50 protein-coding genes (1 of these 50 only partly in view) are annotated in these 57,399 nt (G+C 71.2%); 39 read left to right on the forward strand and 11 right to left on the reverse strand.

The genetic code is table 11. The features are described 5' to 3' along the window. Positions 1–117: 117 nt before the first annotated feature. The gene (locus AB0I54_RS40215; RefSeq protein WP_363301285.1) at positions 118–750 is read right to left on the reverse strand and encodes a TetR family transcriptional regulator; all 633 of its coding nucleotides are present in this window, start codon (positions 748–750) and stop codon (positions 118–120) included. Between the two features lie 121 nt (positions 751–871). On the opposite strand from AB0I54_RS40215, the gene AB0I54_RS40220 reads away from it, so the two are divergent. The 3 genes from AB0I54_RS40220 to AB0I54_RS40230 all read left to right on the forward strand — a co-directional run bounded on the left by AB0I54_RS40220 (position 872) and on the right by AB0I54_RS40230 (position 2,633). Further along, positions 872–1,039: a hypothetical protein gene (locus AB0I54_RS40220; RefSeq protein WP_363301286.1), complete on the forward strand. Its 168-nt coding sequence runs from the start codon at positions 872–874 to the stop codon at positions 1,037–1,039. 32 nt (positions 1,040–1,071) lie between these two features. Beyond that, a complete protein-coding gene (locus AB0I54_RS40225; protein ID WP_363301287.1) occupies positions 1,072–1,350 on the forward strand; it encodes a DUF4190 domain-containing protein in 279 nt (92 codons plus the stop codon). A gap of 119 nt (positions 1,351–1,469) precedes the next feature. Next, the gene (locus AB0I54_RS40230; RefSeq protein WP_363301288.1) at positions 1,470–2,633 is read left to right on the forward strand and encodes a cysteine desulfurase family protein; all 1,164 of its coding nucleotides are present in this window, start codon (positions 1,470–1,472) and stop codon (positions 2,631–2,633) included. A 224-nt stretch (positions 2,634–2,857) separates the two neighbouring features. On the opposite strand, the gene AB0I54_RS40235 is transcribed toward AB0I54_RS40230, so the two are convergent. Together AB0I54_RS40235 and AB0I54_RS40240 are read right to left on the reverse strand one after the other, a co-directional pair. Further along, positions 2,858–4,399 carry a multicopper oxidase domain-containing protein gene (locus AB0I54_RS40235; protein WP_363301289.1) on the reverse strand — a complete coding sequence of 514 codons (1,542 nt, stop codon included), beginning with the start codon at positions 4,397–4,399 and terminating at the stop codon, positions 2,858–2,860. Between the two features lie 223 nt (positions 4,400–4,622). Beyond that, on the reverse strand, positions 4,623–5,282 hold the full coding sequence (locus AB0I54_RS40240; protein WP_363301290.1) for an N-acetylmuramoyl-L-alanine amidase: 660 nt from the start codon (positions 5,280–5,282) through the stop codon (positions 4,623–4,625). Between the two features lie 60 nt (positions 5,283–5,342). On the opposite strand from AB0I54_RS40240, the gene mnmA reads away from it, so the two are divergent. Further along, positions 5,343–6,473, forward strand: coding sequence for a tRNA 2-thiouridine(34) synthase MnmA (mnmA, locus tag AB0I54_RS40245; protein ID WP_363301291.1), 1,131 nt, complete (start codon positions 5,343–5,345; stop codon positions 6,471–6,473). Here the strand turns inward: mnmA and AB0I54_RS40250 are convergent. Continuing rightward, positions 6,470–7,252 (reverse strand): alpha/beta fold hydrolase, encoded by a 783-nt coding sequence (locus AB0I54_RS40250; RefSeq protein WP_363301292.1) that lies wholly within the window; start codon positions 7,250–7,252, stop codon positions 6,470–6,472. The two genes, mnmA and AB0I54_RS40250, sit on opposite strands and share 4 nt — an antisense overlap. A 37-nt stretch (positions 7,253–7,289) precedes the next feature. Beyond that, on the reverse strand, positions 7,290–7,637 hold the full coding sequence (locus AB0I54_RS40255) for a DUF427 domain-containing protein (protein WP_363301293.1): 348 nt from the start codon (positions 7,635–7,637) through the stop codon (positions 7,290–7,292). Between the two features lie 50 nt (positions 7,638–7,687). On the opposite strand from AB0I54_RS40255, the gene AB0I54_RS40260 reads away from it, so the two are divergent. From AB0I54_RS40260 to gatB, 11 genes are all read left to right on the forward strand, one after another. Further along, entirely contained in the window at positions 7,688–8,227 is a 540-nt protein-coding gene (locus AB0I54_RS40260) for a TIGR00730 family Rossman fold protein (protein ID WP_363301294.1), read from the forward strand. A 7-nt stretch (positions 8,228–8,234) separates the two neighbouring features. Continuing rightward, positions 8,235–8,933, forward strand: a complete 699-nt coding sequence (locus AB0I54_RS40265; RefSeq protein ID WP_363301296.1) for an SDR family oxidoreductase — start codon at positions 8,235–8,237, stop codon at positions 8,931–8,933. A gap of 25 nt (positions 8,934–8,958) precedes the next feature. Further along, positions 8,959–9,336 carry a hypothetical protein gene (locus AB0I54_RS40270; protein ID WP_363301297.1) on the forward strand — a complete coding sequence of 126 codons (378 nt, stop codon included), beginning with the start codon at positions 8,959–8,961 and terminating at the stop codon, positions 9,334–9,336. A 33-nt stretch (positions 9,337–9,369) separates the two neighbouring features. Further along, on the forward strand, positions 9,370–10,377 hold the full coding sequence (locus AB0I54_RS40275; RefSeq protein WP_363301298.1) for a methionine synthase: 1,008 nt from the start codon (positions 9,370–9,372) through the stop codon (positions 10,375–10,377). 15 nt (positions 10,378–10,392) lie between these two features. Further along, on the forward strand, positions 10,393–12,588 hold the full coding sequence (gene ligA / locus AB0I54_RS40280) for an NAD-dependent DNA ligase LigA (protein WP_363301299.1): 2,196 nt from the start codon (positions 10,393–10,395) through the stop codon (positions 12,586–12,588). Between the two features lie 259 nt (positions 12,589–12,847). Beyond that, positions 12,848–15,124, forward strand: a complete 2,277-nt coding sequence (locus tag AB0I54_RS40285) for a bifunctional diguanylate cyclase/phosphodiesterase (RefSeq protein ID WP_363301300.1) — start codon at positions 12,848–12,850, stop codon at positions 15,122–15,124. A 91-nt stretch (positions 15,125–15,215) separates the two neighbouring features. After that, positions 15,216–15,722, forward strand: a complete 507-nt coding sequence (locus AB0I54_RS40290; protein ID WP_363301348.1) for a cupin domain-containing protein — start codon at positions 15,216–15,218, stop codon at positions 15,720–15,722. An 80-nt stretch (positions 15,723–15,802) separates the two neighbouring features. After that, entirely contained in the window at positions 15,803–16,099 is a 297-nt protein-coding gene (gene gatC / locus AB0I54_RS40295; protein WP_067164579.1) for an Asp-tRNA(Asn)/Glu-tRNA(Gln) amidotransferase subunit GatC, read from the forward strand. A 3-nt stretch (positions 16,100–16,102) separates the two neighbouring features. Further along, a complete protein-coding gene (gene gatA, locus AB0I54_RS40300) occupies positions 16,103–17,596 on the forward strand; it encodes an Asp-tRNA(Asn)/Glu-tRNA(Gln) amidotransferase subunit GatA (protein WP_363301301.1) in 1,494 nt (497 codons plus the stop codon). Further along, a complete protein-coding gene (locus tag AB0I54_RS40305) occupies positions 17,593–17,835 on the forward strand; it encodes a hypothetical protein (protein ID WP_363301302.1) in 243 nt (80 codons plus the stop codon). Before gatA ends, AB0I54_RS40305 begins: the two co-directional genes overlap by 4 nt. Positions 17,836–17,850: 15 nt before the next feature. Continuing rightward, the gene (gatB, locus tag AB0I54_RS40310; protein WP_363301303.1) at positions 17,851–19,365 is read left to right on the forward strand and encodes an Asp-tRNA(Asn)/Glu-tRNA(Gln) amidotransferase subunit GatB; all 1,515 of its coding nucleotides are present in this window, start codon (positions 17,851–17,853) and stop codon (positions 19,363–19,365) included. Positions 19,366–19,414: 49 nt separating this feature from the next. On the opposite strand, the gene AB0I54_RS40315 is transcribed toward gatB, so the two are convergent. Beyond that, positions 19,415–20,236, reverse strand: a complete 822-nt coding sequence (locus AB0I54_RS40315) for a methyltransferase domain-containing protein (RefSeq protein WP_363301349.1) — start codon at positions 20,234–20,236, stop codon at positions 19,415–19,417. A gap of 204 nt (positions 20,237–20,440) precedes the next feature. Here AB0I54_RS40315 and AB0I54_RS40320 point away from each other — a divergent pair, with 204 nt between their 5' ends. The 7 genes from AB0I54_RS40320 to AB0I54_RS40350 all read left to right on the forward strand — a co-directional run bounded on the left by AB0I54_RS40320 (position 20,441) and on the right by AB0I54_RS40350 (position 28,219). Next, entirely contained in the window at positions 20,441–20,794 is a 354-nt protein-coding gene (locus AB0I54_RS40320; RefSeq protein WP_363301304.1) for a hypothetical protein, read from the forward strand. A 203-nt stretch (positions 20,795–20,997) separates the two neighbouring features. Then, positions 20,998–23,226, forward strand: a complete 2,229-nt coding sequence (locus tag AB0I54_RS40325; protein ID WP_363301305.1) for an MMPL family transporter — start codon at positions 20,998–21,000, stop codon at positions 23,224–23,226. Next, positions 23,204–23,779, forward strand: a complete 576-nt coding sequence (locus AB0I54_RS40330) for a GNAT family protein (protein WP_363301306.1) — start codon at positions 23,204–23,206, stop codon at positions 23,777–23,779. Before AB0I54_RS40325 ends, AB0I54_RS40330 begins: the two co-directional genes overlap by 23 nt. Positions 23,780–23,814: 35 nt before the next feature. Next, the gene (locus AB0I54_RS40335) at positions 23,815–24,357 is read left to right on the forward strand and encodes a hypothetical protein (protein WP_363301307.1); all 543 of its coding nucleotides are present in this window, start codon (positions 23,815–23,817) and stop codon (positions 24,355–24,357) included. A gap of 194 nt (positions 24,358–24,551) precedes the next feature. Beyond that, positions 24,552–24,740 carry a hypothetical protein gene (locus tag AB0I54_RS40340; RefSeq protein ID WP_363301308.1) on the forward strand — a complete coding sequence of 63 codons (189 nt, stop codon included), beginning with the start codon at positions 24,552–24,554 and terminating at the stop codon, positions 24,738–24,740. A gap of 161 nt (positions 24,741–24,901) precedes the next feature. Further along, on the forward strand, positions 24,902–27,997 hold the full coding sequence (locus AB0I54_RS40345; protein ID WP_363301350.1) for an AAA family ATPase: 3,096 nt from the start codon (positions 24,902–24,904) through the stop codon (positions 27,995–27,997). A gap of 36 nt (positions 27,998–28,033) precedes the next feature. After that, positions 28,034–28,219 (forward strand): DUF6191 domain-containing protein, encoded by a 186-nt coding sequence (locus AB0I54_RS40350; protein ID WP_363301309.1) that lies wholly within the window; start codon positions 28,034–28,036, stop codon positions 28,217–28,219. A gap of 8 nt (positions 28,220–28,227) precedes the next feature. Here the strand turns inward: AB0I54_RS40350 and AB0I54_RS40355 are convergent, their stop codons facing one another. Beyond that, entirely contained in the window at positions 28,228–29,376 is a 1,149-nt protein-coding gene (locus AB0I54_RS40355; protein WP_363301310.1) for a PQQ-dependent sugar dehydrogenase, read from the reverse strand. A gap of 550 nt (positions 29,377–29,926) precedes the next feature. Next, a complete protein-coding gene (locus tag AB0I54_RS40360; protein WP_363301311.1) occupies positions 29,927–30,925 on the reverse strand; it encodes an aldo/keto reductase in 999 nt (332 codons plus the stop codon). 76 nt (positions 30,926–31,001) lie between these two features. Between AB0I54_RS40360 and AB0I54_RS40365 the strand changes: the two genes are divergently transcribed. The 6 genes from AB0I54_RS40365 to serA all read left to right on the forward strand — a co-directional run bounded on the left by AB0I54_RS40365 (position 31,002) and on the right by serA (position 41,031). Next, the gene (locus tag AB0I54_RS40365; RefSeq protein ID WP_363301312.1) at positions 31,002–31,964 is read left to right on the forward strand and encodes a 2-hydroxyacid dehydrogenase; all 963 of its coding nucleotides are present in this window, start codon (positions 31,002–31,004) and stop codon (positions 31,962–31,964) included. Positions 31,965–32,366: 402 nt separating this feature from the next. Beyond that, positions 32,367–35,462 carry an EAL domain-containing protein gene (locus AB0I54_RS40370; RefSeq protein WP_363301351.1) on the forward strand — a complete coding sequence of 1,032 codons (3,096 nt, stop codon included), beginning with the start codon at positions 32,367–32,369 and terminating at the stop codon, positions 35,460–35,462. Positions 35,463–35,705: 243 nt separating this feature from the next. Beyond that, positions 35,706–37,556, forward strand: a complete 1,851-nt coding sequence (locus AB0I54_RS40375) for an acetolactate synthase large subunit (protein ID WP_363301313.1) — start codon at positions 35,706–35,708, stop codon at positions 37,554–37,556. Positions 37,557–37,576: 20 nt separating this feature from the next. After that, complete coding sequence (gene ilvN, locus AB0I54_RS40380) at positions 37,577–38,101, forward strand: acetolactate synthase small subunit (RefSeq protein WP_363301314.1); 525 nt, start codon at positions 37,577–37,579, stop codon at positions 38,099–38,101. A gap of 111 nt (positions 38,102–38,212) precedes the next feature. Then, a complete protein-coding gene (gene ilvC / locus AB0I54_RS40385; protein ID WP_363301315.1) occupies positions 38,213–39,211 on the forward strand; it encodes a ketol-acid reductoisomerase in 999 nt (332 codons plus the stop codon). Positions 39,212–39,441: 230 nt separating this feature from the next. Then, positions 39,442–41,031 (forward strand): phosphoglycerate dehydrogenase, encoded by a 1,590-nt coding sequence (gene serA, locus AB0I54_RS40390; protein ID WP_363301316.1) that lies wholly within the window; start codon positions 39,442–39,444, stop codon positions 41,029–41,031. Positions 41,032–41,105: 74 nt separating this feature from the next. On the opposite strand, the gene AB0I54_RS40395 is transcribed toward serA, so the two are convergent. Continuing rightward, complete coding sequence (locus AB0I54_RS40395) at positions 41,106–42,650, reverse strand: MFS transporter (RefSeq protein WP_363301317.1); 1,545 nt, start codon at positions 42,648–42,650, stop codon at positions 41,106–41,108. A 97-nt stretch (positions 42,651–42,747) separates the two neighbouring features. Between AB0I54_RS40395 and AB0I54_RS40400 the strand changes: the two genes are divergently transcribed. Next, the gene (locus AB0I54_RS40400; RefSeq protein ID WP_363301318.1) at positions 42,748–43,332 is read left to right on the forward strand and encodes a TetR/AcrR family transcriptional regulator; all 585 of its coding nucleotides are present in this window, start codon (positions 42,748–42,750) and stop codon (positions 43,330–43,332) included. Between the two features lie 10 nt (positions 43,333–43,342). Here AB0I54_RS40400 and AB0I54_RS40405 read toward each other — a convergent pair whose 3' ends face one another. Beyond that, positions 43,343–44,539: a helix-turn-helix domain-containing protein gene (locus AB0I54_RS40405; protein ID WP_363301319.1), complete on the reverse strand. Its 1,197-nt coding sequence runs from the start codon at positions 44,537–44,539 to the stop codon at positions 43,343–43,345. Positions 44,540–44,710: 171 nt separating this feature from the next. Between AB0I54_RS40405 and AB0I54_RS40410 the strand changes: the two genes are divergently transcribed. The 4 genes from AB0I54_RS40410 to AB0I54_RS40425 all read left to right on the forward strand — a co-directional run bounded on the left by AB0I54_RS40410 (position 44,711) and on the right by AB0I54_RS40425 (position 48,357). Further along, entirely contained in the window at positions 44,711–45,637 is a 927-nt protein-coding gene (locus AB0I54_RS40410) for a proline dehydrogenase family protein (protein WP_363301320.1), read from the forward strand. 39 nt (positions 45,638–45,676) lie between these two features. Next, complete coding sequence (pruA, locus tag AB0I54_RS40415; RefSeq protein WP_363301321.1) at positions 45,677–47,308, forward strand: L-glutamate gamma-semialdehyde dehydrogenase; 1,632 nt, start codon at positions 45,677–45,679, stop codon at positions 47,306–47,308. Positions 47,309–47,406: 98 nt separating this feature from the next. Then, complete coding sequence (locus tag AB0I54_RS40420) at positions 47,407–47,946, forward strand: GNAT family N-acetyltransferase (protein WP_363301322.1); 540 nt, start codon at positions 47,407–47,409, stop codon at positions 47,944–47,946. A 279-nt stretch (positions 47,947–48,225) separates the two neighbouring features. Then, on the forward strand, positions 48,226–48,357 hold the full coding sequence (locus AB0I54_RS40425; protein ID WP_153545374.1) for a hypothetical protein: 132 nt from the start codon (positions 48,226–48,228) through the stop codon (positions 48,355–48,357). Between the two features lie 113 nt (positions 48,358–48,470). On the opposite strand, the gene AB0I54_RS40430 is transcribed toward AB0I54_RS40425, so the two are convergent. Next, the gene (locus AB0I54_RS40430; RefSeq protein ID WP_363301323.1) at positions 48,471–50,033 is read right to left on the reverse strand and encodes a metallophosphoesterase family protein; all 1,563 of its coding nucleotides are present in this window, start codon (positions 50,031–50,033) and stop codon (positions 48,471–48,473) included. Between the two features lie 144 nt (positions 50,034–50,177). On the opposite strand from AB0I54_RS40430, the gene AB0I54_RS40435 reads away from it, so the two are divergent. From AB0I54_RS40435 to AB0I54_RS40460, 6 genes are all read left to right on the forward strand, one after another. Continuing rightward, the gene (locus tag AB0I54_RS40435; RefSeq protein WP_363301324.1) at positions 50,178–51,221 is read left to right on the forward strand and encodes a 3-isopropylmalate dehydrogenase; all 1,044 of its coding nucleotides are present in this window, start codon (positions 50,178–50,180) and stop codon (positions 51,219–51,221) included. Positions 51,222–51,470: 249 nt separating this feature from the next. After that, on the forward strand, positions 51,471–52,559 hold the full coding sequence (locus AB0I54_RS40440) for a branched-chain amino acid aminotransferase (protein WP_363301325.1): 1,089 nt from the start codon (positions 51,471–51,473) through the stop codon (positions 52,557–52,559). A gap of 79 nt (positions 52,560–52,638) precedes the next feature. Continuing rightward, positions 52,639–53,709 carry a hypothetical protein gene (locus AB0I54_RS40445; protein ID WP_363301326.1) on the forward strand — a complete coding sequence of 357 codons (1,071 nt, stop codon included), beginning with the start codon at positions 52,639–52,641 and terminating at the stop codon, positions 53,707–53,709. A gap of 16 nt (positions 53,710–53,725) precedes the next feature. After that, on the forward strand, positions 53,726–55,048 hold the full coding sequence (locus AB0I54_RS40450; RefSeq protein WP_363301327.1) for a lysine 2,3-aminomutase: 1,323 nt from the start codon (positions 53,726–53,728) through the stop codon (positions 55,046–55,048). Between the two features lie 138 nt (positions 55,049–55,186). Continuing rightward, positions 55,187–55,867 carry an urease subunit gamma gene (ureA, locus tag AB0I54_RS40455; RefSeq protein WP_363301328.1) on the forward strand — a complete coding sequence of 227 codons (681 nt, stop codon included), beginning with the start codon at positions 55,187–55,189 and terminating at the stop codon, positions 55,865–55,867. Continuing rightward, positions 55,864–57,399 carry the 5' portion of an urease subunit alpha gene (locus tag AB0I54_RS40460; RefSeq protein ID WP_363301329.1) on the forward strand. 147 nt of this gene lie beyond the right edge of the window, so only the first 1,536 of its 1,683 coding nucleotides appear in the window; its start codon is at positions 55,864–55,866; its stop codon lies off the right edge, out of view. Before ureA ends, AB0I54_RS40460 begins: the two co-directional genes overlap by 4 nt.

A 57,399-nucleotide genomic window follows, 5' to 3' on the forward strand; every position in this document is an offset into this window, starting at 1 on the left:
GGGGGGGGGCCCCCGCGGCCTGCGGCCCGGCCCCCCCGGGGGCTGCTCGTGGTGGGTCCCGGGGGGGGGGGCGGCGCGGGCCCCCCCCCCCCCCCGCCCCTGTGTGCCGTGCCGGGGTCAGTCCAGCCAGTGCCGCCGGCCGAGGCTGACCAGCCGCAGCTGACGGGCCGCGACCTGGGCGACGCGCTCCCGCTCCTCCTGTGAGGCCGAGGTCTCCAGGGCCTCCAGGAACAGGGAGGCCGTGATGAGCATCTGGTCGACGTAGAGGTGCGCGAGCATCAGCAGGTCGTCCTCGTTCCAGCCGACCGCCTCCGGGTCCTTGGCCAGCTCGGTCCGCACCTCCTCGGCGAACCTGGTCAGCTGGGCCCGGATGGCCTCCCGCACCGGCTGGACGCCGCCGTGCCGCTCGCGGGCGATGAAGCGGACGTGGGCGGGGTGCGTCTCCACATGGCGGGCGATCAGACGGATGGCCCGGATGATGCGCTCGTCGCTGTCGCCGGCCGTGGACACCGTGGTCCGCACCATCGGATGCAGACTGCCCAGCGCCTCGTCGACGAGGGCCACGCCGAGGTCCGCGGTGGAGCGGAAGTGCCGGTAGAAGGCGGTCGGGGCGACGCCGACGGCCCGGGTGACCTCGCGCAGGCCCAGGCTGCTCAGGCTCTGTTCCTCCAGCAGGCCCAACGCGGCGTCCAGGAGCGCCTGCCGGGTCTTCTGTTTCTGGGCCTGCCGGATGCCGAGGGTGTGACTCATGTCATCCAGTTAACAACTGTTCTCCGGAATTGAAAAGCCGTAGGAGGCGCTAGACTCAAAGTCAGTGAACAACTGTTACTACAACCGTTCACCGAAATTTCATGGAGGGGGATCGAATCCCATGCTGTTCCTTGTCGCCGCGCTCATGCTGCTCGGTGTCGTGCTGGGCACCGTGGCCCACGCGCCGCTGACCGTCAGCCTCGCCGTGGCCGCCGGTATCGCCGTCTGGCTCGGCATCTTCGCGCTCCGCGAGCGCCACGGCCGCCGTCGTCACTCATCGGCCAACTGACCGTCCGCACCGACCCACAGGAGCTGAGCATCATGCAACTCACCGCACCGGCCACGCCTCGCACCGACACCCGTTCGGGCACGCGCGACGCCGACGGCATGGCCGTGGCGTCCTTCATCCTGGGCCTCCTCGGCCTTCTCGTCCTCAACGTCTTCCTCGGCCCGATCGCCCTCGTGCTGGCGGGCGTCGCCCTGTGGCGCGGCACCGCCCGTCGCGGCCGTGCTTATCTCGGCCTCGCGCTGGGCGTCGCCGACCTGGCGGTCCTGGTGTTCGCCATGGAGGTGTCCAACACGGTTTCGTGGAGCCTGTGAGCCCGGAGAACGCGCCTTGACCAACGGCTGACGCCCCGAGGACGACGGGGCAAGGCCGCTGAAAACGTCCGGCCTGGCCGCCGGGCCGCTCCCAAGGGGCCCGTAGAATCGGGCTCACCATGGCTTACCTCGACCACGCCGCGACGACACCGATGCTCCCGGAGGCGGCAGAGGCACTGACCGCCGCGCTGAGCGTCACCGGCAACGCCTCCTCCCTCCACGCGTCCGGCCGCAAGGCCCGCCGTGCGGTCGAGGAGTCCCGCGAGACGCTCGCCGAAGCGCTCGGCGCCCGCCCCAGCGAGGTCGTCTTCACCTCCGGCGGCACCGAGGCCGACAACCTCGCGGTCAAGGGCCTGTACTGGTCCCGCCGTGACGCCGACCCCGTCAGAACCCGTGTCCTCGCCAGCCCCGTCGAACACCACGCGGTCCTCGACGCGGTCCACTGGCTCGGTGAACACGAGGGCGCCACCGTCGAGTACCTCCCCGTCGACACCTACGGCCGGGTGCACCCCGAGGCCCTGCGCGAGGCGATCGCCCGCAACCCCGACGACGTCGCCCTGGCGACGGTGATGTGGGCCAACAACGAGATCGGCACGATCATGCCGGTCCGTGAACTCGCCGACATCACCGCCGAGTTCGGCATCCCGCTGCACGCGGACGCGGTCCAGGCCGTCGGCCAGGTCGCCGTCGACTTCGCCGCCTCCGGCCTCGCCGCGATGACGGTCTCCGGCCACAAGATCGGTGGCCCGTACGGCATCGGCGCGCTCCTCCTCGGCCGTGAGTACACCCCCGTCCCCGTTCTGCACGGCGGCGGCCAGGAGCGCCATGTCCGCTCCGGCACCCTCGACGTCCCGGCGATCGCCGCGTTCGCGGTCGCCGCCCGGCTCGCCGCCGAGCAGCGCGAGTGGTTCGCCCGGGAGATCGGTGCCCTGCGGGACGACCTGATCGAGGCCGTCCGTACGGCGGTTCCGGACGCGATCCTCGGCGGCGACCCGGTGGACCGCCTCCCGGCCAACGCCCACTTCACCTTCCCGGGCTGCGAGGGCGACTCCCTGCTCCTGCTGCTGGACGCCCAGGGCATCGAGTGCTCCACCGGCTCCGCCTGCACCGCCGGCGTCGCCCAGCCCAGCCACGTCCTCCTCGCCACCGGCACCACCCCGGACCTGGCCCGCGGCACCCTCCGCTTCTCCCTCGGCCACACCTCCACGGAGGCGGACGTGGAGGCGGTGGCGAAGGCGATCGGCCCCGCGGTGGACCGGGCGCGCGCGGCCGGCCTGACCTAGCGCCCAGGGGCGCTCACCGTTTCGGTGCGCGCGCTTGCCGGGCCGCGGTCGCGTGCGGTCACTGCGGGCCGCACGCTGATCGTCGACATCGGGGCTTTCCCGGTCGCCTCGGCGATCGTCTTCGCCCGCTCCTTCCCGCGCCTGTGGCGCGATGCCGGTGGCGAAGGCGATCGGCCTCGCGGTCGAGCGTGCCCGGGCCGCGGGGCTCACCCGAAGGGCGGGAGTCAGCTCTCCGTCACCATCAGGGACGCCATCATGCCCTCCTCCTCGTGTTGCAGGAGATGGCAGTGGAGCATGTACATGTACGTGTCGTCGGCGAAGTCGGTGAACTCCATCGCGATCTCGATGGAGCCGCCGCCGACCACCTCGTAGGTGTCGTACCAGCCGAGTTCGACCCCGCTGGGATCCTCGCCGTTGACGGAGATCAGCTGGAACGGCACGTCATGCAGATGGAAGGAGTGCTCCAGCTGCGTGTTGTTCTTGACCGTCCAGATCTCCTTGGACCCGAGCGTCGTACTGATCATGGCCATGGAGGACATGCTGGTGCCCGCCGACCCGTTGATCAGCATGGTCGCGCCGCTCTGGCCGAGCGTGACCGTCCGGGCGGTGAAGTCGCTCGTGTCGTACCGGTCGATCGTCCGGAGCGTGCTCGGCAGGTCGTCCGGGGTGTCCGTGCCGCTCGCCGTGACGGTCAGGAAGTCGTACGTACCGCTGCCGCCGCGCACCCAGCCGGTCGTGATGACCGCCTGCAGGGTCACGTCGTCCGTGAGGTCCATGACCACCTCGGCGCGGGCGCCGGCCACCAGCCGCACGGACGTCACATCGGCGGCCTCGGCCAGACAGCCCTGGTCCGTGGCGATCTGGGTCATCGTGCCGCCGTCGCTGCGCTGGACGGTGATGATGTCCGACGGCGAGGCGTTCAGGATCCGGAAGCGGGTGCGGGTCTTCGTGGCCTCGAAGGTCAGCGTGGTGTCGTCGACGTTCGTGCCGTTGCACAGCACCGGGTAGACCAGACCGCTGCCGAGATAGCCGGTCAAGTCGTACTTGATGTCGCCCGAGGTGTCGGACGCCAGGCACTGGAGGATGATCGGGACGTCGTCCACGCCGTAGTCGCTGGGCAGCGCCGAGGACGTGTCCGTGTCGTCCTCGACGATGATCATCCCGGCCAGCCCGTGCACGGCCTGCTTGGCGGTGGTGCCGAGGGCGTGCGGGTGGTACCAGAGGGTCTTGGCCTCGTCCTTCACCTCGAAGGTGGGCGCCCAGGTCTCGCCGTCGGCGAAGGCGAGCTGCGGGCCGCCGTCCAGCTTGGCCGGGACATGGGCGCCGTGGAAGTGGACGGTGGTGTCCTCGCCGAGGCTGTTGGTGATGTTCAGCAGCACGGTGTCGCCGCTGGTCCACTTCATGGTCGGGCCCAGGAACGACTGGTTGTAGCCCATGGTGGAGCTGGTGACGCCGCTGACGACCTCGCCGGTGCCGGTCTTCGCCTCCAGGGTGAACGTGGTGGTGCCGCCCGAGGTGGTGCCCTCCAGGAGGTCCGGGATCGTGAGCGTGCCGGTCGCCGCGGACGCCTTGTCGCCGCCGTTGCCCAGAAGGCTGAACGTCGTGCCGGCCGCGCCGACCGCGGCCAGGCCCAGCCCGACCGTGCCGCCGAGGAACTTGCGCCGGTGCAGGCCCCTGCCGCGCCGGGGCCTGCTCTCCTTGGAGTGCTCGCGCTTGCCGCTGCTGTCCGTGCCCGTGCCGGTGCCGGGCTCTGTGGTGTCGGTCATGGCCGGGAATGCTCGACCTCGGCGCTGTGTGAAATCTGGGCCGAACCTGGGGGAGAGCCGGGCGGGCTGTGGAACCGCCGTGAGCGGTGATCTTGCTCAACTTCCTTGAAGGAAAGCCAAGTTGGCATGCCGCAGGTTGCGGCCGGGGTGGGGGACGCAACGGACACATGAGCCGAGGATCCCGCTCACAACAATGACCTGATGTGACGTGCGCCACACAGGCTCAGGCCCGCCGCACCAGCCCCAGATACCGGTCCCAGTCCCAGTGCCGCCCCGGATCCGTGTGGTCCGTCCCCGGGACCTCCACATGCCCGATGATGTGCTCCCGGTCCACCGGTATGCCGTACCGACGGCATATCGCGGCCGTCAGCCGCGCCGAGGACGCGTACATCGCGTCCGTGAAGGACGAGGCGTGCTCCACGAACCCCTCGTGCTCGATGCCGACGCTCCGCTCGTTGTACTCCCGGTTCCCCGCGTGGAACGCCACGTCCAGCTCGCGGATCAGCTGGGTGATCCGCCCGTCCGCCCGCACGATGTAGTGCGCCGCCGCCTTGTGCGCCGGGTCCTGGAAGACCTTCACCGCGGTCTTGTAGTCGCCCTGCGTGACATGGATGACCACCCGGTCGATCGGATAGTCGTCCGGCCGGTCCGCCCGCCGGTAGTTCGCCGGGGACGCGGCCACCCACCGCGCGCCCCGGAAGTCCACCGCGCCCTCGACCCGCGACTTCTCCACCCCCGGCAGCCGCCACCACAGATGGGACAGCTCGTCCCGGGCCAGCGCGGCGGTCCCCACGGCCGCCGCGACACCCCCGACGAGCAGGGCCCGCCGCCCCAGCCGCCGATCCGAGTCGCCGCTCGCCGTGTCCGCCCGTTTCTCCCCCACGAGATCGTCAACGGATACTCGCGGGCTCCGGTTCCCGCACCCCCGTACTCTGGAAGGGCTATGACTGACACCCCGCAGCCCACCCGTCCCCTCCGCGTCCTCGCCGCCATGTCGGGCGGCGTGGACTCCGCCGTCGCCGCCGCCCGCGCGGCCGAGGCGGGCCACGACGTGACCGGCGTCCACCTCGCGCTCTCCGCGAACCCGCAGTCGTTCCGCACCGGAGCGCGGGGCTGCTGCACCATCGAGGACTCCCGCGACGCCCGCCGCGCCGCCGACGTCATCGGCATCCCGTTCTACGTCTGGGACCTCGCCGACCGCTTCCGCGAGGACGTCGTCGAGGACTTCATCGCCGAGTACGAGGCCGGCCGCACGCCGAACCCGTGCCTGCGCTGCAACGAGAAGATCAAGTTCGCCGCGCTCCTGGACAAGGCGCTGGCCCTCGGCTTCGACGCCGTCTGCACCGGTCACTACGCCAAGGTGCTCGTGAACGAGGACGGCAGCCGCGAGCTGCACCGCGCCTCCGACATGGCCAAGGACCAGTCGTACGTGCTCGGTGTCCTGGACGAGCAGCAGCTCGCGCACGCGCTGTTCCCGCTGGGCGACACGGTGACGACCAAGGACGAGATCCGCGCCGAGGCCGAGCGCCGCGGCCTCGCGGTCGCCAAGAAGCCCGACTCGCACGACATCTGCTTCATCGCCGACGGCGACACCCAGGGCTTCCTCGCCTCCCGCCTCGGCAAGGCCGAGGGCGACATCGTCGACGAGTCCGGCGCCAAGGTGGGCACGCACGAGGGCGCGTTCGGCTTCACCATCGGCCAGCGCAAGGGCCTGCGGATCGGCACCCCGGCCGCCGACGGCAAGCCCCGCTACGTCCTCGACATCTCCCCGGTGAACAACACGGTGACCGTCGGCCCGGCCGCCGCGCTGGACGTCACCGCCCTGACGGCCATCAAGCCCCGCTGGTGCGGCGCGGCCCCGGCCGGTCCCGGCACCTACACCGCCCAGCTCCGGGCGCACGGCGGCGAGACCGAGGTGACGGCGGAGCCGGTCGACGGCGAGCTGCGGGTCACCTTCACCGAGCCGGTCCGCGGCGTCGCCCCCGGCCAGGCGATCGTGCTCTACGACGGCACGCGCGTGGTGGGCTCCGCGACGATCGCGACGACGGTCAGGGCCGCGGCCGCGTCGGTCTAGTCGGCGGCCAGGAACCCGGCCAGCACCGGCGCCAGGACGTCCGGGTCGACCATGTGGGTCTGGCCCTCCACGGTGCGGTACGTCCCCTCGGGGGCCGCTTGCGCCACCGCCCGCGCCGCCTCGCGCATCCAGGAAGGGCTCGCACCGCCCGCGAGCGCCAGCACGGGGACGCTGATCGCGGCGAGCCGCTCCCGGGGCACCAGACCGTCGCCCATCGCGGCGTCGTCGTACGCCAGCGTCGGGGCGATCGCCTCCATGTCGGCCCACATGGGGGACTGGCGGGCGCCCCGGATCATCTCCTCGGCCAGGCCCGTCAGCCGCAGGAAGTGCTCCACCGCGTCTCCCCTGTGGCCCCGCGCGAGCGCCTCGGTCAGGTTCCGGGTGTACGCCGCCCGCTCCTCGGCGCCGCCCTCGTAGACGGCGAACGGCGGCTCGTACACGGCCACCTGACGGACCGGCAGCCCGCTCGCCGCCGCCTCCAGCGCCAGCGCGCCGCCCGACGACATGCCGTAGAGCGCCGCGTCCCCGCCCACGGCCTCGATCAGCGCCGCCAGGTCCTCCACCTCGCGGGCGACCGCGTACGGCGCCGTGTCCCCGCTTGCGCCGCGCCCCCGCCGGTCGTAAGGGACGACCGTGAAGCGCTCGGCGAGCCGTGCGGCCAGCGGGGCCATCGTGGCGCCCGTGGACATCGCGCCGCTCACAAGGACGACCGCCGGACCCCGCCCGCTGCGCGCGTACGCGATCCGGGTGCCGTCGCGCGAAATGATCTGCTTGTCCATGCCTGAGGAGACTGCCACCGGGCACGCGACTAATCGGTCACGACACCTCCGCGCGTGTCTCCTCCTGGACCTCCACGTCGTAGAAGCACAGGTGGTCCTTGATCTGCGCGACCCCGTCCTTGGGCTCGGGATAGGACCATACGAGGTCGGGGGCGTCCGGCAGCGACCAGTAGGACGCCGTCCCCTTGAAGGGGCAGTGGGTGTGGGTTTCGGAGGGGGTCAGGAGGTCGAGGCGCACGTCCTCGGCCGGGATGTAGTAGCGCACGGGACAGCCGGTCTCGCGCAGCACCAGGGGGCGGCGGGTCTCCGCCAGCACCAGGTCCCCGCGCACCACGCGTACGTGCCGGTCGCCCTGCTCGATCGTGATCGTGTGTCCATCGCTCATACCGGAAAAGCGCTCGCGGGCCCCCGGTTCTTCCCGCCTAGGCTGACCCCATGCGTATCTGTGTCTTCCTCTCCGCCGCCGACCTCGACGACCGCTACACGCGCCCCGCGCGCGAGTTCGCGAAACTGATCGGCAAGGGGGGCCACACGCTGGTGTGGGGCGGCTCCGACGTCGGCCTGATGAAGGTCGTCGCCGACGGCGTCCAGGAGGCGGGCGGCAGGCTGCTCGGCGTCTCCGTCGAGTTCCTCGCGGCCAAGGCCCGGTCCGGCGCCCACGAGATGGTGATCGCCAAGGACCTCGCCGAGCGCAAGCGGCTGCTGCTGGAGCAGGCCGACGCGGTCGTGGTCTTGGTGGGCGGCACCGGGACACTCGACGAGGCCACCGAGATCCTGGAGCTGAAGAAGCACGGGCACACGGACAAGCCCGTCGTCCTGCTCAACACCGAGGGCTTCTACGACGGCCTGAAGGAGCAGTTCCGCAGGATGGAGGCCGAGGGCTTCCTGCCCCGCCCGCTCACCGACCTGGTGTTCTTCGCGGAGGAGCCCGTGGGCGTGCTGGCGTACCTGGAGGAGAGCCTGGGCGTGCGGTGATGCGAACATGGCGGACATGGCTACTCATGTGATCACCGGCGCGGGCTCCGGCATCGGCGCGGCCGTGGCCCGCCGTCTGCACGCGCGCGGGGACGAACTCGTGCTGCACGCGCGCGACGCGGGCCGGGCGAAGGAACTGGCCGCCGAGTACCCGGGGGCGCGCACCCTGGTCGGCGACCTCTCCGACCCCGACAAGCTCTCCTGGGCCTTCTCCCACCAGACGCTCCCCGACCGCGTGGACTCACTGCTGCACATCGCCGGGGTCGTCGACCTGGGCGACGTCGGGGACCTCACCCCCAAGTCCTGGCGCCACCAGCTCAACGTCAACCTGGTCGCCCCCGCCGAGCTGACCCGCCACTTCCTGCCCCAGCTGCGCGCCGCCCGTGGTCACGTGGTCTTCGTGAACTCCGGCGCGGGCCTGAACGCCCACGCAGGCTGGTCCGCGTACGCCGCCTCCAAGCACGGCCTGAAGGCCCTGGCCGACTCGCTGCGCCATGAGGAGCACGGCAACGGCGTCCGCGTCACCTCCGTCTACCCCGGCCGCACCGCCAGCCCCATGCAGGCCAAGGTCCACCAGCAGGAGGGCAAGGACTACGACGCCTCCCGCTGGATCGACCCCGAGTCGGTGGCGACGACGATCCTGCTGGCCATCGACCTCCCCAGGGACGCGGAGATCAACGACCTGACGGTCCGACCGGGTCAGTGACCCGGTGACCTCCGAAGGGGACGGCATGCGAGGAGGGGACGAGATCCGTGCCTGGCTGGAGAACGTCTGGGACCGTGCCGAGGCCGCGGTGCTCCTGCGCGGCGGGGACGACGCCGGGCCGCTCGCCCGGCGCACCGTCCTGGCCGAGATCTACGACGACGACACGCTCGCCGAGCTGCGCGCCCTGACCACGACCGGCGACTTCACGGGCGACATCTGCCGCTGCCACGGCAGCCTGACCGTCGCCCTGCTGGACGCCCACGGCGAGTTCATCGGCAGCGGCAGTCACCACGGTGGGACGGACATCGCCTGGGAGCGCGGGCGCTTCCGCAACAACCTCGCGGTCGCCGATCCGGACCGGTTGCTCGCCTTCCTGGAACGGCACGGGGTGCACCGGCATTGAAGCCACCCCCGGTGGGTTACGTAGGCTGCGTGGGTGAGCGATGACAGCCAGTTCAGGTTCGGTGCGGCCACCGGGGTCGGGTCCATGCCCGGTGATGACGCGCGGGAGGCCGCCAAGACCGTCACCGGGTCCTTCGAGGACTTCCCGTTCCTGCCCGAGCTGCCGGCCCGCGGCCCCGGCGCGGACATGATCGGCCGTACCGCCGGAATGCTCGTCGAGCTGTACGCGCGCGTGGAGCCCAGCGGCTGGCGGATCGGCGACCGGCCCGGCCGGGACACCAAGCGGGCCCGCTCCTGGCTGGGCGAGGACCTCGACGCGCTGGAGGAGTTCACCCAGGGGTACGAGGGCCCGCTGAAGGTGCAGGCCGTCGGCCCGTGGACGCTGGCCACCGCCGTCGAGCTGAAGAACGGCGAGGCCGCCCTCTCCGACCCCGGCGCCTGCCGCGACCTCGCCGCCTCCCTCGCCGAGGGCCTGCGCCTGCACCTCGCCGAGATGCAGCGCCGCGTCCCGGGCGCACAGCTCGTCCTGCAACTGGACGAGCCCTCCCTGACCGCCGTACTGCGCGGCCAGGTCAAGTCCGCCAGCGGCTACCGGACCCACCGGGCCGTGGACCGGCAGCTCGTCGAGGCCACCCTCCGCGACCTCGTCGCGGTGCACCGCACCGGCCCGGTCGTCGTCCACTCCTGCGCCCCGGACGTGCCCATCGCCCTGCTGCGCCGCACGGGCGCCGCCGCGGTCTCCCTCGACTTCTCGCTCCTAACCGAGCGTGACGACGAGGTCATCGGCGAGGCCGTGGAAGGCGGCACGCGACTGTTCGCCGGTGTCGTGCCCGGCACGGACGGCCCGTTGTCAGACCCTGCCGGTAGCGTCATGGGTGTCAGGACGCTGTGGCGCAGGCTGGGGCTGCATCCGGGGCTTCTCGCGGAGGCGGTCACCATCACCCCCTCGTGCGGTCTCGCGGGCGCTTCCCCCGCGTACGCACGCAAGGCTCTCGCCCATTGCGTCCGGGCGGCGAGATCCCTCGCGGACAACCCAGAGTAACGGGAGGACAACACGGTGGCCGGCGACAAGCAGCAAGCGGAGACGGCAGTGCCCGCCGAGGCACGGGAGCGGCACGCGCAGCTCGCCGAGCAGATCGAGGAGCACCGCTTCCGGTACTACGTGAAGGACGCTCCCGTCGTCAGCGACGCGGAGTTCGACCGACTCCTGCGCACCCTGGAGGCGTTGGAGCAGGAGTACCCCGAGCTGCGCACGCCCGACTCGCCGACCCAGAAGGTCGCGGGAGCGTACGAGACGGAGTTCACCTCCGTCGAGCACCGCGAGCGCATGCTCTCCCTGGACAACGCCTTCAACGACGACGAACTGGCCGCCTGGGCCGAGCGCGTAGCCAAGGACGTCGGCACCTCCGACTACCACTTCCTGTGCGAGCTCAAGGTCGACGGCCTCGCCGTCAACCTCACCTACGAGCAGGGCCGCCTCACGCGCGCGGCGACCCGCGGCGACGGCCGCACCGGCGAGGACATCACGCCCAACGTCCGTACGATCGCGGAGATCCCGGACCGGCTGACGGGTGACCGCGTCCCCGAAGTCGTGGAGATCCGCGGCGAGGTCTACTTCCCGATGGAGAAGTTCCTCGAACTCAACGAGCGCCTGGTCGCGGCCGGTGACAAGCCCTTCGCCAACCCGCGCAACGCGGCGGCCGGTTCACTGCGCCAGAAGGACCCGCGGGTCACCGCCTCCCGCCCGCTGCACATGGTCGTCCACGGCATCGGCGCGCTGGCGGGCTACGAGGGCCTCACCCGCCTCTCACAGGCCTACGACCTCCTCAAGACCTGGGGCCTGCCCACCTCCGCGCACAACAAGGTGGTCGACGACCTCGACGGCGTACGGGAGTTCATCGCGTACTACGGCGAGAACCGTCACTCCGTGGAGCACGAGATCGACGGAGTGGTCGTCAAGCTCGACGAGATCCGCCTCCAGGGCCGTCTCGGCTCGACCGCCCGCGCGCCGCGCTGGGCGATCGCGTACAAGTACGCGCCGGAGGAGGTCAACACCAAGCTGATCGACATCAAGGTCGGCGTCGGCCGCACCGGCCGCGTCACGCCGTACGCCCAGGTCGAGCCGGTCACGGTCGCGGGCTCCGAGGTCGAGTTCGCCACCCTGCACAACCAGGAGGTGGTCAAGGCCAAGGGCGTGCTCATCGGCGACACGGTCGTGATCCGCAAGGCCGGTGACGTGATCCCGGAGATCCTCGGCCCGGTCGTCGACCTGCGTGACGGCAGCGAGCGCGAGTTCGTGATGCCCGCCGAGTGCCCCGAGTGCGGTACGGCCCTGCGGCCCATGAAGGAGGGCGACATCGACCTCCGCTGCCCCAACGCCCGTACCTGCCCGGCCCAGTTGCGGGAGCGCGTCTCCTACCTCGCGGGCCGCGAGTGCCTGGACATCGAGCACTTCGGCGAGGTGGCGGCGGCCGCGCTCACCCGGCCGCTGGAGCCGGCCGACCCGCCGCTGGCCGACGAGGGCGACCTGTTCGACCTCACGGTGGACAAGCTGCTGCCCATCAAGGCGTACGTCCTCGACCCGGACAGCGGACTGCCCAAGCGGGACCCCAAGACGGGCGAGGAGAAGGTCGTCACGGTCTTCGCCAACCAGAAGGGCGAGCCGAAGAAGAACACCCTCGCGCTGCTGGCCAACATCGAGGCGGCCAAGGAGCGGCCGCTCGCCCGCTTCCTGAACGGGCTGTCGATCCGGCACGTCGGTCCGGTGGCGGCGCAGGCCCTCGCGCGCGAGTTCCGCTCCATCGACCGCATCGAGCAGGCGAGCGAGGAGGAGCTGGCGCGTATCGAGGGCGTCGGCTCGACCATCGCCGCGGCCCTCAGGGAGTGGTTCGCCGAGGACTGGCACCGCGAGATCGTCAGCAAGTGGAAGGCCGCTGGAGTCCCGCTGGAGGACGAGACGTCCGGCGAGGAGGAGGGCCCGCGTCCGCTGGAAGGGCTTACCGTCGTCGTCACCGGCACCCTGGAGAACCACACGCGCGACGGCGCCAAGGAAGCGCTGCAGAGCCGCGGAGCGAAGGTGACCGGTTCGGTGTCGAAGAAGACGTCTTTCGTCGTCGTGGGGGAGAACCCGGGATCGAAGTACGACAAGGCCATGCAGCTCAAGGTGCCGGTGCTCGACGAGGACGGCTTCGGCGTCCTGTTGGAGCAGGGGCCGCAGGCCGCGGCCGAAGTCGCCCTTCCGACCGGGGAGTAGCGGTTGAAGGCCACCCGATCGGTGCATATCAGATGCATACGGGTGGCCGGGGCGCATTCGGGCAACCGTAGACGACCGCTGCCCGTGGAAGCCTTCCGCGGCCTACTGTTGAGATGTGCGCCTGCCGTGCCCAGCTGCGGTCGGGGCATCCCCGTGCTCCTGATGAGCACGGGGAAGGGTTTTCCAACGCGGAGCCGTTGATGGTCGTCGGGCAGCGGACCGCGTGGCGTGGGCACCGCCGGCTGTGAGAGGGACGGGAATGGAACCGACCGAGAGCGCCGCCCCTGACTCACGGCTGCGCCTGCGCCTGAAGATGGGCGCATGGCGCGGGAGCCGGTGGCCGGGACGGGCCGCCGAGCGGGCGGGCGCGGCGGTCCGCGCCGCAGGACCGCATGTCGCGACGGACCCGCGCAGCCCCGCCCCCCTGGCCGCGCCGCTGGCCATCGAGGCCGCCCCGGCCCTGCCGGGCGCGGACCACGAACGCCGGCCGTCCTGGCCCGCGCTGCCCGCGGCCGTCGTCGCGGCCGCCGGGCTCGCGCTGGGCGTCGGCTTCCTGCGGGCGTTCACCGGCGGCCACGCCCTCTTCCCGTCCGGCACGGTCGGCTGGTCGCTGGCCGTGCTGACCGGCATCATCGTCGGCCATCTGGTCATGCTCGGCCGCTCCCGCTGGTGGGGCGGCACCGGCTCCGGCGCCGCCCTCACCCTCGCCGTACTCCTGCTCTACGGCTGGGTGCCCGCCGGCATGGTCAGCCTGACCGTCGTCGTCCTGGTCGGCATAGCCCGCCGCAACCGCTGGCGACAGGGCGTGCTGCAGGGCGCGGTGGACATCCTCGGCATCGGCGCCGGCGCCCTGGTGCTGGGCGCCTTCGGCCGCGTACCGACCGTCGAGTCGCACTGGAACCCCGACGACTGGACCGTCGCCACCGCCCCCGAGGTCGTCCTCGTCGCGGCCGCCTATCTCGCCGTCACCCGCGGTCTGCTGTGGTATCTGCACGCCCCGCGCGGCGGCGGACTGCCCACCGTCGCCCGGACGGCCCTGGTCAGACAGGGTCTGGTCGCGGTCGCGCTGCTCGGTATCGCCCCCCTGGTCTGTGTGGTCGCCGACGACCAGCCGGTCCTGCTCCCGCTGTTCTCCATCCCCCTCGTCGCCCTCGACTCCACCCTGTGGATAGCCCGGGCCCGGGCGGAGGAGCAGTTGCGCGACCCGCTGACCGGCCTGCCCAACCGGCAGTGGCTCCTGGAGCGGATCTGGACGGCCCTCGACGACGCCGAACGCATAGGCGCCCGGGCCGCCCTGATGCTCATCGACCTCGACCGCTTCCGCTCGGTCAACGACACCCTCGGCCATCTCGCCGGCGACCGGCTGCTGCTGCAGATCGCCGACCGGCTGCGGCTGGCACTGCCCCGCGGCGCGGAGGCCGCCCGGCTCGGCGGTGACGAGTTCGCCGTATTACTGCCCGTCGCCGACTCCACGACGTCGGCGACCCGGGTCGCGCGCGGCCTGGTGGCCGCCCTCAGCTCCCCGCTCGACCTCGACGGACTCACCCTCGTCCTGGAGGCCAGCGCGGGTGTCGCCGTCTTCCCCGACCACGCCCTGGACGCCGAGGGACTGCTGCGCCGGGCGGACGTGGCGATGTACCAGGCGAAGCGGGACCGCACGGGCGTCGAGGTGTACGAGTCCAAGCGGGACTCCAACACCCCGGACCGGCTCGGCCTGCTCGGCGATCTGCGCCGGGCCCTGGACGCGCACGAGGTCCAGCTGCACTACCAGCCCAAGGTCCGCTTCGACGGCCAGGTCGCCGGGCTGGAGGCACTGGTCCGCTGGGTGCACCCCGAGCGCGGCAAGGTGCCACCGGACGAGTTCATAGCGATCGCCGAGTCCTCGGGGCTGATGCCCCATCTGACGGAGTACGTGCTGGAGACGGCGCTCGGACAGGTCGCCCGGTGGCGTGCGCAGGGCCTGCGGGTGCCGGTCGCGGTCAACGTCTCCCCGCGTGACGTCCACACGCCCGGCTTCGCCGGCTCGGTGGCCGCGCGGCTCGCCCGGCACGGCGTTCCGGCGGGAGCGCTCCAACTGGAGATAACGGAGCACGTGCTGCTGGAGGACCCGCAGCGGGCCGCCGACACCCTCGCCGGGCTGACCGGGCACGGCGTGAAGATGTCCCTGGACGACTTCGGCACCGGCTACTCCTCGCTGGTGCATCTGCGCCGGCTGCCGGTCAGCGAACTGAAGATCGACCGGTCGTTCGTCGCCCGGCTGGCCGTGGACACGGAGGACGCGGAGATCGTGCGGTGCACGGTCGACCTGGCGCACTCCCTCGGGCTGCTGGTCGTCGCCGAGGGCGTCGAGGACGACGAGACCTGGGAGCGGCTGCGCGACCTGGGGTGCGACGCCGTACAGGGCTGGCTGGTCGCCGCGGCGATGCCGCCGGAGGAGACCACGGCGTGGCTGCGTGCCCGCGGCTCCCAGGGCTGGCAGCGTCCGAGGGCAGCCCTCCCGGCGGCCGCCGCGGACGACCCGGGGCTGATCGGCTAGCCCGGCAGGGGCTGTCCGGCACCGGCCGGCCGGTACGGGACCGGTACGGAATCCGGCACGGGACCCGTACAGAAAGACGATGCCACCAGCCATGTCCCTGATCGTTCCGACATTCGACGAGACCGTGGTCGTCCGGGAGGCGGAGGCCGAGGTCGTCGGCCGTGCGCCCACCACCGTCCGGCTGCTGGCCGACAGCGGCAGTACGGGTGGAGCCCTGTCCACCCAGCGCGTCACTCTCACCCAGGGCGCCGACGGCGCCTCCCCGCACCGCCACGACGGCTCGGCCGAGATGTTCTTCGTGCTCGACGGCGCCGCCGAACTGCTCTCCGCCGAGCAGATCGTCACCGCAGGGCCCGGGGACCTGGTCGTCGTCCCGCCCGGCAGGCCGCACGCCTTCGCCGCCGTCCCCGGCTGCGACGCCGACCTGCTCATCGTCATCACGCCGGGCGTCGAGCGCTTCGAGTACTTCCGCCACCTGCGGCGCGTCGCCCTCGGCGAGGACACCCCGGAGAGCCTTCTGGGGGTGCAGGACCTGTACGACAACCACTTCCTGCACAGCCCGGCCTGGGACGCCCAACGCCGAGGGCCGGAGCGCTGAGCAAACCGTTTAACGTTCACCGCACCCCGCCCCATAGGATTGGGCCCAAACCACAAACTCTCACCCCAGAGGATCGCTGCATGCCTGGCATCACGCGCGAGGAGGTCGCCCACCTCGCCCGGCTGGCGCGTCTGGAGCTGAAGCCCGAAGAACTCGAACACTTCGCAGGCCAGCTGGACGACATCATCGGCGCGGTCGCACGCGTCAGCGAGGTCGCCGACCAAGACGTACCGCCGACCTCTCACCCGCTCCCGCTGACGAACGTCATGCGCGCGGACGAGGTCCGTCCCTCGCTCACCCCCGCCCAGGCGCTCTCCGGCGCCCCGGCCCAGGAGCAGCAGCGTTTCAAGGTGCCGCAGATCCTGGGGGAGGACTGATCCATGACGGACATCATCAAACTCACGGCCGCCGAGACCGCCGAGAAGATCGCCTCCGGCGAGCTCACGGCCGTCCAGGTCACCGAGGCCCACCTCGCCCGGATCGAGGCCGTCGACGAGAAGGTGCACGCCTTCCTGCACGTCGACCGCGAGGGCGCCCTGGCGCAGGCCCGTGCCGTCGACGAGAAGCGGGCGAAGGGGGAGAAGCTCGGGCCGCTGGCCGGCGTCCCCCTCGCGCTCAAGGACATCTTCACCACCGAGGGCGTTCCCACGACCGTCGGTTCGAAGATCCTCGAAGGCTGGATCCCGCCGTACGACGCGACGCTCACCAAGCGGCTGAAGGCCGCCGACGTGGTCATCCTCGGCAAGACCAACATGGACGAGTTCGCCATGGGGTCCAGCACCGAGAACAGCGCGTTCGGGCCGACCGGCAACCCTTGGGACCTCACCAAGATCCCCGGCGGCTCCGGCGGTGGCTCCAGCGCCGCCCTCGCCTCCTTCCAGGCCCCCCTCGCCATCGGCACCGACACGGGCGGCTCCATCCGCCAGCCGGCCGCCGTCACCGGCACGGTCGGCGTGAAGCCGACCTACGGCGCGGTCTCCCGGTTCGGCATGGTCGCCTTCTCGTCCTCCCTCGACCAGGGCGGGCCCTGCGCCCGTACGGTCCTGGACGCGGCGCTCCTGCACGAGGTGATCGCCGGACACGACCCGCTGGACTCCACCTCCATCGACGCCCCGGTGCCGCCGGTGGTCGAGGCCGCCCGCAACGGCAGCGTGCGGGGCATGCGGATCGGTGTGGTCAAGCAGTTCCGCGGCGAGGGCTACCAGGCCGGCGTCATCCAGCGCTTCGACGAGTCCGTCGAACTGCTGAAGGAGCTGGGCGCCGAGATCGTCGAACTGGACTGCCCGTCCTTCGACCTCGCCCTTTCGGCGTACTACCTGATCGCCCCGTCCGAGTGCTCGTCCAACCTCGCCCGCTTCGACGGCCTGCGCTACGGCCTGCGGACCGGCGACGACGGCAGCCACTCGGCCGAGGAGGTCACCTCCCTCACCCGTGAGGAGGGCTTCGGCCCCGAGGTCAAGCGCCGCATCATGCTGGGCACGTACGCGCTGAGCTCCGGCTACTACGACGCGTACTACGGCTCCGCCCAGAAGGTCCGCACGCTGATCACGCGCGACTTCGAGAAGGCCTTCGAGCAGGTCGACGTCATCGTCTCCCCGACGACGCCGACCACCGCCTTCGCGATCGGCGAGCGCGCCGACGACCCGATGGCGATGTACCTCGCCGACCTGTGCACCATCCCCACCAACCTGGCGGGCAACGCGGCCATGTCGCTGCCCTGCGGCCTGGCCCCGGAGGACAACCTCCCGGTCGGTCTGCAGATCATCGCCCCGGCGCTGAAGGACGACCGTCTTTACAAGGTCGGCGCCGCTGTCGAGGCCGCGTTCGTGGAAAAGTGGGGTCACCCGCTGCTGGAGGAGGCTCCGTCGCTGTGAGCAAAGCACTGTCGAAGGCCAAGGGCTTCAAGAAGTCCAAGTCCGGTACGTACCTGTCGATGGCCACGACCGCGTTCGGCGCGATCGGTGTCACCAAGCAGATCAAGAAGGCTCGCGCCGAGCACGACACGCTGCGGCTCATCGACGCCACCGTCTCCGCGGTCGCGATCGTCACCGGCCTCGCCATCCTGTGCCGCGAGCTGAAGCGGCTGGGCGACGACGACGTCCTGCTGGGCTGAGAGGGAAGTTTCACCGTGACCACCACGACCGACCTGGTGTCGTACGAGGACGCGCTGGCGTCGTACGACCCCGTCATGGGCCTTGAGGTCCATGTCGAACTCGGCACCAAGACGAAGATGTTCTGCGGGTGTTCGACCGAGCTGGGCGCCGAGCCCAACTCGCAGACCTGCCCGACCTGCCTCGGCCTGCCCGGCTCGCTCCCGGTCGTCAACGCGACCGGCGTCGAGTCCGCGATCAAGATCGGTCTCGCGCTGAACTGCGAGATCGCCGAGTGGTGCCGCTTCGCCCGGAAGAACTACTTCTATCCGGACATGCCGAAGAACTTCCAGACCTCCCAGTACGACGAGCCGATCGCCTACAACGGCTACCTCGACGTACAGCTGGAGGACGGCGAGACCTTCCGCGTGGAGATCGAGCGCGCCCATATGGAGGAGGACACCGGCAAGTCGACGCACGTCGGCGGCGCCACCGGCCGTATCCACGGCGCGCAGCACTCGCTGCTGGACTACAACCGCGCCGGCATCCCGCTCATCGAGATCGTCACCAAGCCGATCGTCGGTGCCGGGGAGCGCGCTCCCGAGGTCGCCCGGGCGTACGTCCGTGAGCTGCGCGAGCTCATCAGGGCGCTCGGCGTGTCCGAGGCCCGTATGGAGATGGGCCAGATGCGCTGCGACGTGAACCTGTCGCTGATGCCCAAGGGCGGGGACAAGTTCGGCACGCGCTCCGAGACGAAGAACGTCAACTCGCTGCGTTCCGTGGAGCGTGCGGCCCGCTTCGAGATCATGCGGCACGCGGCCGTGCTCAGCGGCGGCGGCACGATCGTCCAGGAGACCCGCCACTTCCACGAGGACACCGGGTCGACGACCTCGGGCCGAGTGAAGGAGGAGGCCGAGGACTACCGGTACTTCCCGGAGCCCGACCTCGTCCCGGTGGCCCCCTCCCGCGAGTGGGTCGAGGAGATCCGCGCCGCGCTGCCGGAGATGCCGCTGGCCCGCCGCACCCGTCTGCTGGCGGAGTGGGGCATCACGGCCACCGACATGCAGGCGATCCTCAACGCCGGCGCGCTGGACCCGATCGTCGCCACGATCGACGCCGGTGCCGACGCGGCCTCCGCCCGCAAGTGGTGGATGGGCGAACTGGCGCGCAGCGCCAACGAGTCGGGCAAGGCGCTCGACGAGCTGGCCATCGCGCCCGAGCAGGTCGCCCGGATCGCCCAGCTCGTCTCCTCCGGTGACCTCAACGACAAGCTGGCCCGTCAGGTCATCGAGGGCGTCCTCGCGGGCGAGGGCACCCCGGACGAGGTCGTCGAGAAGCGCGGCCTGAAGGTCGTCTCCGACGAGGGCGCGCTGACGGCCGCCGTCGAGGAGGCCATCGCCGGCAACCCGGGCATCGCCGACAAGATCCGCGGCGGCAAGGTGGCCGCGGTGGGCGCCCTGGTCGGCGCGGTCATGAAGGCCACCCGCGGCCAGGCCGACGCGGCCCGCGTCAAGGAGCTGATCCTGGCGAAGCTGGGCGTCGGCGAGGGCTGAGTCCCGTGTGCAGTACGGCCCCGGAGGCGTCGCCTCCGGGGCCGTACGGCTACTTCCGGCGTCCCACGACCCGTACGAAGCCCAGTGCGCGGCCCTCGTCCGCGCGGAGCATCTCCGCGCACCGGCCCGCCATCCGGACGTGGAACTCGTCCGTGCTCTCCTCGGCGACCACCTCGCACCACAGCAGCCAGTCGCGCCAGCCGTCCGGCTGCCAGTCGGCCGCCTCGACCTCGACGGCCCCGCCGCGCGTCCAGTGGCGCCGCCACCACTCGGGGGAGTGGAAGCACCAGAAGTCCGGCTCCCACCACGGCGCGAGATGCGTCGGAGGCTCCGTGCCCGCCGGCTCCTCCCGAAGTGCCGGTACGACGACCCCGATCCGCCCGCCGGGCTTCAGCAGCCGGGTCGGTGTGGGCAGATACAGATCGTTCGTGCCGAAGTACTGGTAGGCGTCGACGGAGACGATCGCGTCGAACGTCCCCTCGCCGAAGGGCAGGGCGTGCGCCTCGGCGTGCACGGGCAGCACCCGGTCGGCGACACCGGCCTCGGCGATCCGAGCGGCGTTGTCGTCGGGCTTCACCCACAGGTCGGCGGCGACGACCTGGACGTCGTACTCCCGGGCGAGGAAGACGGAGGTCATGGCGCGGCCGCAGCCCAGGTCCAGGACGCGCGCCCCGGGGCGCAGGTCCGCCAGGCCGAGCGCGGGGGCCAGCCACTCCAGCAGCCACAGGGCGTGCGGGCCCATCTGGTTCTCGATGGTCCAGCGGACGTCGTAGCGGTCGCTGCGCGGGTGGCGGGGATCGGTCAGGCGGTCAGCCAGCGCGCTGTCGGAGGTCTCGGAGGTCTCGGGGGTCTTGGATGTGGCGTCGGACATGCTGTCGGACATCGGTGAACGGGCTCCTTGAGTCCTTCGTACGGGAAAGGTATGCGTAGGAGCTCGGTCGGACCGTCAAACAACGCACCTGCTTCGGTCGGCGGCGAGGTGCCGGCTTCCGGGACTGCGGACGCCGGGACGCTAACAGCGCTTCCCGCTCCCCGCACCCGGATTGTTCAGGCACACGTACTACGCTCGCCCGCCATGAGTGGACGCACGGATTCCGATACCCGAACCGAGACGGCCGAGGTGGACGGCGCAGCCGGCATGCACGACGCGGACGACGCAGACGAAGACGACGAGGACCCCGCTGTGGAGGCGCGCCGGGCCCGCTGGACGGCGACCGGCACCGGAGCCCTGCTGTCCCTCGCGGGCCTGGCCGCGGCCCTGTTGCGGCTGAGCGGTGCCGCGCCGGTGCTCGTCCCGGCCGCCTACGCCGTCGGGGCCGCCGTGTGCGCGTTCGCCGCGGTGCTCGGCTCCCGGGGCCGTACCCGCCGGGCGCTGTGGCTGCTGATCGTGGGGACGATGATCATGGCGCTCGGGGACCAGTTCGACTGAAGTACCCGGCGCGGCGACAGAGTTCACGGAACTGTCCTGTGACTTGTCTCCCACTCTGGTGAAGAACCCCCGGAACGCGATAAACGATCACATTCGCCTGTAAGAGTGTCCTGCGATTGCTCATGCGTTCTTTGCGGGCTGTTCAGTTCATGGACGATCCTTCCCGGTCAAAGATCCTCAAATCGTCAACTGGGAGCACGTCCGTGGCAGCCCTTGCACGTTGGTGTGTCCGGCACCGCCTGGTCGCCGTTCTGCTCTGGCTCCTCGCGTTCGGCGGGGCCACCGCGGCCGCCGCCGTCACCGGCTCGGCGTACTCCGACGACTACGAGGTGCCCGGCACCGAGTCGGGCCGCGCCGCCCAGCTGCTGCGGGACGGCTTCCCCGGCCTCGGCGGCGACACCGACACCGTCGTCTGGCACACCACCTCGGGCACCGTCCGCGCCGCCGACGTCGAGCAGACGATGACCCGCACCCTCGACGAGATCGCCGGCCTGCCCGGCGTGTCGTCCGTGACCAGCCCCTACGAGGGCCGGGGCACCGGTCGCGTCAGCCACGACCGGCACACCGCGTACGCCACCGTCACCTTCGCCGCCCCGGCCGAGGACATCGACAGGTCCGAGGCCCTGGCCGTCGTCCGCGCCGCCAAGTCCGCCGAGGCCGACGGGCTCCAGGTCGAGCTCGGCGGCAGCGCCGTCGGGCTCACCGAGTCGTCGACCGGGCATGTCGCCGAGGCCGTCGGCGTGGTCGTCGCCGCCGTCGTGCTGTTCCTCGCCTTCGGCTCGCTCGCCGCCTCGCTGCTGCCCATCGCCACCGCGCTGGTGGGCGTCGGCACCGCGTACGCCGCGATCGTGCTGCTCGGGCACGCCATGACCGTCGCCGACTTCGCGCCCATGCTCGGCATGCTCATCGGGCTGGGCGTCGGCATCGACTACGCGCTCTTCATCGTGACGAGACACCGGCGCGGGCTGAAGCGCGGCCTGACCGTCACCGAGGCCGCCACCGACGCCGTCGCCACCACGGGCCGCGCGGTCGTGTTCGCGGGCGCCACCGTTTGCATCGCCCTGCTGGGCATGCTGATCCTGCGGCTGAGCTTCCTCAACGGCGTCGCCGTCGCCGCCTCGCTGACGGTCGTGCTCACCGTCGCGGCCTCCGTCACCCTGCTGCCCGCCCTGCTGTCCTGGATCGGACCCCGCGCCCTGAGCCGCCGGGAGCGGCGCAGGCTGGCCGAGCGCGGGCCGCAGCCGGAGCTGCCAACCGGACTCGCCGCCCGCTGGTCCGCGTTCGTCGAGCGCCACCCCAAGCTGCTCGGCACCGTCGCCGTGGCCGTCATCGCGGCCCTCGCGCTGCCCACGCTCTCCCTCCGCCTCGGCACGTCCGACCAGGGCAACGACCCCAAGGCGTCGACCACCCGACAGGCGTACGACCTCCTCGCCGAGGGCTTCGGACCCGGCGTCAACGGCCCGCTGACGCTGGTCACCCGGGTCGACGGCGCCGCGGACCGGCTCGCCCTCGACAACCTCGACACCACCCTGCGCGAGACCGCGGGCGTCGCCTCGGCGACACCTGCCAGGTTCGACACCGGCGGCGACACCGCCTACCTCACCGTCGTCCCCGACTCCGCGCCCCAGTCGCAGCGGACCAGTGACCTGGTCGACCGGCTGCGCACCGAGGTCCTCCCACGCGCGGAGACCGGCACCTCGCTCGACATCCAGGTCGGCGGAGTGACAGCCGGCTACGACGACTTCGCCGCGGTGATCGTCGGCAAGCTGCCGCTGTTCGTCGGCGTCGTCATCGGACTCGGCTGCGTGCTGCTCCTGCTCGCCTTCCGCTCGCTCGGCATCCCGCTGAAGGCCGCCGCCATGAACATCGCCGCCGTCGCCGCCGCCTTCGGCATCGTCGTCGCGGTCTTCCAGTGGGGCTGGGGCAGCGAACCGCTCGGCCTCGGCCGGGCCGGTCCCATCGAGCCCTTCCTTCCCGTGATCATGGTGTCGGTCCTCTTCGGACTCTCCATGGACTACCAGGTCTTCCTGGTCAGCCGGATGTACGAGGAGTGGCTGGAGACCGGCGACAACCGGCGGGCCGTCCGCGTCGGACTGGCCGAGACCAGCCGGGTGATCAACTCCGCCGCGGTCATCATGATCTCGGTCTTCCTCGCCTTCGTGCTCAGCGGCGACCGCGTGATCGCCATGTTCGGCATCGCGCTGGCCTCCGCGGTCGCCCTGGACGCCTTCGTCCTGCGCACCCTCCTCGTGCCCGCCCTGATGCATCTGCTCGGCGGCGCCAACTGGTGGCTCCCACGCTGGCTGGACCGCCGTATGCCACGGATCAGCATCGAACCGCCCGAGTGCCGCGCCGCCCATGAGAGGCTCACCGAGGCCATGGAGGAACTGACGAAGGAGCGGCGGCAGGATGTACGCGATTTCCCTGGGTGACGACGGCGCGGAGCTGCGCCCCCTGGAGCCCTGGCACGCCGGGGAGTTCCTCGCGCACCTCGACCGGGGGCGGGAGTTCATCGGCCAGTACATCACCTTCGGGGCGCGGGAGACGGACGTGGACTCCGCGCGGGCCCTGCTCACCTCCTACGCCGAGAAGCGCGCCGCGGACAGCGGCAGCCTGCACGGGATCTGGCTGGACGGGAAGCTGGTCGGCGGGGTGCTGTTCCGGACCTTCGACGCCGCACAGGGCAACTGCGAGGTCGGCTGCTGGCTGGAGCCCGCCGCGGCCGGGCGGGGGCTCGTCACCCGCGCGATCACGGTCCTCGTCGACTGGGCGGTCGACGAGCGCGGGATGCACCGCGTGGAGTGGTACGCGGCCTCCGCCAACCGGCCGAGCATCAACGTCGCCCGGCGGCTGGGGATGACCCGGGACGCGGTGCTCCGCGAGAGCCGCCTGCACCGGGGCGTCCGGCACGACATCGAGGTGTGGTCGGTGCTCGCCCCCGAGTGGCGTGCGGCACGCGCGCGTGCGTCCCGCGGCGATCATTAAAAGACCTCTCAGAGAGCCTCCGTACGGTGCGGGGCATGGCAACGAAGACAGTCGACGGTGCCGAGGACGGCACCGAGGTGAAGAACGACGACGCGAAGAGCGATGACGCGAAGCACGACGATCTGAAGAGCGACGACCTGCAGAGCGACGAGACGGCGGTGGAGGTCACCGAGGCCGAGGGGCCTTCCGGCGTCGGCCAGGGCGCCGCCGCCGTCGTCTCCGCCGTCCTGGGCCTCGTCTCGCTCACGGGCGGCTGGATCGGCACCGTGGCCGCCGCCCGCGAGACCTTCATCGGCCAGCTCCGGACCGCGTCGAACGCGGCCGTCGCCAAGCAGATCAAGGAGATGTACGGCGACGCCTGGCACACCACCGCACTGTGGGCCGGCCTGTTCGCCCTCACCGCGCTGATCACCGGTGTCGCCGTCCTGGCCCGGCCCGCGTTCGGCGCACCCGGCAGGCCGCAGGCCCCCTGGATCAAGTCGGTCGCCTGGGCGGGTGTCTCGCTCGGCGTCATCGGCCTGCTCCTGGCCGTCCTCAAGTACTCCGACGCGCTCCTCGCACTGCCGACCACGAGCTGAATCACCCCGTTCACAAGGGGCCTTAGGGCATCCGTAAGCACCTTACGGAGCTTCTGAGGCCCCTTACGCGCGTCCAGGGCCCGGCGCCCGCCCCAAGATGCGGAACTCTCCCGATGTGGCACACCCCCCTGGGCGACGAAGGTGGAGGCATCGCAGAAAGCGAAGCCCGAAACCGAACTCACAGGGGACACACCGTGATCGAGTACGAACTCCAGCGACTCCGTTCCGCCGAACTGCTCCGCCGGGCGGAGGACGAACGCCTCGCCCGCGTGGCCGTACGCGGCCGCCGCGCCGCCCGCCGAGAGGAGGAGGCCCGCCGGGCCGCCACGACCGAGGCCCATACCGACCGCCCGCGCCGGCACCGACTTCCTCGTGCCGCGTGACCGCCCGGACGGGGGAGGACGGCCGTACGGGGGTCGGCCGCCTCCTCCCGTACGGCGGTGGGGAACGCTCCCCGGTCCGCCGTATGCCCCCGGCCGCGACCGGTAATACCAATCCCCTCGCCCTGTGGAAAACGGATGCCGTGGCGTCGGACCCCCGTGCGATGCTCGGACCCGTGGAGACCAGGTCCGTCAGTCCCGTCTTCGTCGGCCGTACCGATGAGTTGGAGATGCTGAACGAAGCGCTCGCCCGTGCCGACACGGGCGAGCCGCAGGCATGGGTGGTCGGCGGCGAGGCGGGCGTCGGCAAGACCCGCCTCGTCGAGGAATTCGCCACCGCCGCCTGCCGCCGGGGCGCCGTCGTGGCGCTCGGCGGCTGTGTCGAGATCGGTGCCGACGGACTGCCGTTCGCGCCCTTCTCCACCGCGCTGCGCGCCCTGCGCCGCGCTCTGCCCGGCGAACTCGCGGCCGCGGCCGCGGGCCAGGAGGAGGAACTGGCCCGGCTCCTGCCCGAGCTGGACGAGGCCGCACCGACCCGGGCCACCGGGCGGCACGACGAGGAGGGCATGGCCCGCCTCTTCGAACTCACCGCCCGACTGCTGGAACGCGTCGCCGCCGACCGCACGGTCGTCGTCGCCCTGGAGGACCTCCACTGGGCCGACGCCTCCACCCGGCACCTCCTGTCCTACCTCCTGCGCACCCTGCGCACCGGCCGCCTCGTCGTCCTCGCCACCTACCGCTCCGACGACATCCACCGCCGCCACCCCCTGCGCCCGCTGCTCGCCGAACTCGACCGGCTGCGCACCGTCCGCCGCCTCGAACTCGCCCGCTTCAACCGCGCCGAGGTCGGCCGCCAGATCGCCGGTATCCTGGCCGCCGAACCGGACCCCGCCCAGGTCCAGGAGATCTTCCGGCGCTCCGACGGCAACGCGTTCTTCGTCGAGGAACTCGCCGTCGCCGCCCACGAGGGCTGCTGCACCGGACTCACCGACTCCCTGCGCGACCTGCTCCTCGTACGCGTCGAGACGCTGCCGGAGTCCGCCCAGCGGGTCGCCCGGATCGTCGCCGAGGGCGGCTCCACCGTCGAGTACCGGCTGCTCGCCGCCGTCGCCCGGCTCGCCGAGGACGACCTCATCGAGGCGCTGCGGGCAACCGTGAACGCCAACATCCTCATCGCCGCACCCGGCGGCGACGGGTACCGCTTCCGCCACTCCCTGGTCCGCGAGGCCGTCGCCGACGACCTGCTGCCCGGCGAACGCTCCCGCCTCAACCGCCGCTACGCCGAGGCCCTGGAGGCCGACCCCACGCTCGTCCCCGCCGACGAGCGCGACATGCGCCTGGCCAGCTACTGGTACCAGGCCCACGACCCCGCCAAGGCCCTGCCCGCCGTCCTGGACGCCTCCGTCGTCGCCCGCCGCCGGCACGCCTACAGCGAGCAACTACGGCTGCTGGAGAGGGCGATGGAGCTGTGGGACACCGCCCCCGAGGACGTACGGACCGCCCTGCGCCCCGTCGACTACACCGACGTCTATCCCCCCTGCGCCTGCGACCCCGCCACCTCACCCCTGCGCTTCCTCGACCTGATGGCGGAGGCCGCCGTCGCCGGGCGGCTGTGCGGGGAGCGCGAGCGGGCCCTGAAGATCACCAAGCGGGCGCTGCGCCTGCTGGAGGACGAGGACGACCTTCCCCCAGGCTCGCAACCGTGTTCCGGCAGCGGAGTCCCCCTCCGTGCGGCCTGGTTCTGGAACCAGCGCTCCAGCCTGGTCCAGGCACAGGGGCGCGGCGACGGCCGGCACGAACTGGCCATGGCCCAGGGCCTGGTGCGCGGTCTGCCGCCCTCAGAGGTGCACGCCGAGGTGCTGAGCAGCGTCGCCAACTGGTCGATGCTGCACGAGCCCGGCCCCGAGGCCCTCGCCGCCGCCGAACGGGCCGTGGAGTACGCGCGCATGGTCGACGCCCGTGAGACGGAGCTGAACGCACGCGTCACGCTCGGCGGCCTCATGGTCGACTCGGGCGCGGTCGAGGCGGGCCTCGCCGAGATGTTCCGGGTCAAGGAGCAGGCACTGAGGGAGGGCTTCCCCTACGTCGCCGGCCGTGCCTATGTGAACCTCCCCTCCGAGCTCGAAGCGGTCGGCCGCTCCCGGGAGGCCACCCCCATCCTGGAGGAAGGCACCCGCTTCACCCGGAAGTTCGGTCTGCTGGGCTCCGAGGCCTGGGTGTGGGCCAACCTCTCCCAGTCTCTGTACTCCCTCGGCCGCTGGGAAGAGGCCGCACGCGCCGCGGTCGACGCGGCCCACCGGGGACCGAGCGCCAAACCGCTCGGCACGGCCGCCATGTGCCTGGCCCATCTCGCCCTGGGCCGCGGCGACCTCGCCGAGGCCGCCCGCCGGCTCGCCGCGGCCCGCGAGCACTTCGGCACCCACGACCCCATGCCCCAGCAGTGGCTGCCCCTCGCCCGCACCGCCGTCGGCGTGGCCGCCGCGGAAGGCCGGCTGCTGGACGCCCGCGCCGAACTGGAGCACGCCCTGGACGCCGGCCTCCCGCCCGGCACGAACCGCTACGCCTGGCCCCTGCTCCTGGCCGCCGCCACCGCCGAGGCCGACGCCCGTACCCTGCCCGCCGCGGAGCCCGGCCGCGCCGAGGTCCTCGACCGGGTGCGCGACACCGCCGGGAAACTCACCACCGGCGCACCCGTCTGGCTCGCCCACGAGAGATGGGTCCGCGCCGAACTCCACCGTGCCAAGGGCACGGACACCCCGGATATCTGGTCGGAGGTGGTCACCTCCTTCGAGTCGCTGGAGCGCCCCTACGACCTCGCCCGCGTCCGCCGGCGCCTCGCCCAGGCCCTGCTCACCGACGGCGGCGACGACGAGCGCGACCGGGCCACGGAACTGCTGCGCCTGGCCCGGGCCGTCGCCGACCACCTCGGCGCCCGCCCGCTGGCCGACTCCGTGGCACTCCTCGCCCAGCGCGCCCGCCTCGGCCTGGACCGCGCCCCGCGGCAGATGCCCGGCCCCGCCGACCCCGTCGAGGCGCTCGGCCTCACCAGCAGGGAACGCGATGTGCTCCGCCTGGTCTCGGCCGGCCGCACCAACCGGCAGATAGCCGAGGAACTCTTCATCTCCCCGAAGACCGCGAGCGTCCACGTGTCGAACATCCTGGGCAAGCTCGGCGTCTCAGGAAGGGGCGAGGCGGCGGCGGTGGCCCATCGGCTGGGGCTGTTTCCGTCCGGCCCGCACCGCGCCAGGACGGCGGGGTGAGTCCGACACCGTGAGGACCGGCATGGGGGAGGCGCCGTGTTCAACATCTTCGAGGAACTGTTCGCACCGGGCCGTAAGCACACCCGAGACGAGCGGAACAGGCTGGAGCTGACCCGGGAGGACGTCGGGGACAACGATCCCGGGCGCGGGCCGATAGACCTCGAATCCGGGAAGGTCGTCGTGCGTCGGCCGGAGCCCTCGGACGAGCCCGTGGAGGAGTAGGCAGACCGTCAGCGCACCTCCAGTTCCAGGATCCGGTCGTCGCCCTTCTTCGGCGTGCCCCGGCCGTCAGTGTTGCTGGTGACCAGCCACACCTTGTGGCCGCCCGCCGCGACCACCGTGCGCAGGCGGCCGTACTCGCCGGTGAGGAAGGCCTGCGGGGCCGCCGAGGTCTGCGTGCCCTTCAGGGGGATGCGCCACAGCCGCTGTCCCTTCAGCGCCGCCATCCAGATGACCCCGTCGACATGGGCGATGCCGCTGGGGGAGGCCTCGTCGGTGTGCCACTGGGCGATCGGGTTGTGGTAGGCGGGGTCGGACGACCTGCCCTCCGCCTCCGGCCAGCCGTAGTTGTCGCCGGGCTTGATCGCGTTCAGCTCGTCCCAGGTGTCCTGGCCGAACTCCGAGGCGAACAGGCGCTGTTTGTCGTCCCAGGCGAGGCCCTGCACATTGCGGTGGCCGTAGGTGTACACGGGGGAGTCGGGGAACGGGTTGCCCGGGGCCGGCGCGCCCTCCGGGGTCATGCGCAGGATCTTGCCGCCCAGCGACTTCTTGTCCTGGGCGAGGCCCCGCTGCCCGCTCTCGCCGGTGCCCGCGTAGAGCATGTTGTCCGGGCCGAACGCGATCCGGCCGCCGTTGTGGATGTAGCCCTTGGGAATGCCCTTGAAGATCGTGTCCGGGGCGCCCAGCTGATCACCGGCGGGCCTGTGCTCGTCGTAGATCATGCGGACGATGCGGTTGTCCGAGGCCGAGGTGAAGTACGCGTAGATCATGTGGTCCGAGGCGTAGTCGGGGGAGAGGGCGATGCCCAGGAGGCCTCCCTCGCCGGCCGCGGACACCCCGGAGACCGTGCCCAGCTCCGTCTTCTTGCCCGTCTTCTCGTCCACCCGGGTGATCGTCCCGTCGTCACGCGAGGACACGAGCAGCCCGCCGTCCGGCAGGGGAGCCAGGCCCCACGGGGTCTTCAGGTCCTCGGTCACGGTGCGCAGCACCTTCACCGAGCCCTTCGCGGGCGGGGTCGGCTCGGTCGCCGCCCCGGACGGGGAGCCGTTGGACGCCGTCCCCTTCGGTGTCGTACTCAGCCCCCCGAACGGGGCTCCCCCTCCTCCGGAGGAACAGCCGGCCGTCAGCAGGAGCGCGGCCGCGGCCACTACGGTCGACACAGCTCGACGTTGCACGATCATCGTCCCTTCGACGCGGCGCCCCGGCGGCGGGTCCTACTTCTCATACACCCGCTCGCACCGTCAGGGTTCCCGATCCCCCGGAATCGAGCGGGTCCGGGCCGTCTCAGTCCCACGATCCCTGTGCGGGCGGCAGCCGGGACAATGCCGTCAGGTCTTCCGGGGTGAGCCGTACGTCGCACGCGTCGGCGTTCTTCGTGGCCCATCGGTAGTGCTCGGTGCAGGCGGGCCACCCGGTGCAGGCCCGGCGGCAGGCTCCCCACAGCTGGTTGTATCGTCCGGGTTCCCGATCCCCGGAATCGGAGCCCCGCCGGCCGCTTCAGTCCCACGATCCCTGTGCGGGTGGCAGCCGGGACAGTGCCGTCAGGTCCTGCGGGGTGAGCCGTACGTCGACCGCGTCGGCGTTCTTCGTGGCCCATCGGTAGTGCTCGGTGCAGGCGGGCCACCCGGTGCAGGCCCGGCGGCAGGCTCCCCACAGCTGGTCGTATCGTCCGGGTTCCCGATCCCCGGAATCGGAGCCCCGCCGGCCGCTTCAGTCCCACGATCCCTTTGCGGGTGGCAGCCGGGACAGTGCCGTCAGGTCTTCCGGGGTCAGGTGTACGTCGACCGCGTCGGCGTTCTCGGTGGCCCATCGGTAGTGCTTGGTGCCGGGGACCGGGACCACGTGCCGGCTCTGGGACAGCACCCAGGCCAGCGCCACCTGTGCGGGGGTGACCTCTTCCCCGTGCCGGCGGGCCACCCGGCGCAGGCCCGCGACGATCGGCTGGTTGGCGGCCATCATCTCGGCCGTGAAGCGGGGGTGGCGGGCCCGCAGGTCGTCGGGTTCGAACCCCTCGCCCGGAGTGAGCGTGCCGGTCAGGAACCCGTTGCCCAGCGGCATCGCCGCCAGGAAGCCGATGCCCCGCGCCTCGCACCACGGCAGCAGCGCGTCCAGGGCCTCCGGCGACCACACCGACAGCTCGGCCTGCACCGCGCTCACCGGAAAGACCTGCTGCACCCGCTTCAGCTGCCGGAGCGTCGCGTCGTGCAGCCGCGCCCCGGACCGGCGTCCGCCCCGCGCGCCCACCGCGCACAGCCCCAGCGCCCGTACCTTCCCGGCCCGCACCAGCTCCCCCATCGCGCCCCACGTCTCCTCGACGGGGACCTCCGGGTCGGCGCGGTGCAGTTGATAGAGGTCGATCACATCCGTCTGCAGCCTGCGCAGCGAGGCGTCGCAGGCCCGCTTCACATATCCGGGCCGCCCGTTGGCCACGATGTGCTGATCGCCCACCAGCAGGCCCACCTTCGTCGACACGAAGGCGTCGTCGCGCCGCTGCTTCAGCACCCGGCCCAGCAGCAGCTCATTGGTGAACGGCCCGTACATGTCGGCCGTGTCCAGCAGCGTCGAGCCCAGGTCCAGCGCCCGATGCACCGCCCTGAGCGACTCGTCCCCCCGCTGCCGCGACGAGCTGTACGCCCAGCTCATCGGCATGCATCCAAGTCCGACGGCCCCCACCGCGAGCGCCCCCGCGCCGATCGTCCTGCGCTCCACCTGCTCGTGAACCTCCCTCTACCGGCCCCCCAACCTAACCTCTGCCTGCCCGGGTGCCTGACATAGCCTCCTGACCATGACTTCAGACGTATGGCTTCCCATTCCGCCGCAGGACATCGAGGGGCTTCCCGGCGGGCTGAACTACCTGTTCTGGGACGGGGGCAAGGACGGGAATCAGGCGTTTCCCGGCGATCCCGCGGATTGTGTGGTGTACGTGGTGCCGTACATGAAGCGCCAGTCCGTCAAGGTGCGCCCCCTGGAGCCGATGCGGAACCTCCAGGTCGTCCAGACCCTCACGGCCGGCGTCGACGACGTCACCGCGCGGCTGTCGTCCATCGTGCCCGGCGTCCGGCTCTGCAATGCGCGCGGTGTGCACGAGGCGAGCACCGCCGAGCTCGCGCTCACCCTCACCCTCGCCGCCCTGCGTGGCATCCCGAAATTCGTCCTGGCGCAGCAACAGGGGCAGTGGCAGAGCGAGTTCCACCCCGCCCTGGCCGACAAGTCCGTCCTGATCGTCGGCTACGGCTCCATCGGCTCCGCCATCGAGGACCGGCTCGTGCCCTTCGAGGTCGCGCGGGTGGCGCGCGTCGCGCGCTCCGAGCGCACCACGGCGCGCGGCCCGGTGCACCCGCTCACCGAACTGCCCGCCCTGCTTCCGGAAGCGGACGTCGTCATCCTGTCCACGCCCCTGACGGAGTCCACGAAAGGCCTGGTCGACGCCGAGTTCCTGGCCCGGATGAAGGACGGGGCACTGCTCGTGAACGTCGCCCGCGGACCGGTCGTCGACACGAAGGCCCTGCTCACGGAGCTGGAGACCGGGCGGCTCAGCGCGGCCCTCGATGTCACCGACCCGGAGCCGCTGCCCCCGGGGCATCCCCTGTGGCAGGCGCCCGGCGTGCTGATCAGCCCGCACGTCGGCGGGCCCACCTCGGCCTTCCTGCCGCGCGCCAAGCGGCTGCTGGTGGACCAGTTGCACCGATTCGTGAACCGGGAGCCCCTGCGCAACGTGATCCTAACGACGGGCTCCACCGGCGCATGACGACGGGCGCAACAGGCGTGTAATCCGCTTCGGGTACCCTCCGCAATCTTCCGGACGCGGTGCGTGCGCTCATCGCCGCTGGTCGTCACGGAGCGTAGAGAAGCTATGTCCCTGAGTGACGATACTGGTGTATCGTCCCGACAGGGGCTGCGCCGCGCACCGTTCGGCGCCGGGGATGGACATTTCAGATATGTGAGGGGGGCGACGGGCGATGCACGGCCTATGGACGAACGATCCGACGCGGCGGAGCCGCCGGCGGCGACCCTGGCGCACGACCGCGCGCAGACGCGGCCACCACAGCAGCCATCACCACCACCGCAGGCCCAGCGGACGCAGGAGGCATGCGCACCCAACGCCCCGAGGCCCGAGGGACCCGGGAGCGACGCGGACCGGGAGCACCCGGTGAGCCCGCCGCCCGTTGTGCCGACCGCCCTCAACGGGACGCTGCGGGTGCAGCCTCCGTCGAGGACGCCACTGCCCCGGCCGCCGGCTCTCGGCGGCGGGTCCGGTCTGGTCCACCAACTCGGCCTGGCCCTGTTGAGCGCGGGATACGCCGTCGGTTCCGCGCTCGGCTGGGGTTCGAACGAAGTCGCGCTGATCATGGGTGACTTCGGACTGACCGCCGCGGCGGGCACCGCCGCCGTCTCGTGCTTCCTCTACGCGCGCACACCCCGGGTCCGCTTTCGACCCGCCTGGCTGCTGTTCGCCCTCTCCTCGGCGATGGCGGCTCTGGGCAACGCGATCTGGGGGTGGTACGAGGTCGTCCTGGACCAGCCCGTGCCCAGCCCCAGCTACGCCGATCTGTTCTTCCTGTGCTTCGCGCCGCCTGCCATCGTGGGGCTGCTGGTGCTGGCCAAGCGGCCGGTGACGAAGGCGGGATGGATCTGCCTGGCGCTCGACGCCTGGCTGATCGGCGGCTCGCTGCTCACCCTCTCCTGGAGCCTGGCGCTCGCCCAGGCGGCCAGGTTCGACGGGCCGAGCGTGGCGCACACCGCGCTGTCGCTGGCGTATCCGCTGCTCGACATCGCCCTGGTCAGCATGGTGCTCGCGCTGCACTTCCGGCGCTCGCCCGGCAACCGCACGGCGGTCAACACCGCCATCGGCGCGCTCGCCCTGACCGTGATGTGCGACGCCCTGTTCACCTCGCCGCTGCTGCACAGCAGCTACCACTCCGGCCAACTGCTCGACGCGGGCTGGTTCGCCGGTTCGCTGCTCCTCGCGTACGCGCCCTGGGCCGCACCCCGGCGCCAAGTCCGGCCGGATCCCGAGCGGCACGGCGGCGACGGGCACACGCGCGTGGTCCACGAGCACGTGCCCGGCCAGCGCGCGGCCGGCCACCCGCAGGCCGAGCACCGGCAGGCCGACCGTCCGCAGGCCGACCACCCGCAGACCAATCACCCCCAGGCCGACCACCCGCAGGTGCCCGGGCCCGCCCAGGGAGGTGATCACAGCCGGTATCCGGCCGGCCGGCCCCTCACCGGCTCGCTGGCCGCGCTCACCCCGTACCTGGCCGCGGCCGTGTGCACGCTGGGCATCCTGTACAACGTCCTCAACGGCCGCAGTCCCGACCACGTAGTGCTCATCACCGCCGGTGCCGTCGTGCTCGCGCTCGTCGTGCGCCAGGGCATCATGCTGCTCGACAACATCACGCTCACCCAGGAACTGGCCCAGAAGGAGAACCACTTCCGCTCCCTGGTCCAGGGCTCCAGCGACGTCATCATGATCGCCGCGCCCAACGGCATCCTCCGCTACGTCTCCCCGGCCGCCGCCGGGGTCTACGGCCGGCCCGCGGAGGACCTGGTGGGCACCGAACTGGCCAGTCTCATCCACCCGGAGGACCTGGGCTGCGTGGTGCACGAGGTGCGCCGGTTCCTCGCCGCCAGCCCCCTGGAGGAACCCACCACCCGCATCGAGTGCCGGTTCCAGTCCGGTGGTGGGGGAGGCTGGCTCAACGTCGAGTCCACGGTCAACCGCCACCACGGCGGCCTCATCTTCAACAGCCGGGACGTGACGGAGAGGGTGCGGCTGCAGGCGCAGCTCCAGCACAACGCCGAGCACGACCCGCTCACGGACCTGCCCAACCGCGCGCTGTTCACCCAGCGTGTGCAGCAGGCCGTGTCCGGCCGCCGCGCCTCCGACCGCGGCGCCCATCTGCGCGGCACCGCCGTCCTCTTCATCGACCTGGACGGATTCAAGGCCGTCAACGACACGATCGGGCACCAGGCCGGGGACGAGCTGCTCGTCCAGGCCGCCCGCAGACTCCACGACGCGGTGCGGCACGGGGACACCGCCTCCCGGCTGGGCGGCGACGAGTTCGCGGCCCTGATCGTCGGGGACGGCACCCGTGACCGCAGTGCCCGGGAGCGGCACATCCTGGAGCTCGCCGACCGCCTCAGGCTGACCCTCTCCCAGCCGTATCTCATTGACGGCAACGATGTCCGTGTCAACGCCTCCATCGGCGTCGCCTTCGCCGAGCCGGGCCTGGGCGCGGGCGAGTTGCTGCGCAACGCCGACCTCGCCATGTACCGCGCCAAGTCGGCCGGAAAGGGCCGGGTCGAGCTGTACAAGCCGCAGATGCAGCAGGACGTCGTACGGAAGGCGGAGCTGGCCACGCGCCTGCGTGCCGCGCTGCACGACGGCGAGTTCGCCCTGCTGCACCAGCCGGTGGTGTGCCTGGCCAACGGCCGGATCACAGCGGTCTCCGCGCAGGCGCGCTGGCGCTCCTCCCAGGGGGTGCTGTTCACCCCGGCCGAGTTCCTGCGGGTCGCCGAGGACAGCGACAAGACCTCCGAACTGGACCGCTGGATCCTGGAGGAGGCGGTGGAGCAGGCCGCCGAGCGCGCCGGGACGGGGCTCGCCGTGCCCGTGGGCGTCCGCATGTCCGCCCGGCGGCTGCTCGACCGGTCGATGCCGCTCGGTTCGGTGGAGGCCCTGCTCACGCGGTACGGGCTGCCCTCCGGCTCACTGGTGATCGAGCTGTCCGACACCGACCCCCGGGTCTCGCTGGACGAGCTGGAGCGGCGTCTGGGCGCCCTCAAGCGGCTGGGTGTCCGGATCGCGCTGGACGGCTTCGGCAGCGGCTACGCGGCGATCACCGCCCTGCGGCGGCTCCCCGTCGACGTGCTGAAACTCGACCGCAGTCTGGTCGAGGGCGTCGTCGAGTCCGCGCGGCTGCACAAGATCACCAATGGGCTGCTGCGCATCGCCGCCGACCTGGGCATGCAGTCCGTTGCCGAGGGCGTGGACCTGCCGGAGCAGGTGGTCGCGCTGCGCTCGATGGGCTGCACACACGGGCAGGGCATGGCGTTCGCCGGGCCGCTCGACGAGTACCGGCTGCGCAGGGCGCTCGGATCCGGCCAATATCCGGTTCCGCTCGGACCGGTCGAGCCGGCGTTCGCGGGCGGCGGCGCGGGGGTGTACACAAGTGGTGTGCCCGCTGTCTTCGGAGGCGGAAGTGCCCTTCGCTCACATAATGAGACTCCCGTCCCACCCACTTGACACGTGGTGCGCGTCGGGGGGAGGGTCAGTGCCATGCGCACCCGAATTCTCGTACTTGGACAGCGCGTCGGCTGAGCTGGGACGCACCGGAGGACGATCCGGAATCCCCAGCGACCACACCGGCGCGCTCCCCTCGCTTGCCTTTTGGCACGAGGGGTTTTTTGTTGCACCAGCACCATCCGTACGGACGTAGAAACCCGTACGAACTTCGCGAAAACCCTCAGCATCGAGAAGAGAATGCCGATGACCGAGCAGGCCCCCGGGGCCCACCATCCGCAGCCGCGGCCCCGTTCCGGAGGACAGCAGTCCGCGACCGTCGAGCACGTCACGGGTGCGCAGTCCCTCATCCGTTCGCTTGAGGAGGTCGGCGCTGACACGGTATTCGGCATTCCCGGTGGCGCGATCCTGCCGGCGTACGACCCGCTGATGGACTCCACCAGGGTCCGCCACGTCCTGGTCCGCCACGAGCAGGGCGCCGGCCATGCGGCCACGGGCTATGCGCAGGCCACCGGCAAGGTCGGCGTCTGCATGGCGACCTCTGGTCCGGGTGCGACGAACCTGGTCACGCCGATCGCCGACGCGCACATGGACTCGGTGCCGCTCGTGGCGATCACCGGCCAGGTCGCGTCCAAGGCGATCGGCACGGACGCCTTCCAGGAGGCGGACATCGTCGGCATCACGATGCCCGTCACCAAGCACAACTTCCTCGTCACCAAGGCCGAGGACATCCCGCGGGTGATCGCGCAGGCGTTCCACATCGCCTCCACCGGACGCCCCGGCCCGGTCCTGGTCGACATCGCCAAGGACGCCCTCCAGGCGAAGACCGTCTTCTCCTGGCCGCCCGCCATGGACCTGCCCGGCTACCGGCCCGTCACCAAGCCGCACGCCAAGCAGATCCGCGAGGCCGCCAAGCTGATCACCTCCGCCAAGCGGCCCGTCCTCTACGTCGGCGGCGGTGTCCTCAAGGCACACGCCACCGCCGAGCTCAAGGTTCTCGCCGAGCTCACCGGAGCGCCCGTCACCACCACCCTGATGGCGCTCGGCGCGTTCCCCGACAGCCACCCGCTGCACGTGGGAATGCCGGGCATGCACGGTTCGGTCACCGCCGTCACCGCGCTGCAGAAGGCCGACCTGATCGTCGCCCTCGGAGCCCGCTTCGACGACCGCGTCACCGGCAAGCTGGACAGCTTCGCCCCGTACGCCAAGATCGTCCACGCCGACATCGACCCCGCCGAGATCGGCAAGAACCGCGACGCCGACGTGCCCATCGTCGGTGACGCGCGCGAGGTCATCGCCGACCTGATCCAGGCCGTGCAGAAGGAACACAGCGAGGGCCACAAGGGCGACTACACCGCCTGGTGGAAGGACCTCAACCGCTGGCGCGACACCTACCCGCTCGGCTACGACCAGCCCGAGGACGGCTCGCTGTCCCCGCAGCAGGTCATCGAGCGGATCGGCCGGCTCGCCCCGGAGGGCACGATCTTCGCGGCGGGCGTCGGCCAGCACCAGATGTGGGCCGCGCACTTCATCCAGTACGAGAAGCCCGCCACCTGGCTGAACTCCGGCGGCGCCGGGACGATGGGCTACGCGGTCCCGGCCGCGATGGGCGCCAAGGCCGGCGTGCCGGACCGCGCGGTCTGGGCGATCGACGGCGACGGCTGCTTCCAGATGACCAATCAGGAACTCACCACCTGCGCCCTGAACAACATCCCGATCAAGGTCGCCATCATCAACAACGGCGCCCTCGGGATGGTCCGCCAGTGGCAGACCCTGTTCTACAACCAGCGGTACTCCAACACCGTCCTGCACAGTGGCCCGAACGACGTCAACCCGGACGCCAGGGGTACCCGCGTCCCCGACTTCGTGAAGCTGTCGGAGGCCATGGGCTGCTACGCGATCCGCTGTGAGAACCCGGAGGACCTGGACAAGGTCATCGAAGAGGCGAACTCCGTCAACGACCGCCCGGTCGTCGTGGACTTCATCGTCCACGAGGACGCGATGGTGTGGCCGATGGTCGCCGCCGGCACCTCCAACGACGAGATCATGGCCGCCCGGGACGTCCGCCCCGACTTCGGCGACAACGAAGACGACTGAGCGAGGAAGACCACAGAGAAATGTCCAAGCACACGCTCTCCGTCCTGGTGGAGAACACGCCGGGCATCCTGGCCCGGATCGCCGCCCTCTTCTCGCGTCGTGGCTTCAACATCGACTCGCTCGCGGTCGGTGTCACCGAGCACCCCGACATCTCCCGCATCACCATCGTGGTGAACGTCGAGGACCTGCCGCTGGAGCAGGTCACCAAGCAGCTCAACAAGCTCGTCAACGTGCTGAAGATCGTCGAGCTGGAGCCGGGGCAGGCCGTTCAGCGCGAACTCGTTCTGGTGAAGGTGCGTGCCGACAACGAGACGCGCTCCCAGATCGTCGAGATCGTCCAGCTGTTCCGCGCCAAGACGGTCGACGTCTCCCCGGAGGCCGTGACCGTCGAGGCCACCGGAAGCAACGACAAGCTGACCGCCATGCTCAAGATGCTGGAGCCGTACGGCATCAAGGAGCTGGTCCAGTCCGGCACGATCGCGATCGGCCGCGGCGCCCGCTCGATCACGGACCGTTCGCTGCGCGCTCTGGACCGATCCGCGTAAGGCTGAGTACGGGCGGTTTCGCGCCGCCCGTATGCCGAGACCCCGAAACTTCACTTCCGCCCGCCGTCATACGGTGGGAGCAACATCTGCACACCAAGGAGAGAACCCAAAGTGGCCGAGCTGTTCTACGACGCTGACGCCGACCTGTCCATCATCCAGGGCCGCAAGGTCGCGGTCATCGGCTACGGCAGCCAGGGCCACGCGCACGCCCTGTCGCTGCGCGACTCCGGTGTCGACGTCCGTGTCGGTCTGCACGAGGGCTCCAAGTCCAAGGCCAAGGCCGAGGAGCAGGGCCTGCGCGTGGCGAGCCCGGCCGAGGCCGCCGCCGAGGCCGACGTCATCATGATCCTCATCCCGGACCCGATCCAGGCCCAGGTCTACGAGGAGTCCATCGCCCCGAACCTGAAGGACGGCGACGCGCTGTTCTTCGCCCACGGCTTCAACATCCGCTTCGGCTTCATCAAGCCCCCGGCCGGCGTCGACGTCGCCCTGGTCGCCCCGAAGGGCCCGGGTCACCTGGTCCGCCGCCAGTACGAGGAGGGCCGCGGCGTTCCGGCGATCGCGGCCGTCGAGCAGGACGCCACGGGAGGCGCCTTCGACCTGGCGCTGTCGTACGCCAAGGCGATCGGCGGCACCCGCGCCGGCGTCATCAAGACGACCTTCACCGAGGAGACCGAGACCGACCTGTTCGGTGAGCAGGCCGTGCTGTGCGGTGGCACCTCCGCCCTGGTCAAGGCCGGCTTCGAGACCCTCGTCGAGGCGGGCTACCAGCCGGAGATCGCCTACTTCGAGTGCCTGCACGAGCTGAAGCTGATCGTCGACCTCATGTACGAGGGCGGCCTGGAGAAGATGCGCTGGTCCGTCTCCGAGACCGCCGAGTGGGGCGACTACGTCACCGGCCCGCGCATCATCACGGACGCCACCAAGGCCGAGATGAAGCAGGTCCTCGCCGAGATCCAGGACGGCACCTTCGCCCAGAACTGGATGGACGAGTACCACGGCGGTCTGAAGAAGTACAACGAGTACAAGACCCAGGACGCCGAGCACCTGCTGGAGACCACCGGCAAGCAGCTGCGCAAGCTGATGAGCTGGGTGAACGAGGAGGCGTAGGCCTCAGGGCCGGGGCCGGGGCGCAAAGCTCCGGCCCCGTTGTCCATCCCGTCCACCACGGACGGGTGATCCTTCCGCAGAGGCGCAAGATGACCTCCGCCGCGCAACTACACTGCTGCTCAACAAACGCGTCAGGCCCACAGCGTCGTGCGTCTTCCGCGGCTAGCCCCTCCTCCGCCTGCGGCCGTCGGGACGGCCGTCCGCATGCTTTGGACTTGTGAGGACCTCACGTGAGCTCGAAACCTGTCGTACTCATCGCTGAAGAGCTGTCGCCCGCGACCGTGGACGCACTCGGCCCCGACTTCGAGATCCGGCACTGCAACGGCGCGGACCGCGCCGAGCTGCTCCCGGCCATCGCCGAGGTGGACGCGATCCTGATCCGTTCCGCCACCAAGGTCGATGCCGAGGCGATCGCCGCGGCCAAGAAGCTGAAGGTCGTCGCGCGTGCCGGCGTCGGCCTGGACAACGTCGACGTCTCGTCCGCCACCAAGGCCGGCGTGATGGTCGTCAACGCCCCCACCTCCAACATCGTGACCGCCGCCGAGCTGGCCTGCGGTCTGATCGTCGCCACCGCCCGCAACATCCCGCAGGCCAACGCCGCGCTGAAGAACGGCGAGTGGAAGCGCAGCAAGTACACCGGCGTGGAGCTGGCCGAGAAGACGCTGGGCGTCGTGGGCCTGGGCCGCATCGGTGCCCTCGTCGCGCAGCGGATGTCCGCGTTCGGCATGAAGGTCGTCGCGTACGACCCCTACGTCCAGCCCGCGCGCGCGGCGCAGATGGGCGTGAAGGTCCTCTCGCTGGACGAACTCCTCGAAGTCGCCGACTTCATCACCGTGCACCTGCCGAAGACCCCCGAGACCCTCGGCCTCATCGGTGAGGACGCGCTGCGCAAGGTCAAGCCGAGCGTGCGCATCGTCAACGCGGCGCGCGGCGGGATCGTCGACGAGGAGGCGCTGTACTCGGCGCTCAAGGAGGGCCGCGTCGCGGGCGCCGGACTGGACGTCTACGCGAAGGAGCCGTGCACCGACTCCCCGCTGTTCCAGTTCGACCAGGTCGTCTGCACCCCGCACCTCGGCGCCTCCACCGACGAGGCCCAGGAGAAGGCGGGCATCGCCGTCGCCAAGTCCGTGCGCCTCGCCCTCGCCGGTGAGCTGGTGCCGGACGCGGTGAACGTGCAGGGCGGTGTCATCGCCGAGGACGTCAAGCCGGGTCTGCCGCTCGCCGAGCGTCTCGGCCGCATCTTCACCGCGCTCGCGGGCGAGGTCGCGGTCCGCCTCGACGTCGAGGTGTACGGCGAGATCACCCAGCACGACGTGAAGGTGCTGGAGCTGTCCGCGCTCAAGGGCGTCTTCGAGGACGTCGTCGACGAGACCGTGTCGTACGTCAACGCGCCGCTGTTCGCCCAGGAGCGCGGTGTCGAGGTCCGGCTGACCACCAGCTCCGAGGCGACGGACCACCGCAACGTGGTGACCGTGCGCGGCACGCTCGGCACCGGCGAGGAGGTGTCGGTCTCCGGCACCCTGGCCGGCCCCAAGCACCTCCAGAAGATCGTCGCGGTCGGCGACTACGACGTGGACCTCGCGCTCGCCGAGCACATGGTCGTCCTGCGCTACGAGGACCGTCCGGGTGTCGTCGGCACCGTCGGCCGCATCCTCGGCGAGGCGGGCATCAACATCGCCGGCATGCAGGTCGCCCGTGCGGTGGCCGGCGGCGAGGCGCTGGCGGTCCTGACGGTCGACGACACGGTTGCCTCCGGCGTACTGGGCGAGGTGGCCGACGAGATCGGGGCGACGTTCGCCCGTTCGGTGAACCTGGTCTGAGACACGTCACCTTGCGGCGAAGCGCCGGGTGGGCTGGTTGATCCAGCCCGCCCGGCGCTTCGCTGTGTGTCGGTTCATCCGGCGACCGGGTCCTGCACCGCCTCCGGCTGCCTCGGGCGGATCCGGCGCAGGGTCAGCGCCGCCCCGGCCGCCGCCCCCGCGAGGAGCACCGCCCCGGCGATCGCCGCGCCCTGCATCCCACTGACGAACGCCTCCCGGGCCGTCGTGACCAGGGCGTCGCCGGTGTGGCCCGGCAGCCGGGTGGCGGTCGCCAGCGCGCCGCCCAGGGTCTCGCGGGCCGCGGCCGGGGCCGAGTCCGGGATCTCGTGGCGGTAGAGAGCCGTGCCGATGGAGCCGAGGACCGCCATGCCGAGCGCGCCGCCGAACTCGGTGCCGGTCTCCAGGAGGGAGGAGGCCGTGCCCGCCCGCTCGACGGGGGCGGTGCCCATCGCGAGGTCGGTCAGCTGCGACATGACCACCACGACCCCGCAGGCCAGCACGCCGGCCGCGGTGAGCGTGAGCCACAGGGAGTCGGTGCCCACGAGGGCGAGCATCGCGTATCCGCCCGCCGTGATGGCGAAGCCGGCGGCGACGACGTACCCGCGGTCGGCGCCCTTCTGGACGATCTGGGTCGTCACCGGTGCGGCCATGCCGATGAACACCGACGGGAGCAGGCTCCACAGCGCTGCTTCGAGCGGGCTCTTGCCGAGGACCGACTGCAGGTACTGGGTGGTGAAGATGGCCGAGCCCATCATGCCGAACGCGGAGACGAGGGTCAGGACCACCGCCGGGGTGAATCCTTGGCCGCGGAACAGGGCCGGCGGGATCAGCGGGGAGGCCGCGGTGCGCTGCCGGCGGACGAACAGTGCGGTGAAGAGCAGACCGACGGCGATCGAGGCGCCGTAGCGCAGGTCCCAGCCCTCGGAAGGGATCTGCTTCAGGCCGTAGATCACGGGGAGCACGGCGGCCATCGACAGGGGGACGCTCTGCCAGTCGAAGCGACCGGGGTTCGGGTTCTTCGACTCGGGGAGCAGGAACGGGCCGAGGATCAGCAGCAGCGCCATCGCGGGCAGGTTGACCAGGAAGACCGAGCCCCACCAGAAGTGCTCGACGAGTACGCCGCTCATGACCGAGCCGAGCGCGATCCCGCCCGTCATCACGCCGGACCACAGGCCGATCGCCTTCGCACGCTGGCCGGGGTCGGTGAACATCGTGCGCAGCAGCCCCATGGTGGACGGCAGCAGGGTCGCGCCGCCGATGCCGAGGACCGCGCGGGCGGCGATCAGGGTCTCGGCGCTGTTCGCGTAGGCCGCGAGGAGCGAGGCGGCACTGAAGGCGGCGGCGCCCATGAGCAGGAGCCGGCGGCGGCCGATGCGGTCGCCGAGCGAGCCCATCGTCATCAGCAGGCCGGCCAGGACGAAGCCGTAGATGTCGAAGATCCACAGCTGCTGGGTGCCGGTCGGCCGCAGGTCCGCGCTGATGGCCGGGACCGCGAAGTAGAGGACCGAGACGTCCATCGAGACCAGCAGCAGCGGAAGCATCAGGACACCGAGCGCCGTCCATTCTCGGCGGCCGGCACGGGCGGTCGGGGTCGTGGTGGTGCTCGTCGTGTTCGTCATGACAGCGAATGTACAAGCGTCTTAAACGCTTGTCTAGAACGTTTGTATAGGTCATGCGTCTAGGACGCTTGTATGGATCGGCGGTAGGCTGGTCCGCATGGGACACCGTGAGGATCTGCTCGAAGGCGCCAAGCGCTGCCTGCTGGAGAAGGGGTTCGCGCGCACCACGGCGCGCGACATCGTCAAGGAGTCGGGGACGAACCTCGCCTCGATCGGCTATCACTACGGCTCGAAGGACGCGTTGCTGGCGCAGGCCTATGTCGCACTGGTGGAGAGCATGTCCGGCGCCTTCGACGGAGGAGGCGCCGTCGAGCCGGAGGGCGCGCCCGGGTCCCTGGAACGTTTCCGGTGGGTGTGGTCGAACATCACCGCCACGATGCGTGAGCCCGGTTCGATGTGGCGCCTCAGCATGGAGATCGTGGTCATGGGCGACCAACTGCCCGAGGTCCGCGACCATCTGGCGCTCGCCCAGCGGGAGGCCGGCCGAGGTCTCATCCCGCTGCTCATGGGCGGCCGGGAAGAGGACGTCCCGGACGAGACCGCGGACACCCTCGGCAGGTTCTACGTGACCCTGATGACGGGCCTGATCGCCCAGTGGACCTTCGACCCCAAGACCGCCCCCGACGGGGAGGTGCTGACGGAGGGCCTGCGCCAGATCATCGAGGCCGCCACCCGGACCTGACGACAGGGCACTAGAGCCGGGCCCTCTTCAGAGCCATGTGCAGGAGCAGGCGGTCCTCGCCGTCGTCCAGGGTCAGGCCCGTCAGCTGTTCCACCCGGGAGAGGCGGTAGTACAGGGTCTGGCGGTGGATGCCCAGCTCGGCGGCCGCGCGGCTGGCCTGGCCCGCGCAGTCGAGGTAGATCTCGGCCGTGCGGGCCAGCTCCTGATGGGCGGGGGAGAGGAGCTGGTCCAGTACCGGGTCGTGGGCGGCTTCCGGCGGGAGCGCGGTCAGCAAGCGGTACGGGCCGATGCGTCCCCACTCGGCGACCGGCCCCAGGTGTGGCTCGGCCAGCGCGGCGCGCGCGGCGGCTGTCGCCTCCTGCCATGCCGTGCCCAGGTCCAGCAGGCCGACTCGGGGCTCACCGATTCCGGCGGCGCGGACTGTTCGGCCCTTTTCCACTTCCTTCAGCAGTCGGGCAGCCGCCGCGAGTGCCGGTGTCGTCACGTCCGTCGCGCGGAGCCGAATCAGGACCGCCAGGCTCTGGTCCGTCGCCCCCCACGGCACCGTGCACAGCGTCGTGGCGTGCGGGACCGTACGGACGGAGGGCGCCTGCTCGGGGTCGGCCGAGGGCCAGGGAGCGACACAGACCACCGTGTGCGGGCCGTCCGCCCGAGCCCCCAGAGCCGTGCGCAGCTCGGCCACCGCCATGTCCCGCTGCCAGCCGGGCTCGGCCGTCAGCACCGCCCGCAGCTCCCGGGTGAGGTCGGCCCCGGCCTGCGCCTCGTCCGCGAGCAGCGCGCCGATACGGGCCGTGACCGCCATCGCCGCCGTCAGCTGCCGCTCGCTCGGGCCCGGATCGTCGTCCAGGAGCCAGACGTAACCGAGGACGACACCCCGATGGCGTACCGGAAGGCAGATTCGTCCCCGGTACACCCCCGCCTCCGGGGTGGGCGGGATGCGGACGGGTCCCGTCGCCCGGGTGATGCCGAAGCCCTCGAACCACGTCCGGACCGCCGCCGTGGAGCGCCGGGTCAGGATCGAGCGGGTGCGGACCGGGTCCAGGGCCGAGGGGTCGAGCTCGCCCTCGCTGTCGTAGGCACCGAAGGCGATCAGCTCGAAGTCGCGGTTCTCCAGCGTCGCGGGCGCGTCCAGGAGCTCCGAGATCTCGTCGACCAGCTCCTGGTAGTCACCCTTGTAATCGGCCGTCACGCGGGCATTCTCCCGCATTTCCGTACCGCCTTCATACAACTGTCTGAGATCCGGGGAACGGATGCGTGACAGCTGTCGATGGCAGACGATCGGAGAGATCCTTAGGTTTCACGGTGGTTCTCCGTGCCGTACCCAAAAAATCATCTGCTTCGGGTCGGCATTCCGTAGGTCTTGTTGTGGAGGTGCCCCGTGCTGGGTCCCGTGATTCTCGCCGCGTCGCGCAGCGACCGGATGCGTCGTCTGATCTCGGCGGCCCCGGTGACCAAGCAGGTCGTCGACCGCTTCATCCCCGGCGAGACCGTCGACGAGATCGTCCCGATCATCCAGGACCTCACCACCAGGGGCCTGGAACTGACCATGGACGTCGTCGGCGAGGACATCACCACCCCCGGGCAGGCCACCGCCGCCCGGGATGCGTACCTGCAGCTCATCGAGCGCCTCAAGGACCTTCAGCTCGGCCCGAAGGTCGAGATGTCGGTCAAGCTCTCGATGTTCGGCCAGGCGCTGGAGGGCGGCCACGAGCTCGCCCTGGAGAACGTCCGCCCGGTCGTCGAGGCCGCCGCCGCGATCGGCACCACGGTCACCCTCGACGCCGAGGACCACACCACCCTCGACTCGATGTTCGCCATCCACGAGGAGCTGCGGAAGGACCACCCGCAGACCGGCTGCGTCATCCAGGCCTACCTCTTCCGCACCGAGGCCGACGCCCGCCGCCTCGCCGCGGCCGGCAGCCGGGTACGGCTCGTGAAGGGCGCGTACAAGGAGCCCGCCGAGGTCGCGTACCAGCAGAAGCACGAGATCGACAAGGCGTACGTCCGCATCCTGAAGACTCTGATGGAGGGCGAGGGGTACCCGATGATCGGCTCCCACGACCCCCGGCTGATCTCCATCGCGCAGGAGCTCGCCCACCAGGCCGGGCGCAAGATGGACGAGTACGAGTTCCAGATGCTCTACGGCATCCGCAGCGACGAGCACCTGCGCCTGGCCGCCGAGGGCCACCGCATGCGCGTCTACACCGCCTACGGAACCGACTGGTACGGCTACTTCATGCGCCGCCTCGCGGAGAAGCCGGCCAACCTCCGGTTCTTCCTCCGCTCGATGGTCAGCAAGGGCTGAACCCGAACACCCGCTCAAGATCAAGGAGTTACGGATCTCATGGACGCTGTGACCCAGGTCCCCACCCCCGTCAACGAGCCGGTGCACGGCTACGCCCCCGGCTCGCCCGAGCGTGCCCGGCTGGAGGCCAAGCTCAAGGAGCTGGCCGAGAACCCGATCGAGCTGCCGATGACCATCGGCGGGGAGAAGCGGATGGGCGGCGGCGAGGCCTTCCAGGTCGTCCAGCCGCACAACCACAAGGCCGTCATCGGCACGCTCCGCAACGCCACCCAGCAGGACGCGCAGGACGCCATCGACGCCGCCCTCGCGGCCGCGCCTGCCTGGCGCGCGATGTCCTTCGACGACCGCGCGGCGATCATCCTGCGCGCCGCCGAGCTGCTGGCCGGCCCCTGGCGCGAGACCATCGCCGCCTCCACCATGCTCGGCCAGTCCAAGACCGCCCAGCAGGCCGAGATCGACAGCCCCTGTGAGCTGATCGACTTCTGGCGCTTCAACGTCCACTACGCCCGCCAGATCCTGGCCGAGCAGCCCCCGGCCAACTCCCCGGGCGTCTGGAACCGTCTGGACCACCGCCCGCTGGAGGGCTTCGTCTACGCGATCACGCCGTTCAACTTCAGCGCGATCGCAGGCAACCTGCCCACCGCGCCCGCTCTGATGGGCAACGTGGTGGTCTGGAAGCCGTCCCCGACGCAGACCCACGCCGCCGTGCTGCTCATGCAGCTGCTGGAGGAGGCCGGTCTGCCCAAGGGCGTCATCAACCTCGTCACCGGTGACGGCATCGAGGTCTCCAAGGTCGCCCTGGAACACCGTGACCTCGCGGGCATCCACTTCACCGGCTCGACCAGGACCTTCCAGTACCTGTGGAAGACGGTCGGCAACAACATCGAGAAGTACCGCTCCTACCCACGTCTGGTCGGCGAGACCGGCGGCAAGGACTTCCTGGTCGCCCACCCGAGCGCCGACCGCGCCGTCCTGAAGACCGCCCTGACCCGCGGTGCCTTCGAGTACCAGGGCCAGAAGTGCTCGGCCACCTCCCGCGCCTACATCCCGGCCTCCATCTGGAACTCGGGCTTCAAGGAGGAGTTCGCGGCCGAGGTCGACTACCTGACCATGGGTGACGTCACCGACCTGTCGAACTTCATCGGCGCCGTGATCGACGACCGTGCCTTCGCCAAGAACAAGGCCGCGATCGACCGCGCCAAGGAGGACCCGACCTGCACGATCGTCGCGGGCGGCTCCTACGACGACTCGGTCGGCTACTTCGTCCGCCCGACCGTCGTCGAGTGCACCGACCCGGCCAACGAGGTGTTCCGCACCGAGTACTTCGGCCCGTTCCTCGGCGTCTACGTCTACGAGGACGACCAGTACGACGAGATGCTGACCCAGATGGAGTCGGTGTCCGACTACGCCCTGACCGGCTCGGTCATCTCCAACGACCGTGCGGCGGCCGCGTACACGATGGAGAAGCTCCGCTACGCGGCGGGCAACTTCTACATCAACGACAAGTCGACCGGCGCCGTCGTCGGCCAGCAGCCCTTCGGCGGCGGCCGCTCCTCCGGCACCAACGACAAGGCCGGCGCCCCGCAGAACCTGCTGCGCTGGACCCTGACCCGCGCCATCAAGGAGACGCTGGTCGCGCCGACCGACTACTCCTACCCGCACATGGGCTGACCAGCCCTCCCGAACACGGGCCGGGAAGCCTGACCCCCCCGAGCAGGCTCCCCGGCCCGTCTCCAATTCCCGGCACGTACGACGGGGATACTCGATCCATGACCCCCCGTCTGCGCACCGCCCACACGGCCGAGCTCACCCCCGCCGAACTCCGTGCCGTTCGTGCCCTCCTCGACGACGCCTTCGGCGGTGAGTTCGGGGACGAGGACTTCGAGCACGGGCTCGGCGGTGTGCACGCCCTGGTGCACGACGGCTCCGGGCTCGTCGCCCACGGTTCGGTGGTGATGCGTCGTGCCCGGCATCGCGGGCGCTGGCTGCGGGTCGGGTACGTCGAGGCCGTCGGGGTGCGGCCCGAGGTGCGCCGAACCGGGCTGGGCGGGCGGGTGATGGAGGCGCTGGAGCGGTTCGTCGACCGGGCCTACGACCTCGGCGCGCTGTCCGCGAGCGACGACGGCGCCCGGCTCTACGCGGCCCGTGGCTGGCGGCCCTGGACCGGCCGTGTCTGCGCGCTCTCCCCGGACGGCATCGTCCATCTGCCGGAGGAGGAAGGGAGCGTCCATCTGCGCCCCGCGCTCGCCGGTCCGCTCGACCCCGGCCAGGAACTGGTCTTCGACTGGCGTGACGGGGACGTGCTCTGACAGGAGTAGCGGGTCCTGCCTTCCACACGGGGTGAAAGCCCAGCTCACGGCGGTGTGACGCAATCCGCCGTCTCAGATAGTAGGAAGTCCGAGTAATTGTGGAGACAGAAGCGCGTCCCTCGCTTAGTTTTGTAGAAGCCGAACGTCTCGCTCGACCAAGCGAATGGCGGTCGTGAGCCGGGCCCCGTGCAGGCAACCCCTGCGGCACCGCTCCCCGCCCCTTCCGGCGTCTCGTATCCCCCTGCCGAACTCCACGTTCGTCGAAGGAGTCGATTTCCCATGGCCGAGACGACCGTCCGCCGCCGAGTCCGCCACGTGACCCGCACGAGCGAGTCCGACCGCAAGAACGCCGCCGCCGCGCTCCAGCGCGCCCTCGACCGCCGTGACAACGGCGGCGAGACCGGCCACTGAGCCGCACGGAGCCGCACACCTCACGTGTTACACGTGCCACTCGCCCGCTCGGGTGGCTCGTGCCACACCCCACAGCCGGGAGCCGCACCCGATCGGGGTGTGGCGTGGTGGTCTCATCCGCCGCGCCGCACCTCGAAGTGGTCGATCCGCTTCCCGTTCTGCGCCAGCGCCGACACCTTCAGCCTCGGGGTCGTACCCGCCTCCGCCTCCACCGAGAGGAAGGAGAAGCCGGTGTACCGCGCCCTCGACCACTCCACCGACTCCGCGCTGGGACCGTGGGACTTGGTCCAGTGGAAGGTCTTCACCGCGTCGTGCCGGGTGACGTGCCCCTCGTAGCTGTCCTTGACCCCCGAGGGGAACGAGTAGAGGTTCCGCCCGCCGCCGCCCGCGGTCACGTACACGATCCCGTCGCGCGTGGGATCCGTCGACGCGCCGATCGGCACGGTCCGGCCGACCTCGCCCTTCCTGATCGCGTCCGTCCGCTCGTACACATGGTTGTGCCCGTTGATCACCAGGTCCACCTGGTGCTTGGCGAACAGCGGCAGCCACTCCGCGCGGACGCCGCCGTCGGAGGCGTGCTGGGAGGTCGAGTACGCGCAGTGGTGGAAGAAGACGACCACGAAGTCGACCCCCTTCGCCGCCCGCAGCTCACCGAGCTTCCGGTCCAGCCACCGCGTCTGCCGGCCCTGGGTGAACCCGAGGTTGGCGGGGATCTCGTACGACACGTCGTTGGCGTCCAGCGCCACGAAGCCGACGTTGCCGTAGGTGAACGCGTACACGCCCGGCGCGTGGTGCGGGTCGAAGCCGCTGTCCGGCAGGGAGAAGCGGGACACCTGGCCGCCGTAGCCCTCCGGTGAGTACCAGGCCTCCATGTCGTGGTTGCCGGTGGTCACCATCCACGGCACCGACCTCGCCACCGACTCGGTCTGCTTCAGGAACAGGTCCCAGAACCGCGGGTCGTACCCGTCCGACTTCTTGCCCGCGCCGTTGACGTCCGCGTAGCAGATGTCACCCGCGTGCAGATGGAACGCCGGCTTCTGGCGCAGCAGCAGATCGTCGTTGGCGCTCGCGCCCGTGCCCACGCCCTGGTCGCCGAAGGCGGTGAAGACGAACCGCTCCGGGCTCGCGGGGGCCGTGCGGAAGGAGGCGATCGTCGAGCGGTGGGCGGGGGAGACCGGGTCCCAGCCGTCGTGGCCGACGCCGTAGTAGTACGTGGTGCCGGGCTTCAGACCGTCCAGGGCCGCGTGCACGTAGTACTGGTCGACCGCCGAGCGCACCCCCTGCACGCCCGGCGTGTGCAGGGCGCGTACCTCGGCCTCGATGCGGCGGCCCAGGTCGTCGGGGCGCAACCCGACCCGTACGAACGGCTTCCTGACCGCGAACGGCACCTGCCAGGAGATCCGCATCCGGGTCTTCGGGTCCGAACCGAAGGCGAGATGGCGGCCGAACGGACGGATCGCGGAACCGCGGACCCGGGAGGTCGCCGTGGCCGGCGCCGCGCTCGCCGTCGCGCTGCCGGACCCCGTCGAGCAGCCGGCCAGCAGCCCGCCCGCCACCGCGCCCGCCGTCACCAGCGTGCGGCGCCGGGTGAGCCGGGTGTGCACGTACTCGTACTGCTCGGCCATGCTCATCCGGCAGGCCAGCTGCGGCGGAATGCCGACGTCGGGGGTTTCCATGCAGGTGAACTTCCCAGCGAACGCCAACGCCCGCTGCACGTACGGGTGAACGCCAGCCAACGGGATGACGCCGTCCCCCTTTCGGAGTGTCCGGATGGCGGACAGCCCATGTCATCCCATGGGACGAGGAGTAGGGTGCCGGGCATGTCTCGCAGCATCAATCTCGCAGTGATCCCCGGTGACGGCATCGGCCAGGAAGTCGTGGCCGAAGGCCTCAAGGTCCTCTCCGCCGTCCTTCCGCAGGATGTGAAGCTGGAGACCAAGGAGTACGACTTCGGCGCCAGGCGCTACCACGCCACCGGTGAGACCCTCACCGACGCCGACCTCGACGCGCTGAAGCAGCACGACGCCATCCTGCTCGGCGCCATCGGCGACCCGTCGGTCCCGTCCGGCGTGCTGGAGCGCGGCTTCCTGCTCAAGCTCCGCTTCGCCTTCGACCACCACGTCAACCTGCGTCCGTCGAAGCTCCTCCCCGGCGTCGCCACCCCGCTGGCCGGCCAGCCGGAGATCGACTTCGTCGTCGTCCGCGAGGGCACCGAGGGCCCCTACACGGGCAATGGCGGCACCATCCGCAAGGGCACGCCGCACGAGGTCGCCACCGAGGTCTCCGTGAACACGGCCTTCGGTGTCGAGCGCGTGGTCCGCGACGCCTTCGCCCGTGCCCAGGCCCGCCCGCGCAAGAAGCTCACGCTGGTCCACAAGAACAACGTGCTGACCTTCGCCGGGCACCTGTGGACGAACATCTTCAACGCGGTGGCCGCGGAGTACCCCGAGGTCACCACCGAGTACATCCACGTCGACGCCGCGACGATCTACCTCGTCACCCAGCCCGAGCGGTTCGACGTCATCGTCACCGACAACCTCTTCGGCGACATCATCACCGACCTCGCCGCGGCCGTCTCCGGCGGTATCGGCGTCGCCGCCTCCGGCAACATCAACCCGGGCGGCGAGTTCCCGTCCATGTTCGAGCCGGTGCACGGCTCGGCCCCGGACATCGCCGGCCAGGGCAAGGCCGACCCCTCCGCCACGGTCCTGTCCGTCGCCCTCCTGCTGCGCCACCTCGGCTACGAGACGGAGGCCGCCCGCATCGAGGACGCCGTCTCCGCCGACCTCGCGGAGCGCGGCCGGCTGTCCGCCCGCAGCACGTCCGAGATCGGCGACGCCCTCTCCGTACGAGTAGCCGGCTGACCCGCGCCACTCGAAACCATTCGAAGCCGCCGGGTCACTCCAGCACCCGGCGGCTTCCCCATGTCCCCGCCGGGTGCCACCATCGACCCCTGGGCCGCATTCACCCCGATTCCTTCCGCCGTCGCCCCCGGGCGATAATCGAACACGGAGCCGCGGTATGAGGGAATGCTCGGACGTCCTAACACTGGCCACCGGCCGTGCGGGCGTGAGCGCGGCCCGTCACTACAACCGGTGAAGGACAAAGCACCCATGACGACGCCCACGATCGAGCTCAAGCCCTCCGCTCACCCGCTGCCCACCGCCGAGCGGGAGGCGATCCTGGCCAGCCCCGGCTTCGGCCGCCACTTCACCGACCACATGGTGACCATCAAGTGGACCGAGGGCCGGGGCTGGCACGACGGCCAGCTCGTTCCGTACGCGCCGATCCCCCTCGACCCGGCGACCAATGTCCTGCACTACGCCCAGGAGATCTTCGAGGGACTGAAGGCCTACCGCCGCCCCGACGGCTCGGTCGCCACCTTCCGCCCGGACCAGAACGCCAGGCGTTTCCAGCGTTCCGCCAAGCGCCTGGCCATGCCCGAGCTGCCGGTCGAGACGTTCATCGAGGCCTGCGACGCCCTGGTCCAGCAGGACAAGGGCTGGGTGCCCGCGCACGGCGGCGAGGAGTCCCTCTATCTGCGCCCGTTCATGATCGCGACCGAGGTCGGCCTGGGCGTGAAGCCCGCCAACGAGTACCTCTTCATCGTCATCGCCTCCCCGGCCGGCGCCTACTTCCCGGGCGGGGTGAAGCCGGTCTCCATCTGGGCGTCCGAGGACCGCGTCCGCGCCGTCCCCGGCGGCATGGGCGACGCCAAGACGGGCGGTAACTACGCGGCCTCCCTGCTCGCCCAGGCCGAGGCCGCCGCCCAGGGCTGCGACCAGGTCTGCTACCTCGACGCGGTCGAGCACAAGTGGGTCGAGGAACTCGGCGGCATGAACCTGTACTTCGTGTACGGCGACCGGATCGTCACCCCCACCCTCACCGGCTCCATCCTGGAGGGCGTCACCCGTGACTCCCTGCTGACCGTCGCCCGTGACCTCGGCTACGCCTCCGAGGAGGCCCGCGTCTCCATCGACCAGTGGCAGACGGACTCCGAGAACGGCACCCTGACCGAGGTCTTCGCCTGCGGCACCGCCGCCGTCATCACCCCGGTCGGCACGGTCAAGCGGGCCGGCGCCGAGTGGAAGCAGTCCGACGGCGAGCCCGGCGAGGTCACCCTCAGGCTCCGCCAGGCCCTCCTCGACATCCAGCGCGGCATCGCCGAGGACAAGCACGGCTGGATGCACCCGCTGGGCTGAGCGAACCCCAACCGTTTGTTCGACGCGTATCACCTCCCCCGTGCGGGTATCTCCTGAGTCCACGGGGGAGGGAGCACGCGTGAGCGGACGGTCGCCGATGCCACGACTGCGGTGGCTGATGCGGACGTTACAGACCCCGCGCCGACCGCAGAGCCTCACCGTGCTGGCGCTGCTGACCGCCGTCGCGGGCCTGTTGCTGTGGCGGGCCTCGACGATGGACAACTACGGGCAGAACCTCGCCCTCAACCTCGGCACCGACATCGTCGGCGTCGCCGTCACGGTGTTCGTCATCGGCCCGCTGATATCCCGGGCCCAGGAGGGCCGCGTCCGCGAGCACACCCGGCTGGACTACGAGTGGTTCGCCGCACAGGTGTACAGGTCGACCTCGAACGTGAAGGTGCTGGACACCTTCTCCAACCTGTTCGGCCCGCAGTTCTCCGAGCGCCTCTTCAGGGGAGTCAGGTCCGCCACCGCGAGCGGCGCCCGCGTCCAGATCCTGCTGCTCGACCCGGACTCCCTCGCCGTCATCCTGCGCGGCCGGGAGCTGGGCGAGCAGAGCGCCGACATCCGCCGCGACATCATGCGCAACCTGCGCACCCTGGACGAGTTCGCGCGCCGGCTGGACGACACCTCCCGGCAACTGCTGGAGGTACGGCTGTGCTCGACGTCCCCCGGCGTCACGCTCTACCGCTGGGACGAGCGCTGTCTGGTCTCCTTCCTCACCGTCGGCAGGCTCTCCGGGGAGGGCGTCCAGCTGGAGGTCGCGGTCCGCTCGCCGCTCGGCACCTTCGTGGAGCAGCGCTTCGAGGAACTGTGGCAGCAGGGCCAGCCGATGGAGCGGTTCACCCATCTTCCCGTCACGGTCGTCGACGCCACCGACGGGCGCCGGGAGTTCACCTGCCGCTTCGTGTTCCTCGACGACAGCCTGTACGTCGCCGCCCCCGACCTCGTCACCTATCTCGCCCGGCGCCGGCTCGACCAACTCACCGCGTACAGCCAGGCGCTGAGCAGGGCGGAGGCCCATGAGGTGATCGTCGTCGACGACGAGAGCGAGCTGCACGGACGGCTCATCCAGCACTTCGCGGAGAAGTACGATGCGTCGGCGGCCGCCTTCGTCGAGTTGCGGCCCCCGGTCCTGGTCACGGAATAGAGGGCCCCGGCAAAAGATGAGTTCAGCGCACCACCCCGCACCGCGCACGAGCCCCCGCTTCCGCGCCTTCACCCCCCGTGACCTGGACGCACTGCTCCAGCAGCGGGTGTCCCTGCTGCCCGCCGACCGGCTCGCCCTGCGCGCGGTGGCGGCGGTCCTGCCGTTCCGTACGAACAGCTATGTCGTCGACGAGCTGATCGACTGGTCGGCCGTGCCCGACGACCCGATCTTCCGGCTGACCTTCCCGCAGTCCGGGATGCTGCCCGCGCCCGATGTCCGCACGATGGCCGACCTGCTCGCCCGTCAGGCGCCCATGGGCGAGGTGCAGCGCGCGGCCCACGAGATCCGGATGCGGCTCAACCCGCACCCCTCCGGGCAACTGGACGCCAACGTCCCCGTGCACGAGGGCCGCCGCCTCACGGGCCTCCAGCACAAGTACCCGGAGACGGTCCTGGTCTTCCCGCGCCAGGGCCAGACCTGCCACGCCTACTGCACCTACTGCTTCCGCTGGCCGCAGTTCGTCGGCGAGGCCGACCTGCGCATCGCCACTGACGACATCGCCGCCACGAGCGAATATCTGCGCGCCCACCCCGAGGTCGCCAGCGCGCTGATCACCGGCGGCGACCCGCTGGTGATGAGCACGGAGGTGCTGCGCCGCTACGTCGAGCCGCTGCTGGAGATCGACACGGTCCGCTCGGTGCGGATCGGCACCAAGTCGCTCGCCTTCTGGCCGTACCGCTTCACGACCGACCGGGACGCCGACGAACTGCTGCGGCTGTTCGAGAAGGTGGTGGCGAGCGGCCGGACCCTCGCGCTCATGGCCCACTTCACGCACCCGCAGGAGCTCCGCCCGCCCGTGGTGCGGGAGGCGATGCGCCGGGTGCGGGACACGGGCGCGGTGATCCGCTGCCAGGGGCCGCTGGTGGCCGGGATCAACGACAGCGCGGACGCCTGGGCCGAGCTGTGGGAGGAGACGACCTCGCTGGGCGCGGTGCCGTACTACCAGTTCGTGGAGCGGGACACGGGCCCGCAGGGCTGGTTCGGGGTGCCGCTGGCGCGCGGGTACACCATCTTCCGCGACGCCTACGCCCGCGTCTCGGGCCTCGCCCGCACCGTCCGCGGCCCGGTCATGTCGGCGATGCCCGGCAAGGTCTGCGTGGACGGCATCGCCGAGGTGGCGGGCGAGAAGGTCTTCGTCCTGCATCTGATCCAGGCCCGCGACCCGGACCTGGTCGACCGCCCGTTCTTCGCGGCCTACGACGAGGGCGCGACCTGGTTCACGGACCTGAAGCCCGCGTTCGGCGCCGACCGCTTCCTGCCGGGGCTGGAGGCGGGCTGACGGCGACCCGCTCCTCATCCGGTGGTTTGAGCGACGTTCAATGTGGTGCGCTTGGCCTCATGCTCCGGTGCTTCTGATAGCGGCAACCTCGGTTTAGAGTGATGCTCTAATCTGCTGGAAGCAAGGAGGTGCCGCGTCATGAGACTGACCCCGACGGAACGTGACCGGCTGCTGCTCTTCGGAGCCGCCGAGCTGGCCCGCGCCCGCCGCGCCCGCGGACTGCGGCTGAACGTGCCGGAGGCCACCGCGCTCATCGCGGACACCGTCTGCGAGGCCGCCCGGGACGGCGCCAGGCTCGCCGAGGCCGTCGAGCGCGGCCGCGCGGTCCTCGGCCCGGCCGATGTCCTGCCCGGCGTCGCCGACGTCGTCACCGAGGTCCATGTCGAGGCCGTCTTCGACGACGGCTCACGGCTCGCGATCGTCTCCGACCCGATCGGGGGCGGGCTGGGCGAGGACGCGCCGGGCGCGCTGCTTCCGGGGCCCGAGCACACCGAGCCCGAGCCGGCGGTACGGCTGACGGTCACCAACACCGCGACCGTGCCCGTCTCCGTCACCTCCCACTTCCACTTCTTCGAGGCCAACCCGCGGCTCGACTTCGCCCGCGCCGCCGCCTACGGGATGCGGCTCGCCGTACCCGCCGGGTCGTCGGTGCGGTTCGGGCCGGGGGAGAGCGTCGAGGTCGGCCTCGTGCCGATCGGGGGCGAGCGGATCGCGATCGGCTTCGCCGGGCTCGTCGACGGGCCGCTGGACGCGCCGGGCGCCCGGGAAGAGGCCCTGCGCAGGGCCGCCGCCTGCGGATACCTGGGAGCGCAGCGGTGAATCCGTACGAGTACGCCGCCACCCACGGCCCCCGGGCCGGCGACCGGATCCGCCTCGGGGACTCGGGGCTCACCGTCCGGGTGGAGTCCGACGCCCAGCACTACGGCGACGAGTTCCTGGCCGGTTTCGGCAAGACCGCCCGGGACGGGCTGCACCTCAAGGCCGCCGCCGTCCGCGACACCTGTGACGTGGTGATCAGCAACGTCGTCGTGATCGACGCGGCGCAGGGCATCCGGAAGGTCTCCATCGGCATCCGCGAGGGGCGCATCTGCGCGATCGGACGGGCCGGGAACCCCGACACCCTCGACGGGGTCGACGTCGTCGTCGGCACGGGTACGTCCATCGTGTCCGGCGAGGGGCTGATCGCCACCGCCGGTGCCGTCGACACGCATGTCCATCTGCTGTCCCCGCGCGTCATGGAGGCCTCGCTGGCCTCCGGCGTGACCACGATCATCGGGCAGGAGTTCGGGCCGGTGTGGGGGGTCGGGGTCAACTCGCCGTGGGCGCTGCGGCACGCGTTCAACGCCTTCGACGCCTGGCCGGTGAACATCGGGTTCCTGGGCCGCGGGTCCTCGTCCCGCTCCGCGCCCCTCGTCGAGGCCCTCGCCGAGGGCGGCGCGTCCGGCTTCAAGGTGCACGAGGACATGGGCGCCCACACCCGCGCCCTGGACACGGCGCTGCGGGTCGCCGAGGAGCACGACGTCCAGGTCGCCCTGCACAGCGACGGACTGAACGAGTGCCTGTCCGTCGAGGACACCCTGCGCGTCCTGGAGGGACGTACGATCCACGCCTTCCACATCGAGGGCTGCGGCGGCGGACATGTGCCGAACGTGCTGAAGATGGCGGGCGTGCCGAACGTCATCGGCTCCTCCACCAACCCGACCCTGCCCTTCGGCCGGGACGCGGTCGCCGAGCACTACGGCATGATCGTCTCCGTCCACGACCTGAAGACCGACCTGCCCGGCGACGCCGCCATGGCCCGGGACCGCATCCGCGCCGGGACCATGGGCGCCGAGGACGTGCTGCACGACCTGGGCGCGATCGGGATCACCTCGTCGGACGCGCAGGGCATGGGCCGGGCGGGGGAGACGGTGCGCCGTACCTTCGCGATGGCCGGGAAGATGAAGGCCGAGCTGGGCCCGATCCAGGGCGACGGCGAGGGCGACGACAACGCCCGCGTGCTGCGCTACCTCGCCAAGCTGACCATCAACCCCGCCCTCGCGCACGGCCTCGCCCATGAGGTCGGCTCGATCGAGGCCGGCAAGCTCGCCGACATCGTGCTGTGGCGCCCGGAGTTCTTCGGTGCCAAGCCGCAGCTCGTCCTCAAGTCCGGGTTCCCGGCGTACGGCGTGACCGGCGACCCCAACGCGGCCACCGACACCTGCGAACCGCTGGTGCTGGGCCCGCAGTTCGGGGCGCACGGCGCCACACCCGCCGACCTCTCCGTCGCCTTCGTCGCCCGGGCCGCCGCCGACCAGGGCAACGACTCGATGCCGACGCGCAGAAGGAGGGTCGCCGTCCGCGGCACCCGG

The organism is Streptomyces sp. NPDC050625 (genome assembly GCF_040654755.1).
Classification (GTDB): domain Bacteria; phylum Actinomycetota; class Actinomycetes; order Streptomycetales; family Streptomycetaceae; genus Streptomyces.

Bases quoted from the DNA above. Each gene is read 5' to 3' on its own strand.
- AB0I54_RS40430 (WP_363301323.1), bottom strand. From the start codon at position 50,033: ATGGAAACCCCCGACGTCGGCATTCCGCCGCAGCTGGCCTGCCGGATG.
- AB0I54_RS40425 (WP_153545374.1), top strand. From the start codon at position 48,226: ATGGCCGAGACGACCGTCCGCCGCCGAGTCCGCCACGTGACCCGCACG.
- ilvN (WP_363301314.1), top strand. From the start codon at position 37,577: ATGTCCAAGCACACGCTCTCCGTCCTGGTGGAGAACACGCCGGGCATC.
- AB0I54_RS40320 (WP_363301304.1), top strand. From the start codon at position 20,441: ATGAGTGGACGCACGGATTCCGATACCCGAACCGAGACGGCCGAGGTG.
- AB0I54_RS40315 (WP_363301349.1), bottom strand. From the start codon at position 20,236: ATGTCCGACGCCACATCCAAGACCCCCGAGACCTCCGAGACCTCCGAC.
- AB0I54_RS40225 (WP_363301287.1), top strand. From the start codon at position 1,072: ATGCAACTCACCGCACCGGCCACGCCTCGCACCGACACCCGTTCGGGC.
- AB0I54_RS40265 (WP_363301296.1), top strand. From the start codon at position 8,235: ATGGCGGACATGGCTACTCATGTGATCACCGGCGCGGGCTCCGGCATC.
- AB0I54_RS40395 (WP_363301317.1), bottom strand. From the start codon at position 42,650: ATGACGAACACGACGAGCACCACCACGACCCCGACCGCCCGTGCCGGC.
- AB0I54_RS40330 (WP_363301306.1), top strand. From the start codon at position 23,204: ATGTACGCGATTTCCCTGGGTGACGACGGCGCGGAGCTGCGCCCCCTG.
- AB0I54_RS40400 (WP_363301318.1), top strand. From the start codon at position 42,748: ATGGGACACCGTGAGGATCTGCTCGAAGGCGCCAAGCGCTGCCTGCTG.
- AB0I54_RS40335 (WP_363301307.1), top strand. From the start codon at position 23,815: ATGGCAACGAAGACAGTCGACGGTGCCGAGGACGGCACCGAGGTGAAG.
- AB0I54_RS40450 (WP_363301327.1), top strand. From the start codon at position 53,726: ATGAGTTCAGCGCACCACCCCGCACCGCGCACGAGCCCCCGCTTCCGC.
- AB0I54_RS40230 (WP_363301288.1), top strand. From the start codon at position 1,470: ATGGCTTACCTCGACCACGCCGCGACGACACCGATGCTCCCGGAGGCG.
- pruA (WP_363301321.1), top strand. From the start codon at position 45,677: ATGGACGCTGTGACCCAGGTCCCCACCCCCGTCAACGAGCCGGTGCAC.
- AB0I54_RS40220 (WP_363301286.1), top strand. From the start codon at position 872: ATGCTGTTCCTTGTCGCCGCGCTCATGCTGCTCGGTGTCGTGCTGGGC.
- AB0I54_RS40215 (WP_363301285.1), bottom strand. From the start codon at position 750: ATGAGTCACACCCTCGGCATCCGGCAGGCCCAGAAACAGAAGACCCGG.
- AB0I54_RS40290 (WP_363301348.1), top strand. From the start codon at position 15,216: ATGTCCCTGATCGTTCCGACATTCGACGAGACCGTGGTCGTCCGGGAG.
- AB0I54_RS40270 (WP_363301297.1), top strand. From the start codon at position 8,959: ATGCGAGGAGGGGACGAGATCCGTGCCTGGCTGGAGAACGTCTGGGAC.
- AB0I54_RS40435 (WP_363301324.1), top strand. From the start codon at position 50,178: ATGTCTCGCAGCATCAATCTCGCAGTGATCCCCGGTGACGGCATCGGC.
- AB0I54_RS40260 (WP_363301294.1), top strand. From the start codon at position 7,688: ATGCGTATCTGTGTCTTCCTCTCCGCCGCCGACCTCGACGACCGCTAC.
- ureA (WP_363301328.1), top strand. From the start codon at position 55,187: ATGAGACTGACCCCGACGGAACGTGACCGGCTGCTGCTCTTCGGAGCC.
- mnmA (WP_363301291.1), top strand. From the start codon at position 5,343: ATGACTGACACCCCGCAGCCCACCCGTCCCCTCCGCGTCCTCGCCGCC.
- AB0I54_RS40285 (WP_363301300.1), top strand. From the start codon at position 12,848: ATGGAACCGACCGAGAGCGCCGCCCCTGACTCACGGCTGCGCCTGCGC.
- AB0I54_RS40365 (WP_363301312.1), top strand. From the start codon at position 31,002: ATGACTTCAGACGTATGGCTTCCCATTCCGCCGCAGGACATCGAGGGG.
- AB0I54_RS40235 (WP_363301289.1), bottom strand. From the start codon at position 4,399: ATGACCGACACCACAGAGCCCGGCACCGGCACGGGCACGGACAGCAGC.
- gatA (WP_363301301.1), top strand. From the start codon at position 16,103: ATGACGGACATCATCAAACTCACGGCCGCCGAGACCGCCGAGAAGATC.
- AB0I54_RS40405 (WP_363301319.1), bottom strand. From the start codon at position 44,539: ATGCGGGAGAATGCCCGCGTGACGGCCGATTACAAGGGTGACTACCAG.
- AB0I54_RS40255 (WP_363301293.1), bottom strand. From the start codon at position 7,637: ATGAGCGATGGACACACGATCACGATCGAGCAGGGCGACCGGCACGTA.
- AB0I54_RS40345 (WP_363301350.1), top strand. From the start codon at position 24,902: ATGCTCGGACCCGTGGAGACCAGGTCCGTCAGTCCCGTCTTCGTCGGC.
- gatC (WP_067164579.1), top strand. From the start codon at position 15,803: ATGCCTGGCATCACGCGCGAGGAGGTCGCCCACCTCGCCCGGCTGGCG.
- AB0I54_RS40375 (WP_363301313.1), top strand. From the start codon at position 35,706: ATGACCGAGCAGGCCCCCGGGGCCCACCATCCGCAGCCGCGGCCCCGT.
- AB0I54_RS40420 (WP_363301322.1), top strand. From the start codon at position 47,407: ATGACCCCCCGTCTGCGCACCGCCCACACGGCCGAGCTCACCCCCGCC.
- AB0I54_RS40250 (WP_363301292.1), bottom strand. From the start codon at position 7,252: ATGGACAAGCAGATCATTTCGCGCGACGGCACCCGGATCGCGTACGCG.
- AB0I54_RS40440 (WP_363301325.1), top strand. From the start codon at position 51,471: ATGACGACGCCCACGATCGAGCTCAAGCCCTCCGCTCACCCGCTGCCC.